This window comes from Photorhabdus australis DSM 17609 (assembly GCF_000711895.1).
Taxonomy (GTDB): domain Bacteria; phylum Pseudomonadota; class Gammaproteobacteria; order Enterobacterales; family Enterobacteriaceae; genus Photorhabdus; species Photorhabdus australis.
Genome location: NZ_JONO01000007.1, coordinates 1 through 57,671, shown reverse-complemented (window position 1 = coordinate 57,671; position 57,671 = coordinate 1). Strand labels below are relative to the sequence as shown.

Here is a 57,671-nt window from a genome sequence, read left to right as displayed (position 1 = left end):
TTTTTGCCCTTCTGCCAGGTTTTTTGCCCCAAGGGCTTTTTGAACAATGGATTGATTGGTACACCAGAAAAACATATTGGAAATCATTAGGCCAGTAAATAATGTGGAAAATGGAACGAGAGAATCTTCGCTACCGATAGAATTAAATTTATTGGGATTAGCTTGATAGACTTCAACTAATCCACTCCAGGCATTGCCATTACCGACATAGAGCAAAGCAAATATTGTTACCATTAACCCGCCAACGATTAAACCAGCGCCGTTAATAGTATCCGCTACTGCAATGGCTTTTATGCCACCAAAAATGGCATAGATTGCACCTAATCCACCTACTCCCCAAACCATAATCCATAAGGCCGTTGTTTTATCCACGTTGAATATATTGGAAACCTGAAACAAACTTTCCAGTGCAATTGCACCGGTATACAGTACAATGGGCAATAGAGAAATAACATACATAGCCAGAAATAGAATTGAGGTAATAAGCAGGGTATTTTTATCAAATCGGCGTTCTAGATATTCTGGTATAGTAGAAATGCCAAGTTTCAAGTACTTAGGTAGAAAATAAATGGCAAATAGAACGATGGTCATTGCTGCGATAACTTCCCAGGCCATGACAATAAACCCAGTTCGGAATGCTAAGCCATTCAATCCAATTAAATGTTCGGTGGAGAGGTTCATGAGTAACATTGAACTTCCAATGTAAATACCTGTCAAAGAACGACCGCCGAGAAAATAACCTTCAGTAGATTTTGTCAGGCGGGCATTATGTGTTTTGTAATAAGAAAAGCCCGCGACTAATAGGGTAAAACTGAGAAATGAGAGAAAAGCTAACATACTATCCTCCACGCCTGATTTATTTTTTTCAGGCAGCAATGTGCTGACGAGAAAAAAGATTTTTCCCGTTTTTGTTGTGAAAATAAATATGAGTTAGTTATTCAGGCATGGGCCTGTTTTATAATCTGACCTCTTTACCGGAGTGCAGAGATTCGAAAGCTTTGTCTGCCAAATAAAGAGCCTGTTCACCATCTGAACCACTACATTCTGGTATAGCACGATCAGCCATGACATCGACAAAATGATCCCATTCTGCAATATACGCCTCCCGATAACGTTGCAGAAAGAAATGCTCTGGCTTGGCTGTTAAACAACCCGAGTTTTCCCAAAGTTCAACACTGTTTTCTTTGATATTACCGGCACTAAGTAGCCCTTTTTCACCGTGTAATTCAATCCTCTGATCATAGCCATAACCGGAGCGTCGGCTATTAGTAATAGCGGCTATTGCACCTGATGGGAATTTCATAACAATAAAGGCGGTATCAATATCACCGGCCTGACCAATTGCGGGATCAACCAAGTTGCTGCCTTGTGCATAGATTGAATATGGCTCTTCACCAATAATAAAACGCGCCATATCGAAATCGTGTATTGTCATATCTCGGAACATACCACCAGAAACTTTGACATATTCAACAGAAGGAGGAGAGGGATCACGGGAAGTAATTAGCAGAGATTCAGCTTTTCCTATCGTACCAGTATCAAATAGGGTTTTTACTCGACGAAATTGGGGATCGTAACGACGATTAAAGCCAACAAATAGCGGGATCTGATATTGTTCAACCGTCTTAAGGCAATGACGAACACGTTCAATATCCAGGTGAACAGGCTTTTCGCAGAAGATTTTTTTGCGATGTTTTGCTGCGAGTTCAATCAAGCTTGCATGGGTGTCTGTTGCTGAAGCAATAAGAACACCATCTATTTTGGGATCAGACATTGCCTGTTCAATAGTTTGTATTTTTGCCTGATATTTTTGTGCTAAAAGTTCAGCACTTTTTTGATGTGGATCGACAACGGAATAAAGGCAAGTTTCTTTATGGTTAGTGATATTTACCGAGTGTACTTGTCCAATCCGTCCGGCGCCAAATAATGCGATGTTGAACATAGATGCTCCTTGATACCTGAATATCTGCTTTGGGTATACTTAGAAATATATCATATGGAACATTTATTTCAATTTAACGTTTATTTGAAATTATATTTTTGTGTTCCGGATAGCATTTTGTTAATGATAATATTAAATTTGTGTTAAATAGATCACTTAAAGTCAGATTTTCACTAAATGAATTTGTTATATTTTCCTTTAAAAACAAATGATAAAGTTGTTTTTGCTAAGTGATTACTAGGTTTGGTAATGGGAACTAGAGGGAGGAAAAATGGATATTTTTCGAAATAAAAATTTCGAAAAGGGATTTTGGAATGGTCAAAAAAGGGAAAATGGCCTGTTAGATAACAGGCCACTCGCTTTTAGTATTGACGTATTTTGGTTGCAATTATCTCCTTTATCCTCTCTGAGGCGGATTCTACAGCCGGGTTTTGGGCTACTTGTGCTGTCCCTATTCGCCACCATGATTCATAGTCGTGCGTCATGGTCTTGGGTAGAACTTTGATATCTATTAACACGGGTACAGTTTGTTTTCTGGCTTCTTGTAATGCATACAGCAGTTGTTGCTCATCATGGACTCGGTAACTTTTGCAGCCGTAACTTTCTGCATTTTTGGCGAAATCGACCTTAATCAGGTTGCCATCCATGTTGTTACTTTCTGGATTTCGGTAACGATTTTCTGTTGCAAAACTGCCCATCCCTTGGCTCATTTGCAGATTATTGATACAGCCGAATCCGGCGTTATCAAACAGCAGTACGGTAATCTTGATGTTTTCCTGTACTGCGGTTTGCAGCTCTGAATGCAGCATCATATAAGCGCCATCACCCGCTACGGCATAGACGGGTTGGTTGGGGCAGGATAGTTTGGCTCCAATAGCAGCGGCTATCTCATAACCCATGCAGGAATAGCCATACTCAAGATGATAGGTATCCGGTTGTTTAGGTTGCCACAACCGCTGTAAGTCACCCGGCAGGGAGCCTGATGCGCTAACAATAATCGCGTCAGGTTCAAGATATTTGTCTAATAATCCCAATACCCTGGTTTGTGTTAGTTGGGTTTGTAATGCCTGACTGTACTCTTCCAATTTATCATCAAGATGACCAGAAATTTCTGGAATGAAACCTTGCTGATACTGAATTTCAAACAGACGGTTTAATTCTTTTCGCCATGCTTCCCGTACCTGAGAAATTTCATTCTGATAACCGCTGCGATAGCTCAATAGAGTAAGCTTCTCTGCAATGGCATTTAATCCCTCTCGGGCATCTGCTACGACGGGAACTGCATCCAGTTTACAGGCATCGAATTCCGCGACATTGATAGTGAGAAATTCAACATCCGGATGCTGAAATAGCGATTTAGATGCAGTAGTGAAATCAGTAAATCGGGTGCCGATGCCAATAATCAAATCGGCTTCTTTGGCTATCAGGTTTGCAGCAAGGCAGCCCGTTGTGCCTAAACCACCACAATTCAGTGGATGGTCGGCAATCACAGCGCTTTTACCAGCCTGTGTTTCAGCAAAAGGAATATTGAAGTTTTCTGCGAACTGACGGAAAGCTTCATGGGCTTCTGAATAGCGTACACCGCCACCGCAGATGAGTAAGGGTTTTTTCTTGCGGTTTATGAGTGCCACGGCATCGTTGATCATGGCGGCAGAAGCTGGGCGACGTTCAATGCGATGAATCCGTTTTTGAAAGAAATAGTCAGGAAAATCCCAAATCTCGCCTTGAACATCTTGTGGTAGACAAATCGTGACTGCGCCGGTATCAGCAGGATCGGTCAAAACTCGCATCGCATTAATCATCGCACTCATTAACTGCTCTGGTCTGGAGATACGGTCCCAGTAACGGGAAACAGGGCGGAAGCAGTCATTAGTGCTGATAGTGTAGTCATGGAACTGTTCAACCTGTTGTAAAACGGGATCTGGTTGGCGGCAGGCGAAGAGATCACCGGGTAGTAATAACAGAGGAATACGATTAGCAGTGGCAGTGGCCGCAGCAGTGACCATATTGGCAGAACCGGGGCCGACAGATGAGGTGACTGCAAAAATCTGTTTGCGCTTTTTCTGTTTAGCGAAGCCTGTTGCAATATGGGCCATTCCCTGCTCATTACATCCCTGATAAACGGTCAAGTGACCAGAGTCTTGCTCCAGTGCTTGCCCTAATCCGACAACATTACCGTGGCCGAAAATAGTAAAAATCCCTTTGATGAATGGATATTGTTCATCATCTATTTCGACATACTGTTGATTCAGGAATTTCACCAGCGCCTGTGCGGTTGTCATTGTTGATTTGTTCATGTCACAGAATCCCATTTTATTCCATTGTTGGCATCACAAAGCTGCTGGAATGATGTTCTAACCGGATACTTGCCGGCCAGCGACTGGTGACTGTTTTCATGCGAGTGTAGAAGCGAACACCATCATTACCGTGAATGTTAAGTGGACCAAAAATTGAGCGTTTCCAACCACCAAAGCTGTGGAATGCCATTGGTACTGGAATGGGGATATTGATGCCTACCATACCTGCTTGTACATCTTCGCTGAACTGGCGGGCGGTTTCTCCGTCGCGGGTGAATATAGCGGTACCATTGCCGTATTGATGCTCGTTAATTAGTGTTAACGCGGTGGCATAATCGGGTACCCGAACAATTGCCAGTACTGGACCGAAGATCTCCTCTTGATAGATTTTCATATCTGGTGTGACGTTATTAAACAATGTCGGGCCAATAAAATAGCCGTTTTCATAACCGGGGATGTTGAGTTGACGGCCATCAATTAACAAACTGGCCCCTTGTTGTTCGCCATTAGCGATATAGTCACAGATTTTAGCTCGATGCTGGGCGGAGATAACAGGCCCCATATCATGCTCTTTGTCTTCCACAATACCGGGACCGACAGACATTTTGTTGATCTGTTGACGTAATTTTTCAATGAGCGCATCAGCCGTTTCATCCCCAACTGCCAGTACAACAGACAAGGCCATGCAACGTTCACCTGCGGCGCCAAAAGCTGCACCTGTAATAGCGTTACTAGCCATATCAAGGTCGGCATCTGGCATCAGAATACAGTGATTTTTGGCACCACCTAGCGCTTGGCAGCGTTTCCCATGAGCGGAGGCGGTTGTGTAGATATATTCAGCAACAGGGGTCGAACCAACAAAGCTGACGGCTTGCACTCTCGGGTCTGTCAGTAATACGTCGACGGCTTCTTTATCGCCGTTGACAACGTTAAATACGCCATTGGGTAAACCGGCTTGTTGCAGCAGAAGTGCTAATTCAACAGCAAGAGAAGGATTTTTTTCTGATGGTTTTAATACAAAGGTGTTTCCCGTAGCTAATGCAATAGGAAACATCCACATAGGAACCATGGCTGGAAAGTTAAACGGGGTAATTCCGGCGCAAACACCTAAAGGCTGCATTAACGAATGGCTATCCACACCTGTCCCGGTATTAGCGGAATGCTCACCTTTTTGCAGATGAGGAATACCACAGGCAAATTCGACAACTTCTAAACCACGTGTTAATTCACCGATAGCATCTGAATAGATTTTTCCGTGCTCTTCCGTAATCAAACGTGCAAATTTGTCCATATTAGCTTCCAGTAATGCTTTGAACTGGAACATTACACGGGCTCGCTTAAGTGGTGAAACTTTAGACCATTCGCTGTAGGTTTGATGGGCAATTTCAATCGCTTGTTCAACCTCAGAGGCGGTACTTAATGTTACCTGACGAATTTGTTCACCTGTAGCTGGATTAAAAACAGGAGAAAAACGGGAGTTGTGACTGGGAATGAGTTGCCCGTTAACATAATTCTTTATTTGTTCCATTCAGAGCCTCTCTCGTGAATTTTGATGTTTGTACTGAATCAGAAATATTAGTAATAGATATATGAAATATTTATTTCATTTTCAATTTAATTTAGAATGAAAAACGATTAGTGTGATCGGAGTAAAGTTTTTAGAATTACGGGCAATTAAATGAAGGATGCGATAATAATCAATAAGGTGATAATAATAGCTCGTTACACTTAATGGATTATGTATTTCATTTTTAACGATAAAGATGAAATATGATTCAACTTATATGGTAAAACTATTACAATTGTTGACAATAAATTTTATGGGGGATTTATGTCTGTCGCATCGAATCTGAATGAATTTCAAGAACAAGTTCGTTCCCGTTATGGTGAATTGAGTAAACGCTTACAGCAAGTGGCTCGATATGTGTTGGATAATACTAACAGTGTGGCTTTTGATACTGTTGCTGTGATAGCCAAAGAAGCTGATGTTCCTCCATCAACATTAATTCGTTTTGCTAATGCATTTGATTTCAGTGGTTTTAATGAAATGAAACAGCTATTCCGCATGCATATGGTGGAAGAGACTGCCAGTTATGCGGACAGAGCCAGATTGTTCAGAGAATTGGATGGTGAGCAGGAGCCGCCAGAAGATCCGCAACATATTTTGCAGGAATTTGCTCGTTCTAATGTACAAGCGATGCAACAGTTAGCTGCCAGAACCGACCCTGAAGATTTAAAGAACGCAGTAAATTTATTAGCTCAGGCCAAGAGTATCTACATCATTGGACTGCGCCGCTCTTTCAGTGTGGCGGCTTATCTTTCTTATGCTCTGAGTCATTTGGAATGCCGTCCTTTGCTGGTGGATGGGTTGGGGGGGATGTTCAGGGAACAGATCAACTTAATTGGGGAAGAGGATGTCGTCGTTTCAATCAGTTTTACTCCTTATGCAGAAGAGACATTGATGATCAGTGAGAGGGCGGCGAAGGCAGGGGCAAAACAGATTGTGATTACTGATAGCCAGATTAGTCCTCTTGCCAGTTTCAGTGATGTCTGTTTTGTGGTTAAAGAAGCGCAGGTGGATGCATTTCGTTCTCAGTCTGCTACTTTGTGCTTAGTGCAATCTTTAGCTGTTGCTCTGGCTTATCGACAAGGAAGTACTATTTAATCTCAAATATCCCAGATAAACAAATAACCCGTGGATTTAGCGGGTTAATCTTTTACCAGACCAATGGAAAGAGCTTAATTTAAATAAAGTTTAAATCTGATATCGATAACTTATTTTTTATGTATAAATGTTATTGATTCCTATTGGCAATAATTATTTAATAATTATTCGTAGTTATGATTTTAAAGAGGGATCAATATGATAATTAAAGGATCGCGTTACATTTTTGTCATCTTATCAGCAATTTCTTTTCAGGCATTTGCTTTAAATTTTGACTACAAAAGTGAGATTCCGGCTGACAATAAGCCATCTGCGGACTATTTGAAGAAACGGGAAAACCTCAAATCCAGGCATTGGGATGTCAATGAACTCATTGCGGATAATGAAGCCGCAGAGAAGCTAGAGCAGGAAAAACAAGATAGGTATGCAAAGAAATATGCTGCAAATTGGCAAGAGAGCCAGAGATTTAATGATGAAGTTAATAAGAGATTCAATCGAGAAATTGAGCGGGAAATTAAAATCAGAGAGAATGGCGGCATGACGAGAAGTAACTTTTTTGATAGACAATAAGTGCTACTCAAAGAGATCTCATAATAATGCGCCACCAATTAGTCAAATTCAGAACCGCACAAATTAATGCGCTGCATGGTTTGCTACTGGAATTTGGTGAAACCGAGTATAAAGGCAGGGCTTCTCTGGATAAGGCCATGCCTGAGGTACTTGAGCGACTCAGAAAAAAACTGGCCCCGTTCCTGCTTGCTCTGCTTGAAGCGCAATATCATCGTTTGACCGAAATCGACGAACAAATTGAACAAATGGAAAACCAACTAACGGCGTGGGCAAAGCAGAATGCCGATTGTCAGCGGATGATGAAAATTCCCGGAGTCGGTGTCCTGATTGCGACCGCCGCCATCGCGACGATGGGCGCTCCTAGCGCCTTTCGGTCGTGCAGGGAATTTTCGGCCTATTTGGGCCTGGTACCGAAACAAACGGGAACGGGAGGCCGGGTCAAATGACTGGGCATCAGTAAACGGGGAGATACCTACCTGAGAACCCTGTTTATTCACGGTGCAAGAGTGGCCACCTTACTGACGAAAACCCCGCTGCCGTCGATGCCAGAGTAATTTTTGTCTTGCAAACGGGATGCGTTCATATAGAGCATAAATATTACTGAGCTTTTGCCTCTGATTTTTCAGCATTATTAAGCAGGCGGCGTATTGGTACGAGTAATACCATCAGCACAGCTGCACAGATGACTAGAGCTAAAGATACGCGGGAGAACAGGTCAGGTAGATTGTCCAGTTGATCAGCGCGAACGTGTCCACCAATCAGGCCAGCGGCCAGATTACCCAGAGCACTTGCACAGAACCACAGGCCCATAACCTGACCGCGCATACGGGATGGTGCCAGCAGAGTCATAGTGGCAAGCCCAATCGGGCTGAGGCACAGTTCACCGAGCGTCATTAATAGAATACTTGCGACCAACCAGAGTGGAGAAACAGTTTCACCTGTTGCCAGTACATTTTGTGCTGCTAAAATCATCAGACCAAAACCACCGGCACCAAACAGAATACCAATAATGAATTTACTGATACTACTTGGGTTAGCATTACGCTTTGCCAACATAGGCCAGAGCCAACTGAACACCGGAGCCAATAGAATAATGAATAGTGAGTTGATTGACTGGAACCAGACTGTTGGGATTTCAAATCCCATCACGATCCGGTTTGTATAATCATTGGCAAACAGGTTGAATGAAGTTGGTTTTTGTTCGAATGCAGACCAAAAGAACGCAGCAGATACCAGCAGAATAAAACAAACCAGTAAGCGGGAACGATCACTACTGCTCAAGCCGGCAAAGAGAAACAGATAGATAAAGTAAAGTGTTACACAAGATGAGATCACATAGACCATTGTGCTGGCTACAGCTATCGGATTGAATGGGATTACACCAAGGATTAGCAAAGTAATAATAGCAATCATAGCGATAATAGTAATAAGGACCCATTTGCCAACGTGTTTACGTTTAACCGTAGGGTGATCCCAGCTTGAGTCCAAACCACTTTCTTTATCATAGCGGCGCATCGAGGGAACCGTATAGAAACGGAATATCAATAGAGCAACCAACATACCTAGTCCACCGATGCCAAAACCCCAGTGCCAACCATAGTCACGAATTAACCAGCCCGTAATTAGCGGAGAGATAAGGGAACCTATGTTAATACCCATATAGAATAAGGAAAAACCACCGTCACGACGAGGATCATCTTTTTTGTACAGAGTTCCGACCATAACTGTGATACAGGTTTTAAATAATCCGGTACCTAATACAATCAACAGTAGGCCAATAAAAAACAGATAATGACTTAGGAAGGCGGAAAGGGCGATAGACAGATGGCCTAATGCAATAATGATGGAGCCATACCAGACTGCCCGATGTTGGCCTAACCAGTTATCTGCCAGCCAGCCGCCAGGCAGAGAAGTTAGATAAACACTCCCGGCAAAAATACCGACGATAGCAGATGCTTGTTCACGGGGAATTTCCATTCCACCATCATAAATGGTTGCTGCCATAAACAAGATCAAAAGTGGGCGAATGCCGTAGTAAGAGAAACGTTCCCACATTTCGGTAAAGAACAGAGAACTTAATGGATAAGGATGTCCGAAGAAAGTTCGGTTTTTTGTATTGTTAATGGAGGATTGCATTTAAGTTTTCCTATAATACTACACTCCTGGAGTGTGGTGTGTGCAACAAATAAAGCTTTTAAAAAACTCTTTCAGATTTAGATCTGGAGCAAAAAAAGCCACGTTATTATTAAATGACGTCCTGTCTTATTAATATATATTTAACATGTTTTCCGATTAATTTTATTGGTAGATAGGATATCTCTTGCTTTATATTTCATTTTTCAGAGAAAAATCTGATAGAAATCTCGTTTTTTACCCCTGGTTGATTAAAACAAGGGGGAAGGCTATTGATTTTCCTATATTTATATCAGGAAAATTTTCATCAATAAAAATAAGTTAAAGTGAAAATCACATAATATTTATAATATATAAATATTAGTTTTAGTAGCCAATTATTGAAGGTGATTATAAAAAATAAGAAAGTAAAGATGTTTAATTATCAGCCTTGTTTTTATTTGTCATTTTTATATTAGTCTTGATTTTTATATAAAATTCAGAGATATACCGAATGAACTTCAAGATGCTTGAGCCGTCAGACATAAAAATATTTAAATTCAACAACATAATTGTTTTTCAAACATGCAATTTGAAGTGTCTTGAGTGTAAACCAAATTAAAATACATAACATCAATATTGAAACAAAATAAGGATTATTGGATTGTACACAAAAGTTATCGCGGCTGTTTCTTGAGTGAAGAAACAGCCGTTGAGGGTATTTAATGGGTTCTATCAGTTTGACCGTACAGAGAAGGCATACCTTCAGGACGAGTTTTAAAGCGACGATGCAACCACATATATTGCTCAGGAGCTTGTAAAATTTCCCGCTCGACCACTTTGTTCATAAAAGCGGCTGCTTTCACTTCATCATTTGTCGGGAACCCATCTACGGCTGGCTGAATAATGAGCTCATAGCCTTTTCCGTCAGGCAAGCGGCGGGGAGTGAATGGGATCATTGCTGGATCGGCAAGACGCACAAGTATCGAGGTACCTGTAGTTGTTGCCGCATGTTCTACCGCAAATAATGGTGCAAATACACTTTTTCGTGGGCCGTAATCATGATCTGGCGCATACCAGACAATTTCACCATTTTTCAGGCAGCGGATCATGCCCTTAAGATCTTTTCGGTCCAACATATATTTGTTAGAGCGCAATCTTCCCCACGTTTGCAGCCAGTCCATAACTGGGTTGTCATTCGGGCGATAGACACCAATACCCGGATTTAGCATGCCGAGGATTCGGGCGCCCAGTTCCAAGGTCAGGAAGTGGATACCAATAACGATAATTCCTTGTCCAGTAGCCTGAATTTTTTGAATATTTTCCCGTCCGGTAACTTTAAACCAGCGTTCTATTCGCCAGTTTGGCCAAAACCAGGCCATACCCGTTTCAAATATTCCCATGCCGACGGATTCGAAGTTTTTTATTAATAACTCGTTGCGCTTTTCCTCTGGAATGTCAGGAAAACATAACTCAAGGTTTCTTTCGGCGATTTTTGCCCGTTTTTTCAGGAAACGCATGGAAAGTCTGCCCAGACGGGTGCCTATCCAGTAAATAACTGGATATGGGAGCAGAACTAATAAGTAAAGCAGACCGATACCAAACCAGGTAGGCCAGTAACGAGGACGGAATAGTGAACGTTGAAAAGAAGGTGCTTGTATCATGGATTCCCGGATTATTTATTATTCCAACAATATGGATAAAACAATATGCCTATTGTGACACTTTTTGACTGGATATCGAAGTTTTCAGGCATGAAATGTTTATGAGATCGATGTTGGGTAATATTCTGACCTTCTGTCAAACTGCCAGCAACTTTTTTTGGTAGATAATAGTATATTTGTTGATTATTTCATTTTGATATCTGAGAAAAAGAGTGTTAATAACATATTGATATATAACTATTAAAATAGTTTTTCATAAGCTATTTACAATTTGCGTGAATAATATTACTGTTTATTTAAACAGTTGTATTCGTAGAGGGAAAAACTATGCATGTAGAAGTGACTATCAACAAATCTAAGAAGTTACCAAAAGGTGCCGTCCCCGCCCTGGCTGTAGAACTGGATAAACGTCTTAAGTATCGTTGGCCTGATATTAAGACCAATGTGAAGTTAGCAAGTAGTGATGGGTTGTCTATTCGTGGTGGCACTTCCGATGATCGAGAAATCATAGAAGAGATTTTACAAGAAATATGGGAAAGTGCTGATGATTGGTTTCAGCCTTAAGGGTTAAACTGCTACCAGTTTGTTCCATTGCCTGTATGTAAATAACTTGCAATCATTGAAGAGAGGACAGATTCCTCTCTTATTTCTATCGCTATGTTATAAATTGCTACTCGTTGAAAATCATTTTCGTTATCATATACATTTGATGGCAGAGGCCATCATTTATACATCCACTCTTATGACTTATCGTTCAGGAAAGTACACCATGCCAGTGTTACATAACCGCATTTCTAATAAAGAGCTGAAAGCACGTATGCTAGCGGAGGCTCAGCCTCGTACTACCATTTCTTTTTATAAATATTTTAATATATTAGATCCCTTGGTTTTTCGTAATAATCTTTATCAACAATTTACTGAGCTTTCAGTATTTGGTCGGGTTTATATTGCTAAAGAAGGGATTAATGCGCAGATAAGTTTACCAACCCATAATCTGGAAGCGTTGAAAGCTTTATTGTATTCAATTGATCCTGCCTTAGATAATCTGAGATTGAATATTGCCCTTGATGATGATGGAAAATCTTTCTGGGTTTTGCGTATGAAAGTACGTGATCGCGTCGTAGCCGATGGTATTGAAGATGAAACTTTTGATCCATCAAAGATCGGTGAGTATCTTAAAGCAGAGCAGGTCAACCAAATGCTGGATGATCCTGATACGTTATTTGTTGATATGCGTAATCATTATGAATACGAAGTGGGGCATTTTGAGAATGCAATTGAAATTCCGTCCGATACTTTCCGCGAGCAATTGCCAATGGCAGTGGAAATGCTGCAGGATAATAAAGATAAGAATATTGTGATGTATTGTACAGGTGGTATTCGTTGTGAAAAGGCCAGCGCTTATATGTTGCATAATGGTTTTAAAAACGTGTATCACGTAGAAGGCGGTATTATTGAATATTCCCGTAAAGCTAAAGAACAGGGATTGCCGGTACGTTTTATTGGTAAGAACTTTGTATTTGATGAGCGAATGGGGGAACGTATTTCAGATGATGTGATTGCTCATTGCCATCAGTGTGGTACATCTTGCGATAGCCATACTAATTGCAAAAACGATGGTTGCCACCTGTTATTTATTCAGTGTTCGGAATGTGCAGATAAATTTGAAGGTTGTTGTAGCGAAGTATGCAGGGAAGAAGTTAACTTGCCAGAAGCAGAACAGCGAATTCGCCGGGCTGGCCGTGAAAATGGAGCAAAAATATTTAATAAATCTCGGCATCGTTTGCAGGATGGAATGAATATCACTTCATTGCAGTTAACTAAGTAAGAGTATTAATAACTGGCACAGAGATTCACGTGCCAGTTTATTTTTAGGTAATGGATTTTTTATTAATAGAGATATTTAAAAACATTGTAAAGAAAACAGAGTTCAATTCTATTACGTACGTTGATTTTCTCTGCAATATGTCTTTTGTGAGAATATACTGTACTACTACTGATTTTTAACTTTTGGGATATCTGGTAATTTGGATCTTCTTTCATCCAATAATTGATAATTTTATGTTCTTGTGGACTGAAAATAGAACAACATCCATCAATTTTCTCTCGGTGTTTCTGAATTTCTTTTAGTGTTGTTTTACTCAGTTTATTAAGTAAATAAGGAAGATTTTTCTTTGTTAGAAGAAAAACATTACTTTTCAATGTAATATAGTTATCACAGTAAGGATACGGGTTGTCGAGGTATATATAGATACGGGTATTATCTAAAAGAGTAACGAAATTATGTAAATTAGAGCAATAACTGGCATGGTGACAATAGTGAGTTAAGTTAGCTAAAACAATATCAGGAGAAAAACTATTTATAGTATTCATAGCTTCATTAATTGAAGAAAAGCTAACAATTTCAATATGTTCAATATTATCATTCTTCTTTAAAAATTCACTGATACCTGAACGGGTATAATAGCATTCTTCAACTACTAAGATTTTCATTATTGTACATCCCTGTTCCTGTTTGGCGGAGTTCACAATAAACGCCTTATCCGTTAAGAGTCAACTCGGCAATTGCGATAATAAAACCAGCTTAATCCGAAATTATGATTTAATGATATGGTATTTCAGATAAAACCGTTGAGATGAATCAATGCGCTCCAAACTGGACACCCATTTATTTGGGTGTCCAGGTTTGAGATTAGTGCTTAATATGATTTAGATCGCTGTATTCTGAGGATTCGATCTTTTCAATTCCTGCCTGGAGGATGTATATCAATTGCTTTGCAATGTCAGTTGTCAACCATAAAGTTCGGTCTACCATAACATGTTCTGGTGTTTGATCCTGGGAGGACAAGTAGTGAAGGCGTAACATCACTGCATCATACGTATCAACCGTACTGACATCCCAACCTACAACAGGATGCGTTTGAATAACTTCATCTTTACTGCCCATAAAACCTCCTAATCAGATCACTGCATTAATTATTAATATCATTGACTAAGAGCAAACTACCTCATTCTTGAATGAGTCATTATTAGTATATGCTTTTTAATGAAAGTAAGAAGGTTTTTTGTTAGGAATTATTATCCGGTTTGGTTGTGGATTGATAACTATACAAATTAATGAGGATGACAGGCCACCCTCATGTGTATATTAGTCGGCTATTTTGACTTCCCAACCAGCATCTTCTCCAGCCAGAAACGGAATAAGCTTTTCATTGCCACAGTCAATCTGTTCAATGACAGTGGAAGATTTGCGAGTCAGCTCGACAAAACCTTCATTAATGGGTAATCCGTAAAATTTAGGGCCATTAAGAGAACAGAAGGCTTCAAAATGCTGTAATGCGTTTATCTCTTCAAATACTGTTGCGTAAGCAGGTAATGCTGATGGGGAATTAAATACGCCAGCACAACCACAAGATGATTCTTTTCTGTGCTGTGCATGTGGTGCAGAGTCTGTGCCCAAGAAGAAACGATCACAGCCACTGGCGACCGCTGTGCGCAAAGCATTTTGGTGAACATCACGTTTTAGAATTGGCAGGCAATACAAGTTTGGACGGATACCACCAACTAACATATGATTGCGGTTGAACATTAAATGCTGTGGAGTTAACGTTGCGGCTAGATTGTCATCTCCTTCCAGTACATATTGCGCTGCTTCTTTGGTTGTTATGTGTTCAAACACGATTTTCAGCGCGGGAAACTGGTTACGTAATGGTTCCATGACTTGTTCAATAAAGCGGGCTTCACGGTCAAAAATATCAATATGAGAGGCAGTAACTTCGCCGTGGACGAGCAAAGGCATCCCTAGTTTTTCCATAATCTCTAATAATGGATAAATATTATTAATATCAGACACACCGTGGCTTGAATTAGTTGTTGCGTTGGCAGGGTAGAGCTTACAGGCAGTGAAGATTCCTTCTTTATAACCGACCTCTATTTGGGAACTGTTGATAGAATCAGTAAGGTAACAAGTCATAAGAGGCTGAAAATTATGTCCTTTAGGGATAGCAGCTAATATTCTATCTCTATAGGCTTTGGCACTGCCAATCTTTGTTATCGGAGAAAGAAGATTAGGCATGACGATAGCGCGGCCAAAATAGTGACTGGTATAAGGAACGACAGTTTTTAGCATTTCACCGTCACGGAAATGAATATGCCAGTCATCAGGGCGGCGGATTTTTATGGTATATGATTCAGTGGTCATGAAACCGGCTCCAGTTGTTATGAATAGGAAAGACAAGTGCTGAATTCAGCATATTCAAGCCGGGAACGGATAATAAAGTGAAATAGATTAAATATCTATTATTGAATGTAATTTTCAGCGAAAATTTCATCTAAATTAGTTGGATTAGGGTAATCAGAGGTAGACTTTCTTGTAAAGAAGAAAAAATAAAACATGAGGGTAAAGGATATGAAGTTGGCTCCTCCAACTGGACTCGAACCAGTGACATACGGATTAACAGTCCGCCGTTCTACCGACTGAACTATGGAGGAACTCCTTCACAACGGGGCGAATATTAGCGGTATGCTTTTGCTTTGTCAAAGCATAAAACAACAGATATGGTTTGTTTGCTGGCAAACTGAACTTCTTGATCTGTTTTTATGCTGAATAATAGTTAATTGCTGGGATTATATGCGATGAGCGTAGGTTGAATCGGATATGATGTTGAGGATTGATTTGTAAGATTAGTTTTACAAATCAGAAAAGCAAAAAGCCCGCATCAAGCGGGCTCTTCATAATTTGGCTCCTCCAACTGGACTCGAACCAGTGACATACGGATTAACAGTCCGCCGTTCTACCGACTGAACTATGGAGGAATCGTTCCTGAGAACGGAGCGAATAATAGCTGGGTATTTGGGGCTTGTCAAAGGGGAAAAGTGAAAATTGAGTTTAATTGATTAACTGGCGCTCAAGATGGTGTTTTTTTGCCATTTTTAGTCAATTAAATATCCTAAGACAGGAAGTGCGAGTACTAATTGATATTTATATATACTCAAGACACTTCAAAGTGCATGTTTGAAAAACGATTATGCTGTTGAATTTAAATGTTTTTATGTCTAACGGCTCAAGCATCTTGAAGTTCATTCGGTATATGATAATTAGGTAGAGGAAATATTATCTATTATTTTATTTAGAGAATAATTAATTTGTGGCATTAAAAATATGATGGAATATTTCTTTAAATTTTATTTATGGATTTTTGTATTTTTTGATAATTTTCCTATTTTATTTTAACAGAACACTTATTGTCTTTTGATATTTATTAGTCGGTTTACTCGTCTATAATTATTAGTTGAAAGAGTAATTCATTATTCAATTCATCATTCGGCAATTATATTACAAATGAAAGATATAGAAGAGATTTTATTGATAATAATATTTCAATGTTCCCTTAACTTGATAATAAATTTATATGCGCATATAAGATGCAATAAAGTAAGTAATCGTTATTTATGAAAAATATTGTGAAATAAAAATCACAAACATTAAGGTGTTGAGTAAATTAATTTTTAAGGAGGTGTGAATAACTTTACATATAAATGTAGTATATAATGTTTTCCCAGAAAAGAGTGACTGATTTTTTTATAGTTTTTATAAAAGATGAGGAAAAATCATGAATTTTTTAATTAATACTGATGTAACTAACTGGGTTTCACATAAAGACTGGTTTAACGTTCCATTGCGACTATTTATAGTTCTAAAAGATGATGATGGCTCTATGCCATTAGATAATTACAAAAGTAAGATTGTCGTGAATGGCTTGAGTGAAGGCGAATATGAAATTGTAAATAATAATAACTTATTCGATCCAATTAGAAGAACATCTGAAATTTTAGTAAAAATTAAGACAGATCAAAAAGTAAATACCACAATTAAATTTGTTGCTGAAGTGACTGATGCTGGTGGCAATGTGGTGGCGGAAGCTGTTTTAGATCGATTCAAACTGAAGTCAGTGGGATTAGCAGCACCTATATATCCAGCAAATTATGATAATATAATTGATAGCAGTGATATAAAAGCAGGGGTTAAAGTACTTTTTTCTGATTCTAATATTTTGAAAAATCACGAAGTAAAATTTATTCTTGATAACACTGTTGTATCTGTTCCAGGTATACAGGATAGTAATGATATCCGTAGCTTATCGGTAAAAAGTGATCTCCTGACTAGCGGTAAACACGACAGCGTTTATTATACTATTAGTGAAAGCGGTAGCGCTAAATTTTCTACTGCTCAACGTATAGTTGTAGAACTTGATGAAGATCCTGGAACTGTTCAGGTTCGTCGAGATCTGGAAGTACCTTATATTGATGAATACGATGAAACCAGAGGCCGGCCAATTGGTGAGAGTATTATTGAGTATGACATCAATATTATGGTCAAAGACGCTAAACTTAAAGGCAAGGAGTTAAAAAAAGGTACAGTTCATGTAAGGGGTTATTCTGGTAATAATCAGGATGCAGGAGAGCTGGTATTAAAAATAGAATCTTTAGTGGTTGGTGAAGATAATGTTGTCCGGTTGGGAGTAATTAATCCTGAAGCAAACGCCGATGGCCAGCCAGGTGGAATTACTTTCTTTAATTATATAGGTAATGGTCAGGTAATAATTCATTACGAAATAGCATTTATTGGCGAGGTAAATATACTGCATAAATCTAAAGAGAGAGTTTATAAAGTAGTTTTGGATTAATCATCCCAGACCACCAAATGCGTGTTCTGCAAACCGAAACAAAAAAAGCCCAACTTTCATTGGGCTTTTTTTTATACTTGCATATCTGATAGTACCAGAGATTTCTTTTAGCATCTCCAGACTTAAATTTGGCTCCTCCAACTGGACTCGAACCAGTGACATACGGATTAACAGTCCGCCGTTCTACCGACTGAACTATGGAGGAATCATTCCTGAGAACGAGGCGAATATTAGCGATGAACTGAGGCACTGTCAACGCAAAAGTCTTACTATTTTATTGTTTGCTCGTCATATGAGCATGTTGTGTTATAACTGTGCTATTTTATTGAAATTGAGTCTTTTTATTCATCATCGTCAGAGGTGTTGCTTTGTCTGACTGTTCAGAAAATGCCACTATATAAACATCATAAAAATGTATTTCACCTTTCAATTTCATAATATGTTTGATTTCATCTTTCATCGTTAGCGGAACATGAGGGTGAAAAAGGATCTCTTCGAGAGCATAGTTTGATATTTTTTCGCTGACGAACCATTCACCGTTGTAACATACCCGCAGATCAAGCACACCAATATCATCAAACCGATATACGGGTCTGATTTCAAATAGCAGAACAGTAGCCATAACAATGAAGAGTACAGTAAAACCTAGCAGTGAAAATAAACCAAAGTATGGGGCGTACCAGATAAGTGTGGCGAGGAACAGATAAGAGATGAGCATAGCCAGGCAAAGGTAAGGATGGTTGCTGAGAAACTGGCTATTAAAGCGAGGCTTGCCATCACGCTGTTCTTCAATGTTGATTCGTTCAAGGTCCCGAATCAGTATCTGTTTAATGATATTCATATATTAACCTGATTAGGTGAAGAAAAAGTAGATTGTTTTCATAGTCATCGGTTCTTAAGGTTAGCATGAGGGAAGCGATCTTATGTAGATCAGTTGTTTTATTTTAATCTGTGATCTGTTATTGACTGAGATTAATCCGAACGCTTTCATTAAGATAATGGTTGAAGAAATCAAAAAAATTTATAACTGATTCATTTTACTTGTTGTATTATTGTGCTAACAGTGAGCGTAAACGTGTTTTTTAAAACACGAATGCATAAAAAGGTTGCTATTCCTTTTCTATCATGCGTTAATGCTGCCGGCCTGATAAACAGACCTACTTTATGTACGACATCTTGAGTTAATGAGTTATGTGTAAGTGTTATCCTCAGATAGCCTTTGTTGACGCGTTTCCTTCTTAGTGCCTCCATAAGTAATAGCTGATAACTGGCCAATACATGCCCATGGTGGCAAAATTTTTTTGATATATAGGAAAGTCACAATGTCTGACAAAATGAAAGGTCAAGTGAAGTGGTTCAACGAGTCTAAAGGCTTTGGTTTCATCACCCCAGCTGACGGTAGCAAAGACGTATTCGTTCACTTCTCTGCCATTCAGGGTAACGGTTTCAAAACTTTGGCAGAAGGCCAAAACGTAGAGTTCACCATTGAGAGTGGTGCTAAAGGCCCAGCAGCAGCAAACGTAACTGCCATCTGATTGCCTGAATGATTTTCAAGTCCGTCGCTATTTTGGTAGTGGCGGACTTTTTCTTTACTATGGCAATATCCTTCTTTACTTATTAATTACTCCTGATTATACTTCGTGCAAATTTTATTGGAGAAACTCTCATTGGACAGTCAAAGTTTTCGGTTAAATAAAAAATAAGTCGGCAAGCTGCTCATTCCCTCCCGATTTGCTGCTTGCTAAACAAGGCGAGCGGTACCACTCAAAATATCTGAGCTGTACTACTTAAAAAACACTATTATCCGGTACTCAGTAGAGTAGCCAGGAATGATGTATTGGGTTTTTTATTATGTTGTTATACATTTACATCTTATTACCTCCAGGTATATGCAGAAAATAATGCTGAATTAAACATTCGGTACAAATTTCTGTGTGCAAAGTAAATGCACATGATTATTAATCCATTTAGTTATATGGAGAATGTCATGTTAATAACTCCTTTTGTCTTTCATTTATTATCAGCCATGTGTTTTGGTGCATTAATTGGCGCTGAGCGTCAATGGCGTCAGCGTATGGCAGGTTTAAGAACGAATGCATTAGTTGCGACTGGTGCTGCAGTTTTTATCCTTGGTTCAATAACAACTTCACCAGATAGTGCAGGTCGTATTGCTGCTCAGGTTGTTTCAGGGATTGGTTTCTTGGGCGCGGGTGTCATTATGCGAGAAGGCATGAATATCCGTGGGTTAAATACAGCAGCAACTTTGTGGTGTTCTGCTGGAATTGGTGTGTTATGTGGCCTTGGGCAATATTGGTTGGCCGCGATAGCAACGGTTATTATTCTTTGCGCGAATATATTGTTACGTGAAGCGGCTCAGCGTATTAATTTACATCCCAGGCAGCAGACCGCCGATTTGCCACAGTGTTATAGAATTCACGTAGTATGTGACAGTAATGATGGAATTCTGGTTAGAACTTTAGTACTACAAGCTCTAAATGGAGTGGCCGTGAGACTACAATCGCTCAGCTTCACTGATATGATTCAACCAGGAAAACTTGAGGTGTGTATTGAAGTATTAGCAACGTCGACTGAGCAAAAAGAGATAGAAGCGATTGTTAGTCGCATGAGTCTGGAGAAGAGTGTTAGCTCAATAAACTGGAAAATCTCACCGGAACTACAGGTCTGAAAGTCTATTTATATAGAACAACAATTATGTTTATTGGGATAGATTCTTAGTTTGAAAAAACGTCACTGTTGATGAATTGTCCTTCGTTATATGAAATAGATAAAGTGTTGCCTATGCGGTTTTTCTCAGTTAGGCAACGAAACAATTTGGAATTGTTTTCTTAGTATAATGAGGTTGATGCTTCATCAATGGCGTTTTTTTAATATACCCCTCATCTTTCAAGTTGCTGCTTTGTTGGCTGTTTCACTTACCCCTGTTACATAGCTATCTATGCTCTTGGGGATGCGTTCACTTGCCGCTGCGCTGTAAATTGAAATCTATTGGGTATGCTTGATAAGAATACCTTATGAACAAAGCGGTGGAATTTATAATCAAGACAACAGTGATTAAATGTCGTTTGGCAAATTCCACCCTAAATACGTATTAAATATCTTGTGCCAGGCAATATAGTGTTCTTGCTACCATCTGAGGAAAATATGAACTCACTTGATTATAAAATTGTTTTATATCTGAAATAATTTCATTTGGTATTATTAATTTGTGTCTGTATAAGGGAGGTGGGGGTAAATGCAGTATTTTTTGCTTTGATAGTTGTCGTCGGATTGGCTGCTGAAACGTTGTGGATGGTTGTCCTTTTCAAATCAGACTGAATCATGGTGAGTTTGATATGGAGATTATGCGTGGATACAGAAAAATTGATGAGTTGATATTTTATTTTGTTCGGCATTGGTTACTTATTCCTGTTCAGGATCTTTAGAGGAAATGATCTAAGTTTGTTCTTATATAAGAGTAAAATAGATAATAATTCTGCTTGATGAAGAATGCCGTGAAAAAATAATGGCACTGGCTAATGATTGCTATCAGGCAAGATTTCAGGGTATTAATTTTTAGCAGTTCGATATTTATCCTATGATAAAGTGAGAACGCTTGTTGCTTTTTGGTGAGAAGAATCAGTGATATTACAAGGGCCACTAACTTTTCTTGATCTGATAGAAAAGAGAGCAGTTTGTGCTATTTCTGCATTAGAGAGAGTGGAGTGATAGCGAAAGTTCTTACCGAAGATAATTCGGTCATTACTGTCATAATTTGTCATGATCTAGGGCTAGATTCCGCAGCTATTTTGACAACTCAACAGACTGAGCTGATGTGTACTAAAATCCTGAAAAATGAAATGGGAATACGATCAATATTTAACAAACTGTGGATTGCAAGAATCCTGCATTATAAAAGAACGGGCATACCGTTAGTTTTTTTGATGATGGCCTTAATGATACTGTGGTATTGAAATACACTGATGTTGGAATTTTTGTTAGCACAAGTACAGGTATATCAAAAAAAGTAATGGGTATTGCTTGATTTTATAAAAATCTGAGAGCGTCAGACACTCAGGATTGTTAAGGGAAGATTGACGAATAGAAATATCATCAACTACTTGAATATAACGGTAAGTTCAGGTTTTGGTAATGTTTTCTCAATGTTGTTTACCGATATCTTTATTCTATTCTGAACGGTAGAGAATATTCATTTACTAGTACAACATCTGATATGTGGTATTTTGTTGTTTTTTTCATTGAGATAAAATGGATAGCCTGTTCCTGATAAAATTCTGTGAATGAGGTTTTAAAAATACTGAGTGTATTATATTTTGGGTAAATCAAGTTTTTTTTATTTTTAGTGTGTCGATATATATATTTGTTTATTTTTATTTTTTTAGAATAAAATATCAATGATCATGTTGTATTTATACAAAGTTAGTGTATTAAATGGCATCTTTTTGCAGATGCTTATTGTGTATGAGGGGGAATGTCTTTCATCCAAATAGTAACCGCATTTCCTGTGTTATTGATTACATAATTGATAATGATTCTCGATATCTATATTGCTTTCTCCTGGTTTGAAGAACCGGTGGATATGGAGTTTTCACCACCGAAATATTTTCTGTGATGAGCTGGAAACTGTAATCAGTTGCTACATTCTTTGCCATGCTTGATGAACAGTTATGATTGTTTGGAAAATTATCATTACTATTTATATGGGAAAATAAATTTCTCTGCAAAGTCATATTTACCTCATCTTTTTTATAAAAATATTATGGTGTTTTTATTATTGATAATCTTATTTTGGTAAGAAATATTATTGATTTTTATCTTATAACTCCATTGCTACCGGTTATTTCTATAATGAGCATGAATTAATTATTTTATCTATGATAATAATTTTAAAAGATAGTACCTATGATATACGTTAGTAAAAACCCTATTTTTACTATTTACACGAATAAATATCATTTTTGGGATGAGAATCGTAAATGTTATATGAAATGATGAAAAGTAGAAAAAATACCTTTTAGTATTTCATTTAATTTGTATCATAAGGATATTAACTCTGAAATTATTTGGTTATTTATATGGAAAATAATGTGTGAATTATATTTTTTTTGAATCATATAAGGGGATGTAATGCCATTTATAATTATTATTTAATAGGGTTATATATCTATGTGGTTTTAAAGTCTTTATTTATATTATTTTATGCTTTAGTAAAATTTTAAAACAAGTTATAGGTTGATAAATAATCTGAAATTTATTTAAAATACCTAATGTTTTTAAAATATATATATTCGTTATGTGTAAATTTGACTAATGAATCGTTATGGAAAATAAAAGTTAAAGGTGAAAAGTATAAAGTAATTAATGAAGGTATTTTACGTGTTATTACATTATGAAATATGATATTTTGATAAGTTTTTTTAATGTTTTCTCTGGTGATTAAGTCGTCATGAATCAAAATAGACTGATTTTTAGGATTATCTCTATGCTAGATATTGGTTGCTATGTAAGCAATAAAATATTGTTGTAGTTGTTTTTTTATGCATTATCTTACTGTATTTTATGCTATTTTTGTATGGTTAGTGTTATCGATACATGATGGTACGCATTTTTAGATAGACCTTTAGGTTGAAAAAAGTACAAATCTAAACTAAAAGTGATCATACCAGTATCTTTTTTGTAACTAAATTTTACATAAATTTAATCAGTTTCATTGTGTCAGTGGAGATATCAGATCTCAGAATAAGATTATTGTTTACACTTACTACTCAAAGATAAAACTGCATTTTCAATCGATTGTTTGACTAATGGTAGGATTTTTTATCGTTTTTTTAGATTTATAAGTTTAATAGATCGTATAAAACCAAAAAATATATCTAATATTTTTATTTAGATAATTTAACTTATTAAAATTGAGATTTCGGATTTTATTTAATTGTTTGAATGGTTAGTGAGCAATCCATCGATTAAATGCATATTAAAAGCCTTTGTTTTTGTGAGTCATGTCACATAGTATTTAAAATGGCGCTTTCTTTCCGTTGTATAAGTTGATGATTCAGGAGTAAAGTTGTCTTGCATTAAGAATATTCTTAATCGACAGTAAAAAATGTTATATCAGGTAACGCAATAATACTTTTGCAACTCACTACCGTAATATTTTTGAAGTTGGACGAATCAAAAGTAATACAAAGGATGGTTACTACTCTGACTAAGCCTGTATATTTTAGTTATGTAAGAGATTATTAATCCCTAAGCTATTTTAGGAATTTTGTCACGAGTGGTTTTTCGAACACTTAACTGATTTTTTAATGTAATCGGACGGGATAGAGAAATGAGTACGGTTGAATTGCTCAAACATATTTATGACATAAATTTATCGTATCTGCTTTTAGCTCAGCGATTAATTAACCATGAAAAAGCATCCGCGATGTTCCGTTTAGGTATTAGTGATTCTATGGCTGATACGTTGTCTGAATTGACATTACCTCAGTTGGTAAAGCTCGCCGAGACTAATCAATTAGTCTGCAATTTCCGGTTCGAAGACAGTGAAACTATTCAGCAGCTTACCAGGGAATCTCGGGTAGATGATTTACAACAAATACACACAGGCATTTTGTTATCTAGTCATTTATTTCAGCAGTTATCTTCGAAAGACGATACTTCAGTGAAGAAAAGAGCATAGAAATGACCGGGAAAAGTATAGTTCAAGAAGCTAAAGATATACAGCTTGCGATGGAACTCATCACTTTGGGCGCACGGTTACAGATGCTTGAAAGTGAAACACAGCTGAGCAGAGGGCGATTAATTAAGCTTTATAAAGAATTGAGGGGAAGTCCTCCGCCCAAAGGAATGCTACCTTTTTCAACAGATTGGTTTATGACTTGGGAACAGAATATTCACTCATCAATGTTCTACAATGCCTATCGTTTTCTACTCAAGAGTGGTTATTGTGATGGTGTAGAGGCAGTTGTTAAAGCTTATCGGCTCTATCTTGAACAATGTCCTCCTGTTGAAGGGGACGCACCTGTTTTGGCACTGACTCGTGCCTGGACTTTGGTACGTTTTGTAGACAGTGGTATGTTGCAACCTTCGCAATGTCGTACTTGTGGGGGAACTTTTATTACTCATGCTCATCAACCTGTAAATAGCTTTGTTTGTAGCCTTTGCCAACCTCCATCACGTGCAGTAAAAAAACGTAAACTTTCCTCTCAATCTGCCGATACTAATTCACAACTGCTGGATGGACTTGCTCAGCGCGCAATGTGAATTTAAATGGGAATTTGTTCCTACAGGTTACGGATTTATATTTTTCTTCCTGTAACCTGTATTGAAACCGGCGCCATTCTGAATTCTCAAACTGTTCAACTTCCCATCCGCTCACCAACTTAGCTAAAGGATATCGCGTGTTAGTACTTTTAGGATATATCGTAGTTTTTGGTGCGGTAATCGGTGGTTACCTGATTGTAGGTGGTCATTTGGGCGCACTTTATCAACCCGCTGAATTTTTAATTATCGCTGGTGCTGGTATCGGTGCTTTCATTGTTGGTAACAACGGAAAAGCGATTAAGGCAACATTGCGTGTTTTACCCAAAGTCATGCGGAGATCCAAATATAACAAAGTAATGTATATGGATCTGATGGCTTTGCTTTTCCGATTGTTAGCAAAATCCCGCCAACATGGTGTCTTGGCGTTAGAACGAGATATCGAACATCCTCAGCAGAGTGATATTTTTACCCAATATCCGCGTTTGCTTAAGGATAAGCATTTGATGGACTTTATCACCGATTACATGCGGTTAATTGTGAGTGGTAATATGAATCCTCATGAAATTGAAGCTTTGATGGATGAAGAAATTGAAACTTATGAGCAGGAAAGTGAGATCCCGGCAACCAGTCTTATGATGGTTGGTGATTCACTTCCTGCTTTTGGCATTGTTGCTGCTGTGATGGGGGTTGTTAATGCTTTGGGTTCGGCGGATCGTCCGGCAGGAGAACTAGGTGTATTGATTGCTCATGCAATGGTTGGAACATTTCTTGGTATTTTGTTGGCATATGGCTTTATTTCTCCACTTGCAACATTGTTACGCCAGCGCAGCGGTGAGCACATCAAAATGATGCAGTGTATTAAAATAACATTGTTGTCAAGTTTGAATGGTTATGCGCCTCAGATTGCTGTTGAATTCGGTCGTAAGACCTTATATCTCACAGATCGTCCTTCTTTCACTGAATTGGAGGAACATGTTCGTAGGGTAAAAGCACCCGTTCAGCAAGAAGCTGAAGAGCAAATATGAAGGCACGAAACGTCTCTGTCATTAGAGTAAAAAGACGTAAAAGGCATGACAGCAAGCATCATGGTGGTTCATGGAAAATTGCCTATGCTGACTTTATGACTGCGATGATGGCATTTTTTCTGGTTATGTGGTTGCTGGCAATTTCCAGCCCGCAGGAATTGACTCGTATTGCAGAATATTTTCGTACCCCATTGCAAGTTGCAATAAATAAAGGGGAACATAGTAGCGATAGCTCTAATCCTATCCCAGGGGGAGGGCAGGATGTGCTTTATCAGGAAGGCGACACCCTTCGTCAGATTGAAGTTGTTGAAGCTAACGATGATGCTCGCAGATTAAATAGGCTGCGTGAGCAACTCGATCAATTAATTATTACTGATCCCCGTCTTAAAGCATTACGTCCACACTTGTTAATTGACATGATGGATGAGGGATTACGTATCCAGATTATAGACCGGGAAAATCGGCCAATGTTTATGATTGGTAGTGCAAAAGTTGAAAGTTATATGAGCGATATTTTGCGAGCGATTGCACCCATCTTGAACGATATTCCAAATAAAATCAGTTTGTCCGGTCATACAGATGACTTGAAATATGCTAATGGCGAGCGTGGCTACAGTAACTGGGAACTATCCGCGGATCGTGCAAATGCATCAAGGAGAGAGTTGTTGATAGGTGGATTGGATGAAGAAAAGATACTTCGAGTTGTCGGTATGGCTTCAACTGTACGTCTGAAACAGGAAGATGCTAGTTCACCAGTTAACCGTCGCATAAGTATTCTAGTGCTCAATAAGCAAGCGGAAAAGCAGATTGAACAGGAAAACACCGGCAGTAATTCCTTGATTATTAATGATAGCAAGGAGATTCACGAGGTGATTAGAAAGGATTCGACTGAGAGTGGGTCATCACAAAAATCCAACAAAATCACAATATCGGCTCAACCAGTACCGTCGAGTGCTGAGCCTCATCGTGATACCGACTAAGGTGACAAAGTAACAATGGATATTACCGCGTTTTATCAGACCTTTTTTGATGAAGCAGATGAATTGCTTGAGGATATGGAGCAGCATTTATTGCAGCTCGATCCAAATGCGCCAGATAAAGAACAGTTGAATGCTATTTTTCGTAGTGCGCACTCAATAAAAGGCGGGGCTGCGACTTTTGGTTTTATTAAACTACAGCAAACTACGCATGTTCTGGAAAATTTGTTAGACAGTGCCAGACGAGATGAAATGAGTCTGACAACTGACATTATCAACTTGTTTTTGGAAGCGAAAGATATCATGCAGCAACAGTTGGATGCCTATAAAAGTTCTCAGGAACCGGATGAAAGTACTTTTACCTACATCTGTGAGACATTGCGCCAGCTTGCATTGGAAGTACAGAAAGAAAATGAAGGTGAGGTTGAATCCGCTGTACCTTTGACAACATCACTGCGACCTGAACCCGAATCAGAATTAAAACCGGAGCCTGCCGCGACTAAAAGCCAACAAGGTAGAGTCCGAGTTCATCTTTCTGGTCTAAAAGAGCGTGAAGTTTCTTTAATGCTCGATGAACTGGGTAATCTGGGGGAGGTTTATGATGCGGAACAGACTCGAGATAGTGTTGAGGTGTCATTGGTAACATCAGCTACAGAGGATGACATTACGGCAGTGCTCTGTTTTGTTATTGAACCGGAGCAGATAACTTTCTTGCCAGTAGCTGAACCCAAAAAAGATGAAGTTAAAGATACAGACATAGCTAAAGTCAAATCCACTGAGCCGGAAAAAAACTCTACACCTCCTGTCGGGCGTCCGGCGCCTATGCCACCAGCTGGCTCACCACGTCAACGAGCAGAATCTTCCAGTATCCGTGTTGCGGTTGAGAAGGTTGATCAGCTTATAAACCTGGTTGGTGAATTAGTTATTACACAATCTATGTTGGCTCAGCATTGCAATGATCTTGAACCGACTTCACATGGTGATTTGTTGAGTTGTATGGTTCAACTACAGCGAAATTCCAGAGACTTGCAAGAGTCTGTGATGTCGATTCGCATGATGCCAATGGAATATGTATTTAGCCGCTACCCACGTTTAGTCAGGGATCTTGCGGGCAAACTGAATAAAAAAGTGGAGCTGACTTTGGTTGGCAGTTCTACTGAACTGGATAAGAGTTTAATTGAGCGCATTATTGATCCGTTGACCCATCTGGTTCGTAATAGCCTTGATCATGGTATTGAAGAACCTGAAATTCGACTCGCTTCAGGCAAACCTGAGACGGGCAACCTGACCCTTTCTGCTGAGCATCAGGGGGGAAATATCTGTATCGAAGTTGTGGATGATGGTGCTGGCTTAAATCGAGAGAAGATTCTAGCTAAGGCGATGTCACAAGGGTTGTCAGTGAGCGAAAACATGAGTAACGAAGAAGTTGCTATGCTGATTTTCGCTCCCGGTTTTTCCACGGCTGAAGTTGTGACAGATGTATCTGGTCGCGGTGTGGGCATGGATGTGGTTAAACGAAATATTCAGGAAATGGGAGGACAAATCCAAATTAGTTTCCAGGCCGGTAAAGGCACGGTTACACGGATTCTGTTACCTCTGACATTGGCAATCCTTGATGGCATGTCAGTGAAAGTCAACGAGGAAGTATTTATTTTGCCATTAAGTGCGGTAGTGAGTTCTCTTCAGCCACAGGAAGAAGATATTTATCCATTGGCTGGTGATGAAAAATTATTGCATGTGAGAGGCGAATATTTGCCACTGATTAAGTTATACCGAGTTTTTGATATTTCTGATGCGCAAACAGATCCGACTAAAGGAATTGTTGTGATAGTACAAAGTGCTGGTCGGCGTTATGCCTTACTGGTTGATCAGTTAGTTGGACAGCATCAGGTAGTTGTGAAAAATATCGAAAGTAACTACCGCAAAATACCGGGGATCTCCGCGGCTACAATTATGGGAGATGGCAGTGTGGCACTGATTATCGATGTTTCTGCATTGCAGCAACTCAACCATGACCAATTGGCAGTCAGTAAAGCTGAATTATCAGAAAAAAATAAGCACTGAGTGGAGCTTGCCTCCATAGAAAAATAGTCAATCTCACAGTAAAAGGTAAGATCATGTCGGCCATAGAAGCTTTTAATAAATTGTCAGGAGAAACTGCCGGAGAAGGATATCTGGTTTTTACCTTGGGTGATGAAGAGTATGGTATTGAAATACTCAAAGTGCAGGAAATCCGTGGCTATGATCAGGTCACTCGTATTGCGAATACTCCTGCGTTCATTAAAGGAATAACTAATCTACGCGGTGTTATTGTTCCTATTATTGATCTGAGAATTAAATTTGCTCAGGAAACGGTTACCTATAATGATAATACCGTTGTAATTGTTTTGAATCTATTAAACCGCGTGGTTGGTATTGTTGTTGATGGTGTTTCAGATGTTTTATCGCTCAAAGCTGAACAAATATGCCCGGCCCCAGAATTTGCAGTGACATTGTCTACTGAGTATCTGACTGGTTTGGGTTCACTTGATGATCGTATGCTGATTTTGGTGGATATTGAGAAATTGCTTAACAGTGAAGAAATGGCTCTGGTAGATTCTGTGGCTAAAAACTAATCATTATACCTAATAGATTTCAAGATGCTTCGCGACGGCAAGGGAGCGAATCCCTGGGAGCATAGATAATTATGTGACTAGGGTGAGTGCAGCCAACAAAGAGGCAACTTGAAAGATGACGGGTATAAATATGACTGCCATCATTGACAGATGGCAGCTACTTTTTGTCTATATTCCTGTAAATTCCAAATCAGAAAAATATTCAAATTTCTTTTATTCAACCAGTAAAGTTTCTTTTGGTGATGCCGATAACAGAGCCATGCTGATCTATTGTAAAAAGGGAAAACATGTTTAACCGAATGAAGATAGTGACCGGACTGATGGCGGTCATCATATTATTTGGTGCTCTGCAATTTGTATCCGGGGGACTTTTCTTCCATGAGTTGAAAAGTAACAAAGAAAATCTAGAAATACTGGATAAGATGCGGGAACAGCAGACATTTTTGAATGATACCTGGGTTAATTTGTTACAGGCCCGTAACAGTTTGAATCGTGCTGGCATTCGCTACATGATGAAAAAAGATGAGGGTGTCGATAATTACTACACGTTGGAACAGTTACTGACTGATGCCAGAAGTAACCTCTCTATTGCAGAGCAGCGCTTTGAACAATATGAACAGACCGCTAAATTATCTGTTCATGAAACAGAAAGCCTAAATCGTCTTAAAAAAGCCTATGATATTTATATTTCAGCCCTTCATGAGCTTATTGTTCTGCTTGAACATGATCGAGCAGTAGAATTTTTCAACCAGCCAACGAGCAAATATCAGAGTGCTTTTGAGGAAGAATATAACTTCTATTTGACTCAAAATGATCATCTCTATTCTGATGTGGTATTTGATGCAGGTATATCCTACAGAAATGCGATGATTATGTTGGGTATTGTCATGCTGATTCTGGTTTCAGCCATGATTTTTAGTTGGGTTGGTATCAAACATAGTTTGCTGAATCCGTTAAATAAATTATTAGAGGACATTAAGGCGCTTTCTACCGGTGATTTGACACAGGATATTACGGTTTCAGGCAGAAATGAGATGAGTATGTTAGCTGTTGGCCTGAAGCATATGCAGAAAGAGTTCATCAACACAGTGAGTAGTGTTCGTCAGAGCAGTGAAAGTATTTATGACGGAACCAGTGAAATTGCTGCCGGAAATAATGATCTTTCTTCACGCACGGAAGAGCAGGTTGCTTCTCTGGAAGAAACGGCAGCAAGCATGGAACAACTGACAGCAACGGTAAAACAGAATGCTGAAAATGCTCGTCAGGCAAGTAACCTGGCTGATAGTGCTTCTGAGATTGCCCGTCAGGGTGGGAAAGTCGTAGCAAATGTTGTGCAGACAATGCATGAAATTGCTGGGAGTTCACAGAAAATTTCTGATATTACCAGTGTTATTGATGCCATTGCGTTCCAGACTAACATTCTGGCACTTAATGCCGCGGTAGAGGCAGCGCGTGCGGGTGAACATGGACGAGGTTTTGCGGTTGTTGCCGGGGAAGTTCGTAACCTTGCACAGCGTAGCGCTGAAGCGGCAAAAGAAATTAAAGCATTAATAGAAGATTCAGTTAGTCGTGCAGATACGGGTTCTGTTCTGGTTGAAAGTGCTGGTGAAACAATGAACGACATTGTCAGTTCAGTAACCCGTGTCACTGACATTATGGGTGAAATTGCCTCTGCTTCAGATGAACAAAGCAGAGGGATAACTCAGGTTGGTCTGGCTATTTCTGAAATGGATCGTGTAACACAGCAAAATGCGTCTTTGGTTGAGCAGTCAGCGGCGGCGGCGGCGGCACTGGAAGATCAAGCTGCTGGATTGAAGAAGCTGGTTTCTCTATTCCAATTACCGAATCTTGACGATAAATCTCAGTCTGAAACAAAAACTGAGCATTTACCTGTGGTCAAAACTCTTCCTGTTAAATCGAATTCACCTGTGTTGAAGAAAGTCAATAATGTGGAAGAACAGTCTAATTGGGAAACATTTTAAAACACTAAGCGATAACTACGGCTGCATATGCAGCCGTTAACAGAGGTGATTACATGTTGGGCAAGCTTCGTATATCAACCAGTTTATATCTGTTACTGATGATGTTTTGTTTAATGCAGATAATCTCAAGTGGTTTATCTCTTGGAATAATTCACACCGATCAGGCTTATATCGAACGGATTGATCTGGGGACGCAGAAAAGAGATTCATTAGGATTGAGCTGGGCAGCTTTGCTGCAATCGCGTAATACACTTAATAGAATCGCTGTAGGCAAAACACTACAGCAATCTGAAGATCATATTAGCAGCATGGTCGCTAATGTCAGAGAAACGCTGGATAAGGCTGAGATGCATTTTGCCGAGTTTATCTCTTTGCCTAAATTAAGTGAGGAAGATGGCAGCAGTGTATTGCTGGCATCAGTGGAAACCAGCTACAAGGAATATATAAAAGCACTCAGGGAACTCTCGGTTTTCTTAGAAAAGGGTAATTATGATGCTTTTTTAGACCAGCCGACAGAAAAATATCAGCAGCAATTGGAATCTGATTTCAACCATTATATGCAATACATCGGAGAGGAGATTGCCACTGCCGTTCAAGATGGTCGATTTTATTATCAGATTGCAACTGCCATGTTTGCAGGCGCGATCCTGATGGTATTGGTGGTTGCCTGGGCTTCTCATTGGTGGTTAAAAAGAAATCTTCTCAGACCATTCGCCAATATGCGTAGTCACTTCCAGAATGTTGCAGAAGGCAAGTTAAACAAAGAAGTAGCTGTTTTCACTAATGATGAAATTGGTGAAGTATTCCTCAAATTGCGTGATATGCAGCGTTCACTGGTGAATTCCATTACCTTGATTAAAGAGAATACTAACCTGATGTATAGCGGTATTCAGGAAATTACTCAGGGTAATACTGATCTCTCTTCTCGTACCGAAGAACAAGCGGCATCACTGGAGGAAACTGCGGCCAGTATGGAGCAATTAACAGCAACAGTAAAACAAAATGCTGAAAATGCTCGTCAGGCGAGTGAATTAGCAGTATCTGCATCGAAAACAGCCTCTAAAGGTGGTGAGCTGACAACGGGTGTTGTAGAAACGATGGATGCGATTGCTAACAGTTCACAGAAAATCAGTGCCATTATCAGCGTTATTGATGGCATTGCATTCCAGACTAATATCTTGGCACTTAATGCGGCGGTAGAAGCCGCGCGGGCAGGTGAACAAGGCCGCGGCTTCTCTGTTGTTGCGGGCGAAGTTAGGGATCTTGCACAGCGCAGTGCAGAAGCAGCAAAAGAAATTAAGACATTAATTAGTGAATCAGTTCAGCGGGTAAGCCAAGGTTCCGAGCTGGTTAGCCATGCTGGGAAGACCATGAATGAATTGGTGACTTCTGTAAATCAGGTCACAGATCTCATGGCCGAAATTGCTGCGGCATCCGATGAACAAAGTCGGGGTATTCATCAAGTGGCACAAGCTGTTACGCAGATGGATCAGGTTACTCAGCAGAATGCTGCATTGGTTGAACAGTCAGCAGCAGCTGCTGCTGCACTTGAAGATCAAGCTGATATTCTGGTGAAAACCGTAGCACAATTTGAATTACCAAATAATTCAGAAAACAAGCTTGAAAATGAACTTTCACTTACGCTGAGATCTGCGGATAGCGAAGGGGCAGTCAGTCAGACTCGCTAAGGCCAGATGAAATCAAATTTAATTGCTTCAGCGGCAAGCTTGTCGTCTCCACCGCTGAATCACATGATTCAGCGCTATACCATGTCAGATGCGCATTTTGAGCGCATCTGCCAGTTTATATATCAACGTGCGGGTATTGTGCTTGCTACACATAAACGGGAGATGGTTTACAACCGTTTAATTCGGCGTTTACGTACTCTTGGCATCCGTGATTTTGGTCAATATTTGTTCATTCTTGAAAGCGATCTTGATAGTGATGAGTGGCAGGAATTTATCAATGCACTGACGACTAACCTGACGGCTTTTTTCAGGGAAGCTCATCATTTTCCTTTGCTAGCTAAGCATGCGAGTAAGAAAAATGGATCGTACCGAGTATGGAGTGCGGCAGCATCTACCGGGGAAGAACCATACTCAATTGCAATGACACTGAGTGATGTATTGGGGCCTCGTTTTCATCGGGTAAAGATTATTGCCAGTGATATTGATACCCATGTATTGGAGAAAGCGCGTAAAGGTGTTTATCGTCTGGATGAATTGCGTCAGCTAACTGATCAACAGAGGAAACGCTACTTTTTTAAAGGCACTGGCTCTTATGAAGGTTATGCTCGTGTCCGGCCTCAGATTGCTGACATGGTGACATTCCAACACCTCAATTTGTTGGATGCCAATTGGCCGCTCGAAGGTAAATTTGATGCCATATTTTGCCGTAACGTAATGATTTACTTTGATAAAAAGACGCAGGAACGGATACTGCGCCATTTTGTTACTTTATTAAAACCCGATGGATTGCTCTTTGCCGGGCATTCTGAAAATGTCACTCAAATCAGCCGGGAATTCTACTTGCAAGGACAGACCGTTTACGGTGTAGGCCAGGCAAGGAGAGGTCATGAATAAAATTACTGTTCTTTGTGTCGATGATTCAGCGCTTATGCGACAGATCATGCGAGAGATTATCAATAGCCATCCAGATATGGAGGTAGTGGCTTGTGCGCCAGATCCACTGGTGGCTCGTGATCTCATTAAAAAACATAATCCACAGGTATTAACGTTAGATGTCGAAATGCCACGTATGGATGGCATTGATTTTTTGGAAAAATTAATGCGTTTACGGCCAATGCCTGTGGTTATGATTTCTTCTCTAACAGCTAAAGGTTCTGAAATCACATTAAGAGCATTAGAACTTGGCGCTGTTGATTTTATAACCAAACCCCAGTTGGGTATTCGTGAAGGGATGTTAGCTTACAGTGAACTTATTGCAGAAAAAGTGCGGACAGCCGCGCAGGCTAAATTGTCTGTGCAAATAACCCCATCGGCAAATTCTGCTCCTTTAAGTTTTAAGCCTCTGTTATCCAGTGAAAAACTGATAGCGGTAGGGGCTTCGACTGGAGGAACGGAAGCAATAAAGAGTTTGTTGCAACCACTACCTGTTACCAGTCCAGCACTGCTAATTACTCAACATATGCCACCTGGTTTTACCCGCTCTTTTGCTGAGCGATTGAATAAACTTAGCCAAATCACTGTAAAAGAAGCTGAAAACGGCGAGCGGATTTTGCCAGGGCATGCGTACATTGCTCCGGGTGATCGTCATATGGAACTATGTCGTAATGGTGCGGATTATCAGGTTTTGATAACTGATGCACCAGCGGTTAATCGTCATCGTCCATCTGTGGATGTGTTATTCCGATCCGTTGCTAAATTTGCTGGCAGGAATGCTATTGGTGTACTACTGACAGGAATGGGCAGTGACGGTGCAGCGGGATTGCTGGAAATGAAGCAAGCCGGAGCGTACACGTTAGCTCAGGATGAAGCAAGTTGTGTCGTATTTGGTATGCCAAGGGCGGCAATACAGCTGGGAGCTGTGGATGAGGTCATGGATATACTCAAAATGAGTAAGAGAATGCTGGCAAAAATAAGTTCAGGACAGGCTGTTCGTATTTAATGGCAGTCGTATATATACCCAATAGATTTCAAGATGCATCGCGACGGCAAGGGAGCATATACCCAATAGATTTCAAGTTGCAGGGCGGCGGCAAGTGAACGCAGCCAACAAAGCAGCAGCTTGAAAGATGAAGGGTATAGATAACTCTGTGACCGGGGTGAGTGAGCGCAGCCAACAAAGAGGCAACTTGAAAGATAACGGGTATAAATTTAATTTCTTAAGCGGCTCTGTGCTGACTGATAAATAATTTCAAGGAGTTTTTATGGCGAATAAGGATCTTAGATTTCTGGTGGTTGATGATTTTTCAACCATGCGACGCATAGTTCGTAATTTGCTGAAAGAGTTGGGTTTCAACAACGTAGAAGAAGCTCAGGATGGAGCAGAGGCTCTGACTAAGATTCGTTCATCTCAATTTGACTTTATTATCTCTGACTGGAATATGCCTAATATGGATGGTTTAGAGTTGCTAAAAATCATTCGTGAAGATGCCCAATTGGCTAAGATACCGGTTTTGATGGTGACCGCAGAAGCGAAGAAAGAAAATATCATTGCCGCTGCACAAGCCGGGGCGAGTGGTTATGTTGTTAAACCTTTTACCGCAGCTACTCTGGAAGAAAAGCTCAACAAAATATTTGAAAAACTGGGCCTCTAAGGAGACATAATGAGTGTAAATCCAGTCATGCCAAGGGATGAGACCATTAGTGCCAGTGAAATTATCAGTCGTATCGGCCAGCTTACGCGGATGTTACGAGATAGTTTGCGTGAGTTAGGGTTGGATCAAACTATTGCTCAGGCTGCTGAGGCAATACCCGATGCGAGAGAGCGTCTGGACTATGTTGTGCAGATGACTGCGCAGGCAGCTGAAAGAGCACTTAATTGTGTTGAGGCGGCGCAACCTCGTCAAAATGAGTTGGAATCATCGGCAATATCACTGGCAAAACGCTGGGATGAGTGGTTTGGAAATCCAGTTGAAATGCCTGTGGCACGCTCATTGGTTATGGATACCCGAAACTATCTTAATACAGTACCTGAGCATACTGCTTTCACTAACGCTCAACTGCTGGAGATCATGATGGCACAAGACTTTCAAGATCTTACTGGTCAGGTTATCAAGCGCATGATGGATGTTATTCAGGAAATAGAAAAACAGTTGGTAATGGTATTGATGGAAAACATACCGGCTGACCAGATGGTGAACGCGAAGAAAGAAACGGATAGTTTACTAAATGGCCCACAAGTGAATCAAAATGGTGTGGGTGTGATTGCTAATCAGGCTCAGGTGGATGATTTACTGGATAGCTTAGGTTTCTGAATAAAAGTGGCGGGGTAAGCCTGCCATTTTTTCCTACAAAGGACACTGAGCGATCAGCAATCACCCACTAACGGGAATCTTAATCTTTATTCTCCCTGACGGAATAAAATAGAACGGTTGTGGTTATCTTTTGGCAATGGTTGCTAAAGGTGAAACGGTTTATAACTACCGTTTCACCTTTCCCTGGAAGTTATACTAATTAATAAAACAAAGGTGTAGTGATAATATGCAAGACCATTTAGATAAGCCAAAAAGAATATCCAGAGAGTATCCAACTTTTATTACAGCGATATCCTGTTTAATGAGGTACTTCAAATTTAAAGTAATCGCTGAGGAGAATGATTTTATCGTCCATAATTTCGATTAATGTCACGCCCATATTGCTATAAGTATCACTATTTTTACGAAGCCCTTCATTTTCCCAAATAACGCAAGCCTGGTTATTACTAGCAATGAAACCAGTTTGTGTGAAATGTAAATATTTAAAATTTGAGAAAAGTTTATTGAGAAAAGTGAGCGACATCTTTTTACCTATCATTGGGGGAAGGCTGGGATAATGAAGTGAAATATTCTCAGAAAAAATATTATCCAGTCGTTTAAGGTCATATTGATTCATTGAGCTAAGAAGTTCTGCGGTTAACTCATCTATTCGGTTCATCATGTTTTATCCTCTGTCTTATTTACCGATATAATCGCGTTAAATATTTAGGCTTGGCTGACTACTTCATTTTCCTGCTGCAAAACGTTCAATCGTTGCACCAGTTGGCTAACCCTCGGGGCGTTAAATAGATCGCGCAATGTTATTTCAACGCCAAAGTCACTACGCACTCTTGCTATTACCCGCATTGCAACCAAAGATTCGCCGCCAAGCTCAAAGAAATTGTCCTCTGGAGAGATATTTTCTAATCCCAACAACTCGGCAAACAGACGACAAAGCACGAGTTCCTGTGGACTGGAAGATTTACTTTTATTGATTGCACTGTTCCACATAGGTTTCGGCAACGCTTTACGATCTAACTTTCCATTAATGGTCAACGGGAAGTGATCAAGTTGCACTATGGCCGTTGGAATCATTGCTTCGGGCAAGCGTGTGGCTAGACAGGACCGTATTAACTGTGGTTCAAGGGTAATACCCTGATGAGCAATGACATAACCCACTAACCGCTTCTGTTGACCTTCATCTTCACGCACAATGACCTCGGACTGCACGATATCAGGGTGTGCATTCAGCGCTGCCGCCACCTCGCCCAATTCAATACGGAAGCCGCGGATTTTAACCTGATCGTCAGTGCGACCAAGGAAGTCCAGTACCCCATCACGACGTAATCTTGCTAGGTCACCAGTGCGATACATGCGCGCATCTGTGCCGACAAAAGGATCAGCAATGAAGCGTTCAGCAGTAAGTTCAGGACGATTCAGATAACCACGTGTTACCCCCGCACCGCCCACATATATCTCACCAACAAAACCTACCGGAACCGGACACTGAGCCTCATCAAGAACATAAATACTGAGATCATCAATAGGTTCACCAATAAGACTTGAAGCAGGCTGTGCAACGACTTCACGTGAAAGAGGAAAATAGGTCACATGTACAGTGGTTTCAGTAATACCATACATGTTGATCAATTGAGGAGCGCTATCATCGTGTCTTTGATACCATTCCGCCAAGATATGGGTACTCAGGGCTTCTCCGCCAAAAATCACCGTGCGCAGCGTTAAGCTCTGCCCAAGCTTAGGGTTTTCTCGATCAGCATGGATCAGCGCCTGAAACGCTGAGGGAGTTTGGTTTAACACCGTTACTTTTTCGCTAACCAAAAGCTGCAAAAAATCTGTGGGTGAACGGCTGATTTCCCAGGGAACAATTACCAATCTTCCGCCATTCAACAATGCTCCCCAGTACTCCCAGACAGCAAAATCAAAAGCATAAGAGTGAAACATTGTCCAACAATCAGTTTTAGAGAAATTAAACCAGCGTTGAGTACTTTGTAGCAAACGCATCACATTGTGATGAGTCACTACCACGCCCTTGGGCACACCGGTGGAGCCAGAAGTGTAAATGATATAAGCAGGATGCGCTGAACTCAGCGGTTGCAAGCGTTCTTTATCAGACAGATCAGCAACACTCTGCATTTCCAAATGGGCGATCAACTTGGTGTCATCCAGTAATAATATGGGAGTATTGGTTGTCAAGCGTTGGGTAATTTTGCTGGTGGTGATCACACAGGCAGGTTCAGCATCGTCAATCATAAAATCAAGACGACTTTGCGGATAATCCGCCTCCACTGGCACGTAAGCAGCACCAGCCTTGATGATAGCTAGCAGTGTCACCATCATCTCAATAGAACGTGGTAAGCAGACCATAACACGCTGTTTCGGGCCTATTCGCCGGGATACCAGATAGCGTGCCAGTTGGTTAGCACGTTGGTTCAATACCGTATAATTCACATTCTCCTGTTGATAAGTCAGCGCCACACTATCTGCCATTGCAATTGCTTGTTGTTCAAAGCGTGAGGTCAGTGTTTCCTCATTATTTGATTTTGTGCGCCGTGCAGGTATGAGGCTGTGCCCTATGTGCCAACCGGGCAATTTCAGCTCACCAATGGGACGTGATATATCTGCCAGCAATTCAGTGATGAAGTGCTGAAAGAGAGATTTTTGCAGGTTAATATCGTGGGGAGTGTAGAGGTTATCATTGGTATCGAGCGTAAACTGCAAATTGCCGCTTTCGTCATGATAATAAATAGTCACAGAGAGGTCTTCTACCGGCCCACTGGACAAATTTTTGGTACGTCCAAAATTACCCGCGAAGCTCACATTGCTATTAAACAGCATCACATTAATATTCTGCGCAAACAAGCGGGGAACAGAACCATTTCGCTGTAAATCACGATAGATATCTTCGGAACGAAACTGCTGGTGTTTGAGTAACTGGCGGATTTCCTGGCTGATCTGCTTACTAATATCACCTATGGAATGAGCAGAATCTATTGTCAGACGCAGAGGTAATACATTGGATACCATGCCTGGAATATTACGTAACATACGCCCTGAACGCGCGGTTACTGGCATACCCAAAGTAATATCCTGCTTATCAGTCATACGAGAAATCCAGGAAGCGACGATAGCAATAATAATTTGTGCCATGCTACTTCCACTCTCTTCACTCAGAGTACGCAGAATATCATTGACTTTTGCCGGTATTTCACAATGGGTGCAACTAAACGAACCCAAGTCGGCGAACTGACCGGGTTTCGCCCCTACGGCAAGGCTCTGTGGCTCACTTCGGCCTGCCATATATTGTGACCACCACTGACGGTCACATTGGAAATTTTCCGAGCGGCGGTATTCTTCATCAAAAGCCAACAGATCGCTAAGAGGGCCGAAAGGATTTTCCAGCTCATCAGCGCCGGTAAATTTCTGGGTATACAGTTCAGCAAGCCGCTGAATCAGCAACGTAGTGCCAAAAGCGTCACTCGCCAGATGATGGACACGGATAAACAAAAAATAGTGTTCATCACTGATTTTTAGCAGCGCAAAACCAAACAACGGCCCCTGGGTTAACTCCATCGGCCGCGCTAATTCAGCCTTCATCCAGATTGCAGCTTCTGTGAACGCGTCCATATGGTTAGATAGATCAATAAGTGGGCAGCTCCATTGCAGATGGGTAACGATCTGTTGCTGTGGTCCTTGTGGATGTTGCACAACTACTACTCGTAAACATTCAGCTTCATCTATCAATTGGGACAATGCTTTGTTAAGCGTCTCAATATCGATAGCGCCTGAAATATCAATATAACAACCCGTATTATAAATTCCCGCGCTTACATTTAATTGTTCAGCCAGCCAAATTTCCTGCTGTGCCGCGGTCAGGGGGTAATAGGTTCCTTGATGTTGTTTCATAATTAATCCTCACAGGCTGGTGATCTTTTTATTTATACAAACCGTGTAATTTAATGTCTGCCTGAGAACCACGTAGCAAAATCAATATGGCGCAGAAGCAAACAACGACAGCAATAACAAAGGGAAGCCCTTGGAAATAGAGAGGTTGTCCCTGATGAGATGAAAAATGCAGCAAGAACGCCCCCAACAGCGGTGAAGCGGTGATAGCCAGGCCCAACATACAGTTCTGCGTTCCCAAATATTCCCCTTGCCGCTCATTGCCTGCACGCAATGAAATCAAAGCACGAAGTGTTGAATCGCTGATTAACGCCAATGCGTGCAAAGCGATGGCACCCGCGACAATAAGTGGTGATACGGCCAGGCTATAAGCTATAAACGCCAACATATAGAGTCCGTAACCGATGATCGCTGTGCGGTATTCGTTACAGCGCGCCACGAACATTTTTAGCAACCAAGTTTGCGTTATGATGATCCCGACGCCGAGTCCGGTGAGAGCCAAACCGTTTTCACGTGGCCCCCAGCCCAAACGCATTTCATTGAGTAAGACAAAACAGGCCAGAAAAATACCGTAAGCCACCATGCCAAGGGCCGAAGCATAAACCAATCGTCTCAGTACTCCATCCGTCGCCAGTAGTTTCAAGCTGCCCAAAGGATTGGCCCGGCGCCAGTCGAACGAACGCCGGTTCTCCTTGGTCAGACTTTCGTTCAGAACAAACATGGCGGCGATAGCGTTCACCGCGGCCAGTGAGCCAGCAATCACAAACGGCAGGCGTGGCGCAATCATGCCTAATAATCCACCGAAGGCAGGTCCGGCAACCATGCCGAAGCCGAGAACACCACTGACCAGACCGAAACGCGCGGCTCGCTGTTCCGCTGGCGTAACATCCGCTACGTAAGCTGATGCGGCGGAAGTACTGGCGGCAGTGGCGCCTGCAAGAAATATACCGGTCACTAACCATCCCAGCGACGGCGCTGTCGCCACCAGCGTATAGCTCAGTGCCGTTCCAAACAGTGTTGCAAGCAATACCGGTCGCCTTCCCCAAGCGTCGCTAAGCGCCCCTAACAACGGGGCGAAAAGGAACTGGGCAAAAGCGTATAGTGAGACAAATAACCCGATTAACGGCACACCCGCTTCCGGTGGTTGAGGGGCAACCTCCCGCAACAGATCGGGTAAAACGGGAAGGACAATCCCGATACCCAGAGCATCCACAGCCAATGTCATTAGGATGATTGCCAATCGGCGTTTATGCTGTCGGTTTTCAGGAAGGTGAACCGTTGGGGAAGAGTCACTCATACCAGTCCCCCTTTCATGATTGACGGAAAGTGATGGATTATCGCCCGCGATACATGTGCCACGTGCTCTTCCATCAGGCAGCTATAATGATTCCCCGGCACTTCCGCGATGTGAATGGGAAGGCTAGAGAACTTCTCCCAACCCCAGGCGTTGGTCTCCCGGATCTCCGGTACAACAACCCCTTTCGGTAAAGGTTCCACCGCTTTTATTAACAGCATAGGAATTGGCAACTGTACCGGTGTTGGACGATATTTCGGTGACATATCCGACGCAGCTCGATAGACATTGAACAATCCGTTAATTGAGCCCATATCATTCTGTGCATGAATCAACGAGAAGCGTTTTAGCTGCTCTTTGATGTAGTTCAGTAACGCCTCACGTGGTAGTGCACGCATTTCGTCGTCATCCAGGCTGTCGATCATTTCCAGTCGGTCAGTGTAGTAGGCAAAAATACCAAGAATAACTTTGGCGATATCAGCATCTTCCTGATACGGAACCGGTGCATAGGGTGGTGCGGCAGAGTCGAGTAGTATTAGAGAACCGATGTTTTCTCCTTCACCATGAAGCTGCCGTGCCATTTCATAGGCCACCTTGCCACCCAATGAATGACCGCCGATATGATATGGTCCTTGTTTCTGTACTGAGCGCAAACAGGCAATGTAATGTGTTGCTATCTCTTCCACCGATTGGTGTGGCGCGGTTTTTCCATCAAGCCCCAAATATTGCATACCGATAAATGGCAGTTCTCGTGGTAACGCCGCGGCTAGGGGCATAAATTGGGTAACATTGCCGCCCATACCCGGCACACAAAAGAAGGGTGAATAATTACCATTATCGCCGTGATTAATTGGCACCAGACAATAACGGATATGGGCATTCTCAGGAGCCTGGCTCTTTTTATCGTCAGATAGTGAACGGACAACACGAGCCATTGTCGGCTGTTCGAGAAACTCCGCCAGCGTCAGACAGTGTTGGAAATGATCACGTAAACGGGAGATCATCTGCGTTGCCAACAGTGAATGACCGCCCAGTTCGAAGAAATCATCTTCCAGATTAATCGTCTCTTCACCCAGTAGCTCATACCACAATTGACGAACCGCTTCCTCCGGGCTGGTGGAATAAGATATCGCCGATACATTCCGTACTTGCTTGTGCCGCACAGGAGTAAATTTACTGACAACGATTTGTGCTTCCATTCCGGCGATAGCCAGATCGAAAATAGCGCAGCCCTCTTGATTACTGAGACCAATCACACTTTCTTTACGGCGGGCAGCATAATCCACGGCCATTCCTACTTCTGACCAAGTATCCCAGTTAACTGACGTTACCGGTATAGCCTGCTGTCGCCAGTAGTGTGCCACGGCATCAAGATAACGGTTCGCCGCCGCGTAGTCTGCTTGACCAATGCCCCCTACCAATGAAGCAAGTGAAGAGCACAACAGAACAAAGTCGAGAGAGTCCTGACTAATCGCCGTCATCAGTTGCTGGGTACCACTGACTTTTGCCGCCATCACATGCCGCCAGTTCTGCGACGTGCTATGTTCCAGTAATCCACTGGCTTCAATACCGGCTGAATGAATCACACCGTTGATAGCACCAAATCTTGCCCGCATCTGTTCCAGTGCTTTAGTCAATGCCACGCCATCAGCAACATCAGCGCGCAATATCATGACTTCAGCGCCCGATTTCTGTAACACATCAAGGAAAGCTTCACTCGCCCCATGAGTTCCCCGGCGGTTCAAAATACCGAGTTTAACCTTACTGCATGTATTGCTGATGTGACGTGCCAATAACTGACCAATACCTCCCAGCCCACCAGTAATCAGATAAACACCGCCATCACGCAGAATTTGTCGGTGAGGTATCTCATCAAGCTCAGTAAATGTCTGGAATTCACGCTTACCCTGTTTAAGCGCAATGCTGGTAACCGGAATTCCTTCTGTTGCTTCTTCTGGTTGCATATCCGTATACAGTTCCGCAATCAGCGATTGATGTGTAGCAAAAGTGTTATCATCCAGATCGATATGACGTGCAGCACACCCCGGATATTCTGCTGCCAATATTCCCAGCAAGCCAAGTGCGGGTGCGGCATTACAGGCTTCCAGCACTCTGGCTGCCTGTAGGCCACGGGAAATCAGGGTAATATTAAAAACCTTGTGATGACGGGTAAGCGCTTTAATCGCAGCCGCCAGTTGTTCAAACGCGGCCTCTGGTTGAGAAATCACTGCCGCAGTCCAGCACCAGATAATACGTTCTGGTAGCACTTGTTGCTGTATCAGGCAATCTATTAATCGTTGATAATCTTCGGGTTGATCCTTACGCAAACTAAAGCGGTCAGTATTCTGTTGCAGAAATTCATCAGCATCTTCAACAATAATGCTACCGGGCGCCGCCGTTTGCCATAAATCACTCAACTCAGCGGCTTGGGCACCAAAAATCAGCCACGGTGCATGATTCTGCTTTGCTTCACCCAGCGGCTTTAGCAACCATCGAGGGTAACGACACCACTGTGCTACATTCGCCTCGAGTGCTGGCTGGCGTGGCACGGAGTTGATCTGACGTAAATTGTAACCGTGAATTTCAACCAGCACTTGCCTGCAATTTTGGCTCTCATCCCACCTGAATAGCGTGATGTCATAAGTCCGAGGTGCCGTTTCAACCGCCAGACTGTAAAATTCGGCACATAATGGCTGATGCAGCGTCAGCGAACCATAATGGAACGGTATTGAAGCATCACCCGGCAACAGACAGGCATGCAGGAACACCGTGCCCAAGTCGAGCAAAGCCGGATGTAATGCAATATCAGGCAAATCATCGATAAATGCCTGATTGAGTCGCAACTGCGCCAATGCACAGCGATCACCCATCCAGACACCTGCAATGCATTGCCAGCGTGGTCCATAGTCAGCGAATGCTTGATTGAAACGTTCCGACGCCTCTGCAACTTCTTCAAGCTGCAAATTTCGATGTAACTCATAAGGTGAAACAGTCTCTGCTGGTGGAGAGCAGACGGCAGTAACATTGCCGTTTGCGTGGAGTTGCCACATGTCATCACCATCACCGTGAGATTCCAGCGTAAAGGCAAAGCTGCGATCAATGGCGGTCAAACTGATGCGTACCTGGCACTCAACACCTGATGACAGTATCAACGGTGAGGGGAAATAAACTTCACTGAAAGTAGCCGTGCCACCGGGTTGCAATTCATGAAAAGCTCGACGCACTAATTCCAGGCAACCTGTGCCCGGTAATACGCCTTGTCCTTCGAAGATACGATGTTCGTCAATAAACCAGATATGATCATCTAGCTTACAAGTAAACTGTGTGATCCCCTCTCTATCCGAAACCCGTGTGAAAGTTGGCAGTTTTCTCCGTTGTGTATTTATTACGGCGGCTGATGTAGTGACAGGATGTTCTAACCAGAGATGTTGGCGTTGGAAGGGATACGCTGGCAGCATAACCCGATGTAATTTGTGTGAATGACCAAATGCAGCCCAATCGATAGCGACGCCTTGCTGCCACAACTGTCCGATGGTATTAAGCAGCACCTCTTCATCCGATTTCTGCTGATGAGTACGGCGCATCGTGGTCAGTATCTGAGCCTGTCCCGTCTGCTGTAGATCTTTCAGCATGCTGGTCAGCGCACTCCCCGGACCCACTTCAAGCAGGATTGGATTGTCATAACGGTTCAGCAACGTAAGAATACCATCATGAAAGCGTACCGGTTGACGCAGATGATCTCCCCAATAACCAGAATTATCGCGATCCTGTTCACTGAACCAACTGCCACTGATATTGGATATCATCGGAATAGTAGCGGATTGTAGTGTGAAGCCTGCGCTGAATTCCCGCATCTGTTGTGCGGCAGCATCCATCAATGAACTATGAAATGCATGTGATGTTGTTAGCCGTCGGCAAGCAATATCAGCTTTGTTACATTGTTCTTCCAGTACAGCGATATTGTCATGGCTGCCGGTTATCACGCACTGTTCAGGCCCGTTGATCGCTGCAAATTCACACTCTGGCGCCAGTGAAACCATGCGTGCAGATGATGCCTGTACTGCCAGCATTGCCCCTGTGGGCTGACGCTGCATGATTGCAGCACGATTTGCTACCAATGCCAGTGTATCTTCCAGCTCTAGCATACCCCCTACACAGGCAGCAACCAGTTCACCGAGGCTGTGACCAATCATTGCTTGAGGGGTAATACCCCACGTTTGTAGCTGGCGGGCCAACGCATACTCAACAGTGAACAGGGCAGGCTGGGTATAACGGGTAGCATTTAACCGGCTGACAGCATTGTCACGTTCCGATTGCGGATAAATTAACTGCCTGATATCCAGTTTGATGTGTGGCTGTAGCAGTTCAGCACAGCGATCAAATTGCTGGCGGAATACACCATCGCACAGATAGAGCGATTGGCCCATGTCAATAGACTGACTGCCTTGTCCCGGAAACATAAAAATCACTGGCCGATGCTGTTGTTTGCGACTAACCGTCTGCGGCGATAGCTGGCGTAGTTGATTGATTAATTGCTCCCGATCTTTTCCCACAACAAAAGCACGTTCACTGAAAGCGCTGCGTCCTTGTTGCAAAGTCCCGGCAATATCCGCCAATGGCTCATGACAGCTAGTCAGTGCTGTAGCCAAGCGTTCCCCTTGTTGAAGCAACGCTTGTGGCGTTTTCGCTGAAATCGGCAACAGCTGCCAGCGTTCGTCATCTAATCTACGGACATCTTGCTGGCGCGGAGCTTCTTCCAGAATAAGGTGCGCATTCGTGCCGCCAATGCCGAAAGAACTTACACCGGCCCGACGTGGCTTGCTGGTTTGCGGCCACGGACGTGCGGTATTGATCACGGAAAATGGAGTCTGTTCGAAGTGGATTGCAGGATTGGGTTGATGATAGTGAATACTTGGCGGCAAAGTCTGGTGACGCAGCGCCAACACGGTTTTGATGACTCCCGCGATACCGGCGGCGGCATCAATATGGCCTATATTTCCTTTCACAGAACCTATTACACAACTCCCTACAGGCAACATCTCACTGTCAGATTGCTCCAGAAAAGCCTGAGTCAGCGCACGTATTTCTATTGGATCACCTAAAGAGGTCGCCGTACCATGTGCTTCGATATAACTGATGCTGGCGGGCGATACCCCGGCATTACGCAGCGCGTTTTTAATCACTGAAGATTGACCGTCAATACTTGGTGCCGTGTAACTAACCTTTTGTGCACCATCATTATTGACAGCCGAACCTTTAATTACCGCATGGATGGTATCGCCATCCTCCAAAGCAGCGGACAGACGTTTTAGTAATATCATTCCACCGCCGCTGCCGCTGGCTGTACCATTGGCCGCCGCGTCAAATGGTCGGCAGAGGCCATCTGGAGACATAATTCCACCACTGACATGGACAAAGCCAACCTGTTGTGGGTCGAGTGCTACAGCACCTGCCAGCGCCATGTCACAGTCACCACGCCGTAAGCTTTCGCAGGCAAAGTGAATAGCTGTGAGTGATGACGAACAGGCGGTGCCGATACTGACAGCTGGTCCGCTAAGGTTCAGTTTGTAAGCAGCACGTGTGGCGATAAAATCCTTGTCATTACCTATTTGCCACTGACCGGGATCGAGGTGCATCCGGTCTTTATTTGGCATGACGTTTTCTAACAGGTAATAATTGAAGCCACTGCTACCAAAGACCCCCACTGAACGCGGTGTACTATCATTGCCGTAGCCGGATAATTCCAGCGTTTCCCATGCCATTTCAAGAAACAACCGCTGTTGTGGGTCCATCACCTGTGCTTCACGTGATGAATAACCAAAGAAGCGTGCGTCAAACTCTGCACAACCCTCCAGCAAACGTGCGCGTCTGACAAACTGCGGGTGACTTAACAGTGCTGGATCGACACCACGTTTCAGCAATTCTTCGTCAGACAATTCCACACTGGCGTCGTAACCCGCTAACAATCGCTGCCAAAAAGTGTCGAGATCCGGCGCTTGTGGGAAGCGGCCAGTCATACCAATAATCGCAATGGCGTTGCTATCCAGAGTTGAGACATCCAGTGTTGATGTTGCTATCGCTTCAGTGATTATCGGTAATGTGGCCGCAACGGGTGTTTTTTGCTGCGACAGTGTGTCCAGCAGCTGCGCCTGTTGTCGAATGGTGGGATGAGCGAAAATATCGGTAACAGATAAGCCGCTACCGAACGCCTCATTCAATTGCTGGAATAGCGCCATAACCCGTAGTGAGTGGCCGCCGGCATCAAAAAAGTTTTCGTCATAACCGATCTCATCCCTTTCCAGCAGTTCACGCCAGATAGACTCAACGCGACTCAGTGATGACACAATTTTTTGGGCTGGCAAAGAAGAAGATTGATGCTGACCGGCACGTGTCAGTTTCATTTCAGCCAACGCTTTCAGATCAACTTTTCCCGTCATGCCGGTAGGTAGAGCATCAAGAAAGAACAGCGCTGTCGGTACCATCACTTCACTAACCTGCTGACGTAATGCGTTCAGGATTTCACCGCGGCTGGTTTCGCCAACAATGTATCCTGCCAACTCTTTATTCCCTTGGCTATCGGTGATCGCCAGCGCTTCGGCCTGACGTACACCCGGTAACGCACTTAGGGCGGCACGTACCGCATTCAGTTCAATTCGATGACCACGGATTTTTACCTGACGGTCAACCCGACCAACAAACTCCAGCGCACCATCCATGCGTTGGTGCACAATGTCGCCGGTACGGTACATGCGAGCTTTTAATTGTGGTGCAAAACTATCGGGTAAAAACACCTCAGCGGTTTTTTCATCCATACCCAGATAGCCCTGTGCGACACAGGTTCCCGCTAAATAAAGTTCACCCAGCTCCCCCGATGTCACAGGCTTTCTCTGTTCATCAAGCAGATAGAAGCGAACATCGCCCATTGGACGCAGCACCAGATTTTGGCCTGCGGCATGATAATCGGTAAGGGATACCACAATCGCACATTCAGTAGGGCCGTATCCATTCATCAACCTGCGCCCTACAGACCAACGCTGGGCGACTTCGGGCATACAAGGCTCACCAGTTACGATAAGTACCTGGAGATTAGGCAGCGGTACTAACGGCACTATCGCCAACGCAGAAGGTACAATCCACATATGCGTAATCTGTTTATGTGCCAGCCACTCTGTCAGATTACGGCCAGGTAGTAGTTGCTGTTTCTTACCGAAGACCACGCAAGCACCTGCTGCAAGCGCGGGAAAAATTTCTCCCAACATCACATCAAACACTGGCGAAGAGTACTGCACTATGCGAGAGGAAGGTTCAAGCCTCAGCTCATCGCGGATGGCCAGAATGTTATGGCAAACACTGCGGTGGGAGACCGCGACGCCTTTTGGTTTACCCGTCGATCCCGACGTGTAAATAACGTAAGCACAGTCGTCTGGCTGGCAGATAGCTGCCATAGCTATATAGGGTGCATAGGCTATATCTAACTCATCGATATTAATTGCCATCAGCCCAAAACGTTGACACAAAGGCGCTGTTTCATTTCGGCACAAGATCGCTTTTATTTCTGCGTTATCAATTACATACCGATTTGTTGGTTCGGCGTTATCAGGAGCTAGTGGCACAAATACCGCACCAATCCGGTTAATTGCCAGCATTGCCGTGACATTATGTGGATGGTGCCCCATCAGAATGCCAATTCGATCACCACGACCTACACCTGCTTGTTGTAGTTGCTGTGCCACATATGCCGTCAATGTATCAAGTTGCTGATAACTCAGACTCAACTCATCACTTTCCAGCGCCACATGTCCGCCATATTGGGACAGGCTCTGCTGAAACAACTGAAACAGTCCCTGTGGTTTATCAACAACGAGTTCTGATTGGGTACTACTGCCAGCATTAACCGTAACCGTCAACAAATCAGCCAATGTTGTATCTGGTTTTTCAATGATTTGCGGCAACATAGCTAGCAAATGCTTACTTATCCGTCCCAGAGTGACGGCAGATAACACTCCCGGCATTGCCATAAAGTGAGCGTAAACCTGACCATTCATACGGTTAATAGCCAGCTCCAAATCAATTTTGGCGCGATAGTCCCCTAACTCGACGTCTGAAACCTTCATGTCCCCGAATGTTTCATCGTTTGGCTGATCCAGTTCACAGGAAAAAATAGTTTGGAAAACAGGATTCTTACCTGTCACACGAGGCAAATTCAGGGTTTGTACCAAATAATCGAACGGCAAATCACGATTTTCAAGGATGTCGAGACTAACTTGTCGCGTATGCATTAATAGTTGTTGAAAAGTGTGCAACTCACGGCTATTGATACGTACCGGCAAAGTATTAGCAAAGTAGCCAATCAGCGCATCCCATGCAGGTATGGTGCGCAGTGACACCGGTGTGCCGACGATAAGATCTTGCTCATTACTTTGCTGACGCAACAGGAGTGCGAACAAACTCAACCAGACCATAAACGGTGTACAGTTCTGTTCACGAGCCAGTTTCTCTACACCTTCAACATACTCGTGGGGAATAACACAACTTATTGCCGCCGCCTCGTCAGTGGGTGCAGTCATATCATTCAGTATCAGAGTAACTGGCGCATCCGCCAATTGTTGACGCCAGAAATGAAGCTGTTGTTGTACCGCCGGTTCAGCCTGTCGAGTGCGTTGCCAGCTAATGAAATGCCCATAGTTTGCTTCCAGCATGGGCAGCGTGGGGGCTTTACTTGCCAGACGTGCCTGATAGCAGTGCCGTAACTCATCAAAAAGTATTGCCAGCGAACGACCATCGGAAATAATGTGATGCAGAGTAATACAAAGCACGTGCTCTTGCGGGGACAGCTTAAACAGTACCGCTCGGATGAGTGGCCCATTGGCGAGATCGAAACTTGCCATTACTTCTTCCCGCAACTTCGATGCCAGCGCAGACTCACCGCCGGAGATATTTTGTTGATGCAGAGGTAGCGTTAATTCAGACGCAACCTGATAACTGGGTTCAAAACTGGATGTGCCATCCGGCCCGCTTACTTTGCTGACTTGACTGGAGAATGTGGTACGCAATACATCATGGCGTTGTACCACGTCATTCAATGCCTGCATTAACGCACTAAAATGCAGATTACCATGCAGACGCAATGTAAAAGGCACGTTGTAACTGCAATCATCCGGCCGTTGCATCGCAATCAACCACAAACTGCGCTGACCGAATGAGAGTAAATTACTGACCTGCGAAACGTGCGGCACAGTAACACGCTGTTCCGCGCTGTCCTTTTCAACACTGCCCTTTTTAATATTGTTCAGTAACGAGGCCAACCCGACGATAGTCGGATGATTGAAAATAGCGGAAAGCTTAAGCTGAACACCAAATGTCTTATTGATCTGTGTAATCAGGTTGGCAGCAATTAATGAATTGCCCCCACAATAGAAGAAATTATCTTCCGTACTGATGACTTGAACCCCTAACGCCGTTCTCCATAACGCCAATAGTTGTTCTTCACAGGCGTTAGTGGGTTCTGTCATAGATTCCTGATTTTCTGGTAGTGAAAAATCTGGAACCTGCAAGCGCTTGCGATCAACCTTCCCGTTGGGGGTGGTAGGTAATTTATCGAGAAACACGAAAGCACGTGGCATCATATGGCCGGGTAGCCGCAGGGACAAATAACCACGTAACTTGTCAGTATCAGCGGATGACACAACATAGGCGACCAACACTTTATTATTTGTACTATCATTACTGGCGACAACCGCACATTGGTGCACATCTGCGTGTTCCAGTAACGCACTCTCCACCTCGCCTAATTCGACGCGAAAACCGCGAATTTTAACCTGATGATCACTGCGTCCCATGAAATCAATAGTGCCGTCAGCCAGGAAACAGCAAATATCTGAGGTGCGATAAAAACGCGTACCACTAGCATCTACCACAAAACGGCCCTGGCTATCGAATTTGCCGGTGATAAATTTCTCTGCTGTGAGTTGAGGATTATTGAGATATCCTTTTGCTACGGTGACACCGGCAATCAACAATTCACCATTGACGCCAATCGGCACTTGTTGCAGGTGTTTATCAACAATGAACAGTTCACAGCTAGCCAGCGGTCTGCCCAATGGAATCACTCGTCCGGCTTCCAATGGATGTGTTTCCGGGTCAAAAACAGTGCTGTCAATGGTGGCTTCGGTTACACCGTAAGAACCAAGGATACGTGCATCGGGGCGGCAAAGCGCTTGCGCCGCATGCAGCTCATGACCGAACCAGACATCAGCTCCACACACCAGTGTTGATAATCCATCTAAGCGTTTCCCATTATCCTGACAGAACTGAATTAATTGACGCAGCACCACAGGAGGAAAATCACCGAAGGTCACCCCTTCGTTTATCATCAAGCGGTGCATTTCAGGTGCATCTAGCAACCATTCACGTGGACACATCACCAAGCATCCACCACAGCCCAGAGTACGACTGAAATCCCCTATACTGAGATCGAAAATCGGTGCGGCAAGTTGTAGCGATACTGGCTCACCGGGTTGGGTGAAACGATAGTCATGGCACCAGGCATGATACGATGCATGCAGACTACCGTGGCTTACCTCCACTCCTTTTGGATTACCTGTTGAGCCAGAAGTGTAAATAATATAGGCGGAATCGCTCTCCTGAACTGGCCAGATGGGTTGCACATCCCGCGGGGCTGGTTGACGAAACAGCCCGTCAACTTCCAGCACGATGGCACGAAAATCAAGCAAACCAACCGCATCCTGCTCACTGGTGAGGATCAGTACTGGCTGTGCATCATTTATCTTATCGGCGAAGCGAGGATCAGAGGGGGACAACGGCACATAAACCGCACCGGCAGAGAGAATAGCGTAAAAAGAGATGATAATTTCTGGCCGGTAGCTCATAAATACTGCAACCCGGCTACCCGGTTTAACGCCACACTGGCGCATCTTCGCGAGCAGGCATTGTGCATACTCGTCCAGTTGAGCGTAGGTGAAACGTTGATCACGCCAAACAATAGCTCGTGCGTCTGGATGATTACGCACCTGTGACTTGATGCGTTCAGCTACCGAAATAAATTCCAATACCGGCAGCGGTTCTGTTGGACGGGAGAAGCGAGCCAGCATTTCCAGCTCTTCTGGCGGCAATATGCTACATTTGGCGACAGACTGCTCAGGCTCACTTAACAAGCTATCTAACAATTTCTCATAGTGATTCACCATGCGAGTAATGGTGAGGTTATCAAACAAATCGGTGTCAAATTCCACCAGACAGAATAGAGAATTCGGGGATTCTTCTATCGATAACGTCAAATCATATTTAGCCGTACCAGAATGGATAAATTGTACTTCCGTCTCCAACCCATCCAGTTGCAATGCTTGCCCCGGACTCTTCAAATAATCAAACATGATCTGAAAAACAGGGGGATGACTCAGAGAACGCAGGGGCTGTACCACATCAACAATTTCATCAAACGGCAAATCAGCATTTTCATATGCGTCAAGCAATATATCGCGCGCTTGGGCTAATAGCTCACTGAAACTTATCCCGTCGTTAAAGCGAAAACGCAACGGTAACAAATTGATAAAAAAGCCAAGGCGGACATGCTCATCAATATTATGACGATTCGCAAATGGGCTACCAATAACGATGTCGTTATCGTGTGAATAGCGATTCAGCAATACGGCAAAAGCGGAAATCGCCACCATATAAGGTGTCAATCCATAACGTTGGCAGATTTTAGCAATACGTCCAACGAGAGATAAAGGAAGTGACTTCTGATATACCGTACCACGTCCCCGTTGTTCCAATAACCGTGGCCGATCTGTAGGTAATTTATGCAGTTCAGGCAATTCTGCCAGCTGTTTTCCCCAATAATCGCGTAAGCGTTGCCGATGGGGGCTATTCATATGAATATTTGTTACAGAGTTGCTGACATGCGGGTAGGTAATCGTCGCCAAATTGGGTTGTTGACCTGTTTTATATCGATTATAGGCATGGCTAAAATCATTAAGAAAAACGTGAGTAGACCAATCATCAAATACAATATGATGAAGAGTAAATATCAACTGATGATCGTTTTTTTGCCGACGCAGCAATAAACAGCGAAAGGGCAAATCACTACTGAGATTAAAACAATATCTGACTTCATTATCACAGATTGACTGTATTTTGGTTTCGCGCTCCTCTGGGGAATAATTGCTGAGATCGCTGATGCGTAATTCAGGCCACTGAGAATTCAATGTTATCTGTAATTCGCCATTGAGAATATGAAATTGTGAACGTAATACCGGATGGCGCTCAATCATAAAAATAATCGTTTGTTCAAGCGCTTCTTTATCTAACGTACCATGCATACGTAGCGAAAATGGCACGTTATATAATGCTGAATCCATATTTCCTTGGCTGATAAGCCATAGTCTGTGTTGAGCCGACGTTGGTAATAAGAGTGGAACATTCGATAAGGTGTTTGAATAATTACTCACAAAATTCTTCCTAAGATAAAAGGATTTTTGCAGCTAAGTGATTGCCGTAAAAACTATCACTCAAAGTTATCAATACTTTCATGGCAAAAGCGCTACTGAGAACACGAGTCACTCTGTTCTAACGGGGTGAAATCAATCAGAATGATAGTACGGGCCCCAACATCGGCGTTTTCATCGCAAGTTACGGGATTGATGTAATGACAAATCGCTGCATCATCGATGATATAGCTATCAAGGGGATCATTAAGGAGAAAGCGAGTTATTTCATGGGCAGGTACTTGTTCAATTTGGTAATTCGCATAAGAAGGCGGCGCGATATGTGTTGCACCGCCTTCGACATTGTAACGTTCAATCAAATGCACAGCGGTAAATGGCTGACCGTCACGATGAAAACAGTTAGGAGTAATCTTTGCTGGTTTGCCAGGTAGTGCCTGCATTCTGATCAGATGCACACCACACCGCAAACGGGAATAATGTTCCGCCATGCCAGTTAGACTCAGATCGTGCCAAATGAGTTTATTAAGTAGTCCTTTATTAAGTATTTCATCAGGCATGCGCAGGAATTTGCGTACCACACCACCAAATTCAGGTTGATATTCACTTCCCTGATGATAATCCATCTCTATGCTACCATCGGACTGCTGATAACCTGTTTTCCAATCAATAGCTTCTGTTTCATAGTTCCACGTCCCTTCACAGTAACTGCGATGACGACCGCTTTCACCAAATCGATCTAACGGCAATGACTTCGATAATTCACACAGAGAGATAAGATCGATTTTTTCACTGTCAGAAAGGTCAAGATCAGCGGCATTGAAAGTAGCAAAACCTTGCTGCTGCAAGCTATTACGAATATGAGCGACAGCAAGATGGTAACTATCTGGTGCGTGAGTAAATGTATTCCAGCCCATTGTAATATCTCTTTATTAGGGTGAACTAAAATGACATCGTATTGAATTAATGACGATATCTTAGGAAGAACTCGTTAATACTAATTAAATCAAAAAATTATTTAGTTATATTTTATGATTTGAGAAAACACCTGTAAGAATATGTTTTATGTTTCTTTAATTTTGAAAAATTAAAGGTATGTATTACTGAGTCAAGAGTAGGAATATCAATAGGTTAGTTTTAGTTGGAGTTGTTTACCATCCGCCATCATGTTTTTACTAAAATTCAAACAGAAAATAGATCGTGGAATATACAATGTCAACTCGGGTTTTTATTTTTCATTTGGAAAAAAAATTTTACATTATAGCAGGGGTATTAGAACATCATATTAAATTTAATTGATTTTAACTTTGGTTAATCATTAACCTGGGAAATTAATGGACTATTCAGTACCCATTCAGCGAGTAAAGACTTATCAGTAATAAAATTCAGGCTGTTGTGTTGCTTGAATATAAATGGATTGCTAATTTTGTAAATGTCTATCAATTTCTTCCATCTTAATAATAAAACATGGATTTAATTTTTCATGCTAATTTTTTATTGGGACAATCTTTGTCTAATTATTATAGGAACGATACGATACTCATTAAATCCTATGAATAATAGGGTAATTATAATAAGAAGTTTGGGTAATGATACTGAACATTATATGTTTAATGACAACTAATATATTTTAAAGAAACTTGTAATTATTAATTTTTTCAATAACTTAACTTAATAAAAGATACTGCTATACATTATCTGTTTTTTGGGGTTATATCCAATCATAAAAATACGTAATTAAGGCGAACGATGTAATTTATTATTAATGTGTATTTCTGTTTATATAATTATTATATTCTAATTCTACTCTGCATTAATTTCGAAAAATTTAATTATAAGCAATCAAAGTAAATTAACTGATTGGCAAAATAGGTGAATCAAATATTTATCTTATGATTAGAGAAATACTATACCCAATAGATTTCAATATGCATCGCGACGGCAAGGGAGCGAATCTCCGGGAGCATAGAGAACTGTGACCGGGGTGAGTGAGCGCAGCCAACAAAGAAGCAACTTGAAAGATGACGGGTATACACTATTAGCTCGTCGCTGGAGATGTTTAGGGACGGAGTAGCACTGGCGATACCTTGCCAGCAGGTATGTTTGCCACGCAATTGTTGTAACTCGTGCACTGGGCACTGATATAACTTGCCATTCAGATAACCGACTTGAAGATGTATTCAGTTATTATTGATGATGTATGAGTGGCATATCACAGAAAACCATGGCTAAACAAAGGGAGCTGTCCGTTACAGACTTTGTTGTTTAGAATAATAAAGAACATCTGAAATGGAAATAATTGCATGAATTAATCATTAATTCATCATTTATCGAAGTATGAAAATGAACTCTGTAATTAATTCTATTGTTTATGGAAATAACTTATATATAACAGAGAGATAAGTTTGTTCAAATCGACATTTTAGAAATTATATTTCTTTTTATCATTTTTTTAATTTACTATTTGAATGATTAATAATATATTCAAAAGGTTATGAAATATGTTTTTATATGTTGATATCCTATTAATTGCATTATAGTATCAGTGTGTCTGGGATGATAACTTCATAATAATCATATAGTTAAGATTTTTGGTGCCCTTTTTGTGATCATTCCCGCATTACTACAGTTTTTTTTATGATAAAACATAGGAGATAATAAATTGAATTTTAATAAAATCTCAGGATTGATGCTGGATTATTTCGTCAATTCCGTTTTATCTATTGTTTGATATGAGGAGGTGATTATTGATATTCATCACAAAATATAATGAATTCTAATGTGAGCATAAAGTCTCAAGTCCAATTGGTATAATACGTGTTATTATTGAAGCTATGTCTTGGTTAAACATAAAAATGCCTATAATGAAGAGCTTGTCGAAAAAATCTGATTATCAAAATAATTTAGCAAAGTAATGAATTGTTTTTATGTCTTATCATCACAGAATTTAAAGACATAGGTAAGGACCTGTTATTTTAATTGTATTGTAATCATGGAAATGCCGATGTTTGTTGGCTCTACTCTTAACGAATGGCTGTCGTTCATCGGTTGGAGTTTTTTAAATGGTGTCACATTATGTTCGAGACAATGCTAAAAGTTTAGGGAATACCATGACAGCCGAAACCATTTATTATGGTTATATACCCTATGGATTTCAAGATGAATCGCGACGGCAAGGGAGCGAATCCCCGGGAGCATAGCAAACTATGTGACCGGGGTGAGTGAGTGCAGCCAACAAAGAGGCAACTTGAAAGATGA

Annotated in this window: 35 protein-coding genes, 3 tRNA genes and 1 pseudogene (1 of these 39 running past the window's edge); 20 read left to right on the top strand and 19 right to left on the bottom strand. The window is 41.8% G+C overall.

What is annotated here, in order from left to right; genetic code table 11:
• The 4 genes from BO26_RS03360 to BO26_RS03345 form a co-directional block, all read right to left on the bottom strand.
• Positions 1-837: the 5' portion of a solute:sodium symporter family transporter gene (locus BO26_RS03360; RefSeq protein ID WP_036768743.1), read on the bottom strand. It extends 831 nt beyond the left edge of the window; 837 of the gene's 1,668 nt are visible here — the first part of the coding sequence; the start codon lies at positions 835-837; the stop codon falls past the left edge of the window.
• 118 nt (positions 838-955) lie between these two features.
• Positions 956-1,942, bottom strand: coding sequence for an inositol 2-dehydrogenase (iolG, locus tag BO26_RS03355; protein WP_036768741.1), 987 nt, complete (start codon positions 1,940-1,942; stop codon positions 956-958).
• Between the two features lie 362 nt (positions 1,943-2,304).
• Positions 2,305-4,239, bottom strand: a complete 1,935-nt coding sequence (iolD, locus tag BO26_RS03350) for a 3D-(3,5/4)-trihydroxycyclohexane-1,2-dione acylhydrolase (decyclizing) (RefSeq protein ID WP_201771242.1) — start codon at positions 4,237-4,239, stop codon at positions 2,305-2,307.
• Positions 4,240-4,255: 16 nt separating this feature from the next.
• Positions 4,256-5,767 carry a CoA-acylating methylmalonate-semialdehyde dehydrogenase gene (locus tag BO26_RS03345; protein ID WP_036768736.1) on the bottom strand — a complete coding sequence of 504 codons (1,512 nt, stop codon included), beginning with the start codon at positions 5,765-5,767 and terminating at the stop codon, positions 4,256-4,258.
• Between the two features lie 303 nt (positions 5,768-6,070).
• Between BO26_RS03345 and BO26_RS03340 the strand changes: the two genes are divergently transcribed.
• From BO26_RS03340 to BO26_RS03330, 3 genes and pseudogenes are all read left to right on the top strand, one after another.
• Positions 6,071-6,904 (top strand): MurR/RpiR family transcriptional regulator, encoded by an 834-nt coding sequence (locus BO26_RS03340; RefSeq protein ID WP_036768733.1) that lies wholly within the window; start codon positions 6,071-6,073, stop codon positions 6,902-6,904.
• A 198-nt stretch (positions 6,905-7,102) separates the two neighbouring features.
• A complete protein-coding gene (locus BO26_RS03335; RefSeq protein ID WP_036768731.1) occupies positions 7,103-7,474 on the top strand; it encodes a hypothetical protein in 372 nt (123 codons plus the stop codon).
• Positions 7,475-7,503: 29 nt separating this feature from the next.
• Positions 7,504-8,025, top strand: a pseudogene (locus BO26_RS03330) (IS110 family RNA-guided transposase); the annotation flags it as partial.
• A gap of 46 nt (positions 8,026-8,071) precedes the next feature.
• Here the strand turns inward: BO26_RS03330 and BO26_RS03325 are convergent.
• Both BO26_RS03325 and BO26_RS03320 read right to left on the bottom strand, forming a co-directional pair.
• Positions 8,072-9,610 carry a peptide MFS transporter gene (locus BO26_RS03325; protein WP_036768729.1) on the bottom strand — a complete coding sequence of 513 codons (1,539 nt, stop codon included), beginning with the start codon at positions 9,608-9,610 and terminating at the stop codon, positions 8,072-8,074.
• Positions 9,611-10,308: 698 nt separating this feature from the next.
• On the bottom strand, positions 10,309-11,250 hold the full coding sequence (locus BO26_RS03320; protein ID WP_036768727.1) for a Kdo(2)-lipid IV(A) acyltransferase: 942 nt from the start codon (positions 11,248-11,250) through the stop codon (positions 10,309-10,311).
• A 327-nt stretch (positions 11,251-11,577) separates the two neighbouring features.
• Here BO26_RS03320 and BO26_RS03315 point away from each other — a divergent pair, with 327 nt between their 5' ends.
• A complete protein-coding gene (locus BO26_RS03315; RefSeq protein ID WP_036768725.1) occupies positions 11,578-11,814 on the top strand; it encodes a DinI-like family protein in 237 nt (78 codons plus the stop codon).
• A 205-nt stretch (positions 11,815-12,019) separates the two neighbouring features.
• Positions 12,020-13,078, top strand: a complete 1,059-nt coding sequence (gene trhO, locus BO26_RS03310) for an oxygen-dependent tRNA uridine(34) hydroxylase TrhO (RefSeq protein ID WP_036768724.1) — start codon at positions 12,020-12,022, stop codon at positions 13,076-13,078.
• A gap of 62 nt (positions 13,079-13,140) precedes the next feature.
• Here trhO and BO26_RS03305 read toward each other — a convergent pair whose 3' ends face one another.
• The 5 genes from BO26_RS03305 to BO26_RS03285 all read right to left on the bottom strand — a co-directional run bounded on the left by BO26_RS03305 (position 13,141) and on the right by BO26_RS03285 (position 16,065).
• On the bottom strand, positions 13,141-13,743 hold the full coding sequence (locus BO26_RS03305; protein ID WP_036768722.1) for a LuxR C-terminal-related transcriptional regulator: 603 nt from the start codon (positions 13,741-13,743) through the stop codon (positions 13,141-13,143).
• Positions 13,744-13,942: 199 nt separating this feature from the next.
• Positions 13,943-14,197, bottom strand: a complete 255-nt coding sequence (gene bssS, locus BO26_RS03300; RefSeq protein ID WP_036768721.1) for a biofilm formation regulator BssS — start codon at positions 14,195-14,197, stop codon at positions 13,943-13,945.
• Positions 14,198-14,398: 201 nt separating this feature from the next.
• A complete protein-coding gene (gene pyrC / locus BO26_RS03295) occupies positions 14,399-15,451 on the bottom strand; it encodes a dihydroorotase (RefSeq protein ID WP_036768719.1) in 1,053 nt (350 codons plus the stop codon).
• 214 nt (positions 15,452-15,665) lie between these two features.
• Positions 15,666-15,741 (bottom strand) — tRNA-Asn (locus BO26_RS03290).
• A 248-nt stretch (positions 15,742-15,989) separates the two neighbouring features.
• Positions 15,990-16,065, bottom strand: a tRNA-Asn gene (locus tag BO26_RS03285).
• Positions 16,066-16,862: 797 nt separating this feature from the next.
• Between BO26_RS03285 and BO26_RS03280 the strand changes: the two genes are divergently transcribed.
• Complete coding sequence (locus tag BO26_RS03280) at positions 16,863-17,936, top strand: hypothetical protein (RefSeq protein ID WP_036768718.1); 1,074 nt, start codon at positions 16,863-16,865, stop codon at positions 17,934-17,936.
• 129 nt (positions 17,937-18,065) lie between these two features.
• Here BO26_RS03280 and BO26_RS03275 read toward each other — a convergent pair.
• Both BO26_RS03275 and BO26_RS03270 read right to left on the bottom strand, forming a co-directional pair.
• Positions 18,066-18,141: transfer RNA gene (locus tag BO26_RS03275), tRNA-Asn, on the bottom strand.
• A 117-nt stretch (positions 18,142-18,258) separates the two neighbouring features.
• Complete coding sequence (locus tag BO26_RS03270) at positions 18,259-18,777, bottom strand: YlaC family protein (protein WP_036768717.1); 519 nt, start codon at positions 18,775-18,777, stop codon at positions 18,259-18,261.
• Between the two features lie 481 nt (positions 18,778-19,258).
• On the opposite strand from BO26_RS03270, the gene cspE reads away from it, so the two are divergent.
• Together cspE and BO26_RS03260 are read left to right on the top strand one after the other, a co-directional pair.
• On the top strand, positions 19,259-19,471 hold the full coding sequence (cspE, locus tag BO26_RS03265; RefSeq protein ID WP_015834829.1) for a transcription antiterminator/RNA stability regulator CspE: 213 nt from the start codon (positions 19,259-19,261) through the stop codon (positions 19,469-19,471).
• A gap of 452 nt (positions 19,472-19,923) precedes the next feature.
• The gene (locus BO26_RS03260; protein WP_036768716.1) at positions 19,924-20,622 is read left to right on the top strand and encodes an MgtC family protein; all 699 of its coding nucleotides are present in this window, start codon (positions 19,924-19,926) and stop codon (positions 20,620-20,622) included.
• Positions 20,623-21,142: 520 nt separating this feature from the next.
• Here BO26_RS03260 and BO26_RS03255 read toward each other — a convergent pair.
• Positions 21,143-21,349, bottom strand: coding sequence for a hypothetical protein (locus BO26_RS03255; protein ID WP_036768715.1), 207 nt, complete (start codon positions 21,347-21,349; stop codon positions 21,143-21,145).
• Between the two features lie 2,933 nt (positions 21,350-24,282).
• On the opposite strand from BO26_RS03255, the gene flhD reads away from it, so the two are divergent.
• The 12 genes from flhD (at position 24,283) to cheZ (ending at position 36,755) form a co-directional block, all read left to right on the top strand.
• On the top strand, positions 24,283-24,633 hold the full coding sequence (gene flhD, locus BO26_RS03245) for a flagellar transcriptional regulator FlhD (RefSeq protein WP_015834825.1): 351 nt from the start codon (positions 24,283-24,285) through the stop codon (positions 24,631-24,633).
• Between the two features lie 2 nt (positions 24,634-24,635).
• Positions 24,636-25,217: a flagellar transcriptional regulator FlhC gene (gene flhC / locus BO26_RS03240; protein WP_015834824.1), complete on the top strand. Its 582-nt coding sequence runs from the start codon at positions 24,636-24,638 to the stop codon at positions 25,215-25,217.
• Positions 25,218-25,354: 137 nt separating this feature from the next.
• Positions 25,355-26,242, top strand: a complete 888-nt coding sequence (gene motA, locus BO26_RS03235) for a flagellar motor stator protein MotA (protein WP_036768711.1) — start codon at positions 25,355-25,357, stop codon at positions 26,240-26,242.
• A complete protein-coding gene (motB, locus tag BO26_RS03230) occupies positions 26,239-27,222 on the top strand; it encodes a flagellar motor protein MotB (protein ID WP_036768710.1) in 984 nt (327 codons plus the stop codon). Before motA ends, motB begins: the two co-directional genes overlap by 4 nt.
• 15 nt (positions 27,223-27,237) lie before the next feature.
• The gene (gene cheA / locus BO26_RS03225) at positions 27,238-29,283 is read left to right on the top strand and encodes a chemotaxis protein CheA (RefSeq protein WP_036768708.1); all 2,046 of its coding nucleotides are present in this window, start codon (positions 27,238-27,240) and stop codon (positions 29,281-29,283) included.
• Positions 29,284-29,336: 53 nt separating this feature from the next.
• Complete coding sequence (gene cheW / locus BO26_RS03220; RefSeq protein WP_015834820.1) at positions 29,337-29,834, top strand: chemotaxis protein CheW; 498 nt, start codon at positions 29,337-29,339, stop codon at positions 29,832-29,834.
• A 287-nt stretch (positions 29,835-30,121) separates the two neighbouring features.
• Entirely contained in the window at positions 30,122-31,816 is a 1,695-nt protein-coding gene (locus tag BO26_RS03210; protein WP_036768704.1) for a methyl-accepting chemotaxis protein, read from the top strand.
• 53 nt (positions 31,817-31,869) lie between these two features.
• Complete coding sequence (locus BO26_RS03205; RefSeq protein WP_036768703.1) at positions 31,870-33,504, top strand: methyl-accepting chemotaxis protein; 1,635 nt, start codon at positions 31,870-31,872, stop codon at positions 33,502-33,504.
• A gap of 6 nt (positions 33,505-33,510) precedes the next feature.
• A complete protein-coding gene (cheR, locus tag BO26_RS03200) occupies positions 33,511-34,398 on the top strand; it encodes a protein-glutamate O-methyltransferase CheR (RefSeq protein ID WP_036768702.1) in 888 nt (295 codons plus the stop codon).
• The gene (locus tag BO26_RS03195) at positions 34,391-35,443 is read left to right on the top strand and encodes a protein-glutamate methylesterase/protein-glutamine glutaminase (protein ID WP_036768700.1); all 1,053 of its coding nucleotides are present in this window, start codon (positions 34,391-34,393) and stop codon (positions 35,441-35,443) included. Before cheR ends, BO26_RS03195 begins: the two co-directional genes overlap by 8 nt.
• 262 nt (positions 35,444-35,705) lie before the next feature.
• A complete protein-coding gene (gene cheY, locus BO26_RS03190; protein ID WP_036768698.1) occupies positions 35,706-36,095 on the top strand; it encodes a chemotaxis response regulator CheY in 390 nt (129 codons plus the stop codon).
• Positions 36,096-36,104: 9 nt separating this feature from the next.
• A complete protein-coding gene (gene cheZ / locus BO26_RS03185) occupies positions 36,105-36,755 on the top strand; it encodes a protein phosphatase CheZ (protein ID WP_036768697.1) in 651 nt (216 codons plus the stop codon).
• A gap of 298 nt (positions 36,756-37,053) precedes the next feature.
• Here cheZ and BO26_RS03180 read toward each other — a convergent pair whose 3' ends face one another.
• From BO26_RS03180 to BO26_RS03160, 5 genes are all read right to left on the bottom strand, one after another.
• A complete protein-coding gene (locus tag BO26_RS03180) occupies positions 37,054-37,416 on the bottom strand; it encodes a nuclear transport factor 2 family protein (protein WP_036768695.1) in 363 nt (120 codons plus the stop codon).
• 44 nt (positions 37,417-37,460) lie between these two features.
• A complete protein-coding gene (locus BO26_RS03175; protein ID WP_036768693.1) occupies positions 37,461-40,658 on the bottom strand; it encodes a non-ribosomal peptide synthetase in 3,198 nt (1,065 codons plus the stop codon).
• Positions 40,659-40,686: 28 nt separating this feature from the next.
• The gene (locus BO26_RS03170) at positions 40,687-41,952 is read right to left on the bottom strand and encodes a tetracycline resistance MFS efflux pump (protein ID WP_036768692.1); all 1,266 of its coding nucleotides are present in this window, start codon (positions 41,950-41,952) and stop codon (positions 40,687-40,689) included.
• The gene (locus tag BO26_RS03165) at positions 41,949-54,419 is read right to left on the bottom strand and encodes a hybrid non-ribosomal peptide synthetase/type I polyketide synthase (protein ID WP_236637242.1); all 12,471 of its coding nucleotides are present in this window, start codon (positions 54,417-54,419) and stop codon (positions 41,949-41,951) included. The genes BO26_RS03170 and BO26_RS03165 overlap by 4 nt, the downstream gene beginning before the upstream one ends.
• A gap of 92 nt (positions 54,420-54,511) precedes the next feature.
• Positions 54,512-55,330, bottom strand: a complete 819-nt coding sequence (locus BO26_RS03160) for a 2OG-Fe dioxygenase family protein (RefSeq protein WP_036768689.1) — start codon at positions 55,328-55,330, stop codon at positions 54,512-54,514.
• Positions 55,331-57,671 lie beyond the last annotated feature (2,341 nt).

Coding starts and splice junctions, on each gene's coding strand:
- BO26_RS03175 (WP_036768693.1), bottom strand. CDS start 40,658: ATGAAACAACATCAAGGAACCTATTACCCCCTGACCGCGGCACAGCAG.
- BO26_RS03320 (WP_036768727.1), bottom strand. CDS start 11,250: ATGATACAAGCACCTTCTTTTCAACGTTCACTATTCCGTCCTCGTTAC.
- flhC (WP_015834824.1), top strand. CDS start 24,636: ATGACCGGGAAAAGTATAGTTCAAGAAGCTAAAGATATACAGCTTGCG.
- BO26_RS03170 (WP_036768692.1), bottom strand. CDS start 41,952: ATGAGTGACTCTTCCCCAACGGTTCACCTTCCTGAAAACCGACAGCAT.
- iolD (WP_201771242.1), bottom strand. CDS start 4,239: ATGAACAAATCAACAATGACAACCGCACAGGCGCTGGTGAAATTCCTG.
- cspE (WP_015834829.1), top strand. CDS start 19,259: ATGTCTGACAAAATGAAAGGTCAAGTGAAGTGGTTCAACGAGTCTAAA.
- iolG (WP_036768741.1), bottom strand. CDS start 1,942: ATGTTCAACATCGCATTATTTGGCGCCGGACGGATTGGACAAGTACAC.
- cheZ (WP_036768697.1), top strand. CDS start 36,105: ATGAGTGTAAATCCAGTCATGCCAAGGGATGAGACCATTAGTGCCAGT.
- cheY (WP_036768698.1), top strand. CDS start 35,706: ATGGCGAATAAGGATCTTAGATTTCTGGTGGTTGATGATTTTTCAACC.
- BO26_RS03205 (WP_036768703.1), top strand. CDS start 31,870: ATGTTGGGCAAGCTTCGTATATCAACCAGTTTATATCTGTTACTGATG.
- BO26_RS03195 (WP_036768700.1), top strand. CDS start 34,391: ATGAATAAAATTACTGTTCTTTGTGTCGATGATTCAGCGCTTATGCGA.
- pyrC (WP_036768719.1), bottom strand. CDS start 15,451: ATGACCACTGAATCATATACCATAAAAATCCGCCGCCCTGATGACTGG.
- BO26_RS03315 (WP_036768725.1), top strand. CDS start 11,578: ATGCATGTAGAAGTGACTATCAACAAATCTAAGAAGTTACCAAAAGGT.
- cheW (WP_015834820.1), top strand. CDS start 29,337: ATGTCGGCCATAGAAGCTTTTAATAAATTGTCAGGAGAAACTGCCGGA.
- cheA (WP_036768708.1), top strand. CDS start 27,238: ATGGATATTACCGCGTTTTATCAGACCTTTTTTGATGAAGCAGATGAA.
- BO26_RS03270 (WP_036768717.1), bottom strand. CDS start 18,777: ATGAATATCATTAAACAGATACTGATTCGGGACCTTGAACGAATCAAC.
- flhD (WP_015834825.1), top strand. CDS start 24,283: ATGAGTACGGTTGAATTGCTCAAACATATTTATGACATAAATTTATCG.
- BO26_RS03180 (WP_036768695.1), bottom strand. CDS start 37,416: ATGATGAACCGAATAGATGAGTTAACCGCAGAACTTCTTAGCTCAATG.
- BO26_RS03345 (WP_036768736.1), bottom strand. CDS start 5,767: ATGGAACAAATAAAGAATTATGTTAACGGGCAACTCATTCCCAGTCAC.
- BO26_RS03305 (WP_036768722.1), bottom strand. CDS start 13,743: ATGAAAATCTTAGTAGTTGAAGAATGCTATTATACCCGTTCAGGTATC.
- BO26_RS03210 (WP_036768704.1), top strand. CDS start 30,122: ATGTTTAACCGAATGAAGATAGTGACCGGACTGATGGCGGTCATCATA.
- cheR (WP_036768702.1), top strand. CDS start 33,511: ATGAAATCAAATTTAATTGCTTCAGCGGCAAGCTTGTCGTCTCCACCG.
- bssS (WP_036768721.1), bottom strand. CDS start 14,197: ATGGGCAGTAAAGATGAAGTTATTCAAACGCATCCTGTTGTAGGTTGG.
- BO26_RS03340 (WP_036768733.1), top strand. CDS start 6,071: ATGTCTGTCGCATCGAATCTGAATGAATTTCAAGAACAAGTTCGTTCC.
- BO26_RS03160 (WP_036768689.1), bottom strand. CDS start 55,330: ATGGGCTGGAATACATTTACTCACGCACCAGATAGTTACCATCTTGCT.
- BO26_RS03335 (WP_036768731.1), top strand. CDS start 7,103: ATGATAATTAAAGGATCGCGTTACATTTTTGTCATCTTATCAGCAATT.
- motB (WP_036768710.1), top strand. CDS start 26,239: ATGAAGGCACGAAACGTCTCTGTCATTAGAGTAAAAAGACGTAAAAGG.
- BO26_RS03325 (WP_036768729.1), bottom strand. CDS start 9,610: ATGCAATCCTCCATTAACAATACAAAAAACCGAACTTTCTTCGGACAT.
- BO26_RS03255 (WP_036768715.1), bottom strand. CDS start 21,349: ATGCCGAACAAAATAAAATATCAACTCATCAATTTTTCTGTATCCACG.
- BO26_RS03260 (WP_036768716.1), top strand. CDS start 19,924: ATGTTAATAACTCCTTTTGTCTTTCATTTATTATCAGCCATGTGTTTT.
- trhO (WP_036768724.1), top strand. CDS start 12,020: ATGCCAGTGTTACATAACCGCATTTCTAATAAAGAGCTGAAAGCACGT.
- BO26_RS03280 (WP_036768718.1), top strand. CDS start 16,863: ATGAATTTTTTAATTAATACTGATGTAACTAACTGGGTTTCACATAAA.